General features: G+C 75.3%; 52 protein-coding genes and 2 riboswitches (1 of these 54 cut by a window edge). Of the genes, 22 read left to right on the forward strand and 30 right to left on the reverse strand.

Annotated elements, in window-relative coordinates; genetic code table 11:
- The 3 genes from BMZ50_RS22225 to meaB all read left to right on the forward strand — a co-directional run.
- A partial coding sequence (locus tag BMZ50_RS22225) for a methylmalonyl-CoA mutase family protein (protein ID WP_245753809.1) occupies positions 1–854 on the forward strand: 854 nt, incomplete at its 5' end.
- Entirely contained in the window at positions 851–3058 is a 2208-nt protein-coding gene (scpA, locus tag BMZ50_RS22230) for a methylmalonyl-CoA mutase (protein ID WP_091329628.1), read from the forward strand. The genes BMZ50_RS22225 and scpA, both read left to right, overlap by 4 nt.
- Positions 3058–4095, forward strand: coding sequence for a methylmalonyl Co-A mutase-associated GTPase MeaB (gene meaB, locus BMZ50_RS22235; RefSeq protein WP_091329630.1), 1038 nt, complete (start codon positions 3058–3060; stop codon positions 4093–4095). Before scpA ends, meaB begins: the two co-directional genes overlap by 1 nt.
- 63 nt (positions 4096–4158) lie before the next feature.
- On the opposite strand, the gene BMZ50_RS22240 is transcribed toward meaB, so the two are convergent.
- On the reverse strand, positions 4159–4647 hold the full coding sequence (locus tag BMZ50_RS22240) for a gamma-glutamylcyclotransferase family protein (protein ID WP_091329632.1): 489 nt from the start codon (positions 4645–4647) through the stop codon (positions 4159–4161).
- 115 nt (positions 4648–4762) lie between these two features.
- Here BMZ50_RS22240 and BMZ50_RS22245 point away from each other — a divergent pair, with 115 nt between their 5' ends.
- The 3 genes from BMZ50_RS22245 (at position 4763) to BMZ50_RS22255 (ending at position 10170) form a co-directional block, all read left to right on the forward strand.
- Complete coding sequence (locus tag BMZ50_RS22245; protein ID WP_091329634.1) at positions 4763–6166, forward strand: NAD(P)H-quinone dehydrogenase; 1404 nt, start codon at positions 4763–4765, stop codon at positions 6164–6166.
- Positions 6167–6283: 117 nt separating this feature from the next.
- Positions 6284–7987, forward strand: coding sequence for a reprolysin-like metallopeptidase (locus BMZ50_RS25125; protein WP_143087255.1), 1704 nt, complete (start codon positions 6284–6286; stop codon positions 7985–7987).
- Positions 7988–8043: 56 nt separating this feature from the next.
- Positions 8044–10170, forward strand: coding sequence for a hypothetical protein (locus BMZ50_RS22255; protein WP_091329638.1), 2127 nt, complete (start codon positions 8044–8046; stop codon positions 10168–10170).
- A 51-nt stretch (positions 10171–10221) separates the two neighbouring features.
- Here the strand turns inward: BMZ50_RS22255 and BMZ50_RS22260 are convergent, their stop codons facing one another.
- The 5 genes from BMZ50_RS22260 to BMZ50_RS22280 form a co-directional block, all read right to left on the reverse strand.
- Positions 10222–11982, reverse strand: a complete 1761-nt coding sequence (locus BMZ50_RS22260; RefSeq protein ID WP_091329640.1) for an acetyl/propionyl/methylcrotonyl-CoA carboxylase subunit alpha — start codon at positions 11980–11982, stop codon at positions 10222–10224.
- Between the two features lie 68 nt (positions 11983–12050).
- Positions 12051–12779, reverse strand: a complete 729-nt coding sequence (locus BMZ50_RS22265) for a class I SAM-dependent methyltransferase (protein ID WP_218146388.1) — start codon at positions 12777–12779, stop codon at positions 12051–12053.
- Between the two features lie 88 nt (positions 12780–12867).
- On the reverse strand, positions 12868–13470 hold the full coding sequence (locus BMZ50_RS22270; RefSeq protein ID WP_245753810.1) for a Maf family protein: 603 nt from the start codon (positions 13468–13470) through the stop codon (positions 12868–12870).
- 2 nt (positions 13471–13472) lie between these two features.
- Positions 13473–13694, reverse strand: a complete 222-nt coding sequence (locus BMZ50_RS22275; protein ID WP_091329644.1) for an acyl-CoA carboxylase subunit epsilon — start codon at positions 13692–13694, stop codon at positions 13473–13475.
- On the reverse strand, positions 13694–15319 hold the full coding sequence (locus BMZ50_RS22280) for an acyl-CoA carboxylase subunit beta (RefSeq protein ID WP_091329646.1): 1626 nt from the start codon (positions 15317–15319) through the stop codon (positions 13694–13696). Before BMZ50_RS22280 ends, BMZ50_RS22275 begins: the two co-directional genes overlap by 1 nt.
- A 97-nt stretch (positions 15320–15416) precedes the next feature.
- On the opposite strand from BMZ50_RS22280, the gene BMZ50_RS22285 reads away from it, so the two are divergent.
- The 5 genes from BMZ50_RS22285 to BMZ50_RS22305 all read left to right on the forward strand — a co-directional run bounded on the left by BMZ50_RS22285 (position 15417) and on the right by BMZ50_RS22305 (position 22520).
- Positions 15417–16259, forward strand: coding sequence for a biotin--[acetyl-CoA-carboxylase] ligase (locus tag BMZ50_RS22285; RefSeq protein ID WP_091329648.1), 843 nt, complete (start codon positions 15417–15419; stop codon positions 16257–16259).
- A 118-nt stretch (positions 16260–16377) separates the two neighbouring features.
- Positions 16378–17706 carry an acyltransferase family protein gene (locus BMZ50_RS22290; protein WP_177212940.1) on the forward strand — a complete coding sequence of 443 codons (1329 nt, stop codon included), beginning with the start codon at positions 16378–16380 and terminating at the stop codon, positions 17704–17706.
- Positions 17707–17763: 57 nt separating this feature from the next.
- A complete protein-coding gene (locus tag BMZ50_RS22295) occupies positions 17764–18321 on the forward strand; it encodes a PH domain-containing protein (protein ID WP_091329652.1) in 558 nt (185 codons plus the stop codon).
- Positions 18322–18399: 78 nt separating this feature from the next.
- On the forward strand, positions 18400–19563 hold the full coding sequence (locus BMZ50_RS22300; RefSeq protein ID WP_091329654.1) for an exonuclease SbcCD subunit D: 1164 nt from the start codon (positions 18400–18402) through the stop codon (positions 19561–19563).
- Positions 19560–22520, forward strand: coding sequence for an AAA family ATPase (locus BMZ50_RS22305; protein WP_091329656.1), 2961 nt, complete (start codon positions 19560–19562; stop codon positions 22518–22520). The genes BMZ50_RS22300 and BMZ50_RS22305 overlap by 4 nt, the downstream gene beginning before the upstream one ends.
- Positions 22521–22544: 24 nt before the next feature.
- Here the strand turns inward: BMZ50_RS22305 and BMZ50_RS22310 are convergent, their stop codons facing one another.
- Positions 22545–23048 (reverse strand): GtrA family protein, encoded by a 504-nt coding sequence (locus BMZ50_RS22310; protein ID WP_091329658.1) that lies wholly within the window; start codon positions 23046–23048, stop codon positions 22545–22547.
- Positions 23049–23108: 60 nt separating this feature from the next.
- Here BMZ50_RS22310 and BMZ50_RS22315 point away from each other — a divergent pair, with 60 nt between their 5' ends.
- From BMZ50_RS22315 to BMZ50_RS22330, 4 genes are read left to right on the forward strand one after another with little or no spacing between them, the layout of a single operon-like run.
- A complete protein-coding gene (locus BMZ50_RS22315; RefSeq protein ID WP_143087256.1) occupies positions 23109–23906 on the forward strand; it encodes an SGNH/GDSL hydrolase family protein in 798 nt (265 codons plus the stop codon).
- A 27-nt stretch (positions 23907–23933) separates the two neighbouring features.
- Positions 23934–25154, forward strand: coding sequence for a 5-(carboxyamino)imidazole ribonucleotide synthase (locus tag BMZ50_RS22320; RefSeq protein ID WP_091329662.1), 1221 nt, complete (start codon positions 23934–23936; stop codon positions 25152–25154).
- Positions 25155–25162: 8 nt separating this feature from the next.
- Complete coding sequence (gene purE / locus BMZ50_RS22325; protein ID WP_245753811.1) at positions 25163–25666, forward strand: 5-(carboxyamino)imidazole ribonucleotide mutase; 504 nt, start codon at positions 25163–25165, stop codon at positions 25664–25666.
- A 27-nt stretch (positions 25667–25693) separates the two neighbouring features.
- Positions 25694–26851, forward strand: a complete 1158-nt coding sequence (locus BMZ50_RS22330) for an acyl-CoA dehydrogenase family protein (protein WP_091329664.1) — start codon at positions 25694–25696, stop codon at positions 26849–26851.
- Positions 26852–27080: 229 nt separating this feature from the next.
- Here the strand turns inward: BMZ50_RS22330 and BMZ50_RS22335 are convergent, their stop codons facing one another.
- The 6 genes from BMZ50_RS22335 to BMZ50_RS22360 form a co-directional block, all read right to left on the reverse strand.
- Positions 27081–28469 (reverse strand): ATP-binding protein, encoded by a 1389-nt coding sequence (locus tag BMZ50_RS22335; RefSeq protein WP_143087257.1) that lies wholly within the window; start codon positions 28467–28469, stop codon positions 27081–27083.
- A gap of 67 nt (positions 28470–28536) precedes the next feature.
- Positions 28537–29223, reverse strand: a complete 687-nt coding sequence (locus BMZ50_RS22340; RefSeq protein WP_245753812.1) for a response regulator transcription factor — start codon at positions 29221–29223, stop codon at positions 28537–28539.
- Positions 29224–29245: 22 nt separating this feature from the next.
- Positions 29246–31918, reverse strand: a complete 2673-nt coding sequence (locus BMZ50_RS22345) for an FtsX-like permease family protein (protein ID WP_091329670.1) — start codon at positions 31916–31918, stop codon at positions 29246–29248.
- On the reverse strand, positions 31915–32601 hold the full coding sequence (locus BMZ50_RS22350; RefSeq protein ID WP_091329747.1) for an ABC transporter ATP-binding protein: 687 nt from the start codon (positions 32599–32601) through the stop codon (positions 31915–31917). The genes BMZ50_RS22345 and BMZ50_RS22350 overlap by 4 nt, the downstream gene beginning before the upstream one ends.
- Positions 32598–33293: an ABC transporter ATP-binding protein gene (locus BMZ50_RS22355; RefSeq protein ID WP_091329672.1), complete on the reverse strand. Its 696-nt coding sequence runs from the start codon at positions 33291–33293 to the stop codon at positions 32598–32600. The genes BMZ50_RS22350 and BMZ50_RS22355 overlap by 4 nt, the downstream gene beginning before the upstream one ends.
- Before the next feature lie 2 nt (positions 33294–33295).
- Positions 33296–33889 carry a hypothetical protein gene (locus BMZ50_RS22360; protein WP_177212941.1) on the reverse strand — a complete coding sequence of 198 codons (594 nt, stop codon included), beginning with the start codon at positions 33887–33889 and terminating at the stop codon, positions 33296–33298.
- Positions 33890–34073: 184 nt separating this feature from the next.
- Between BMZ50_RS22360 and BMZ50_RS24435 the strand changes: the two genes are divergently transcribed.
- The gene (locus tag BMZ50_RS24435) at positions 34074–34568 is read left to right on the forward strand and encodes a PepSY domain-containing protein (protein WP_177212942.1); all 495 of its coding nucleotides are present in this window, start codon (positions 34074–34076) and stop codon (positions 34566–34568) included.
- A gap of 421 nt (positions 34569–34989) precedes the next feature.
- Here the strand turns inward: BMZ50_RS24435 and BMZ50_RS22370 are convergent, their stop codons facing one another.
- A complete protein-coding gene (locus tag BMZ50_RS22370; protein WP_091329678.1) occupies positions 34990–35619 on the reverse strand; it encodes a DedA family protein in 630 nt (209 codons plus the stop codon).
- A complete protein-coding gene (locus BMZ50_RS24440) occupies positions 35616–35765 on the reverse strand; it encodes a hypothetical protein (RefSeq protein ID WP_177212943.1) in 150 nt (49 codons plus the stop codon). Before BMZ50_RS24440 ends, BMZ50_RS22370 begins: the two co-directional genes overlap by 4 nt.
- A 111-nt stretch (positions 35766–35876) precedes the next feature.
- On the opposite strand from BMZ50_RS24440, the gene BMZ50_RS22375 reads away from it, so the two are divergent.
- Positions 35877–37154: an MFS transporter gene (locus tag BMZ50_RS22375; RefSeq protein ID WP_218146389.1), complete on the forward strand. Its 1278-nt coding sequence runs from the start codon at positions 35877–35879 to the stop codon at positions 37152–37154.
- Here BMZ50_RS22375 and BMZ50_RS22380 read toward each other — a convergent pair.
- Genes BMZ50_RS22380 through BMZ50_RS22390 form a run of 3 tightly spaced genes read right to left on the reverse strand, consistent with a single transcriptional unit; the run spans position 37095 to position 39099 of the window.
- Positions 37095–37787 (reverse strand): phosphatase PAP2 family protein, encoded by a 693-nt coding sequence (locus tag BMZ50_RS22380; protein ID WP_091329680.1) that lies wholly within the window; start codon positions 37785–37787, stop codon positions 37095–37097. The two genes, BMZ50_RS22375 and BMZ50_RS22380, sit on opposite strands and share 60 nt — an antisense overlap.
- Positions 37784–38719 carry a M56 family metallopeptidase gene (locus BMZ50_RS22385; protein ID WP_218146390.1) on the reverse strand — a complete coding sequence of 312 codons (936 nt, stop codon included), beginning with the start codon at positions 38717–38719 and terminating at the stop codon, positions 37784–37786. The genes BMZ50_RS22380 and BMZ50_RS22385 overlap by 4 nt, the downstream gene beginning before the upstream one ends.
- Complete coding sequence (locus BMZ50_RS22390) at positions 38716–39099, reverse strand: BlaI/MecI/CopY family transcriptional regulator (RefSeq protein ID WP_091329682.1); 384 nt, start codon at positions 39097–39099, stop codon at positions 38716–38718. The genes BMZ50_RS22385 and BMZ50_RS22390 overlap by 4 nt, the downstream gene beginning before the upstream one ends.
- Positions 39100–39193: 94 nt before the next feature.
- On the opposite strand from BMZ50_RS22390, the gene BMZ50_RS22395 reads away from it, so the two are divergent.
- Together BMZ50_RS22395 and BMZ50_RS22400 are read left to right on the forward strand one after the other, a co-directional pair.
- Entirely contained in the window at positions 39194–39838 is a 645-nt protein-coding gene (locus tag BMZ50_RS22395) for a DedA family protein (RefSeq protein ID WP_091329684.1), read from the forward strand.
- A gap of 41 nt (positions 39839–39879) precedes the next feature.
- The gene (locus BMZ50_RS22400) at positions 39880–40458 is read left to right on the forward strand and encodes a hypothetical protein (RefSeq protein ID WP_091329686.1); all 579 of its coding nucleotides are present in this window, start codon (positions 39880–39882) and stop codon (positions 40456–40458) included.
- Positions 40459–40621: 163 nt separating this feature from the next.
- On the opposite strand, the gene BMZ50_RS22405 is transcribed toward BMZ50_RS22400, so the two are convergent.
- From BMZ50_RS22405 to BMZ50_RS22415, 4 genes are all read right to left on the reverse strand, one after another.
- On the reverse strand, positions 40622–41218 hold the full coding sequence (locus BMZ50_RS22405; protein ID WP_091329688.1) for a cysteine dioxygenase: 597 nt from the start codon (positions 41216–41218) through the stop codon (positions 40622–40624).
- An 84-nt stretch (positions 41219–41302) separates the two neighbouring features.
- Positions 41303–41374, reverse strand: a complete 72-nt coding sequence (locus BMZ50_RS25335; protein WP_425432024.1) for a putative leader peptide — start codon at positions 41372–41374, stop codon at positions 41303–41305.
- Positions 41375–41383: 9 nt separating this feature from the next.
- Positions 41384–41884 carry an NAD(P)H-dependent oxidoreductase gene (locus BMZ50_RS22410; RefSeq protein WP_091329690.1) on the reverse strand — a complete coding sequence of 167 codons (501 nt, stop codon included), beginning with the start codon at positions 41882–41884 and terminating at the stop codon, positions 41384–41386.
- Entirely contained in the window at positions 41881–42993 is a 1113-nt protein-coding gene (locus BMZ50_RS22415) for an LLM class flavin-dependent oxidoreductase (protein ID WP_091329692.1), read from the reverse strand. Before BMZ50_RS22415 ends, BMZ50_RS22410 begins: the two co-directional genes overlap by 4 nt.
- 263 nt (positions 42994–43256) lie before the next feature.
- Positions 43257–43370, forward strand: a riboswitch (SAM riboswitch).
- Positions 43371–43404: 34 nt separating this feature from the next.
- On the opposite strand from BMZ50_RS22415, the gene BMZ50_RS22420 reads away from it, so the two are divergent.
- A complete protein-coding gene (locus BMZ50_RS22420; protein WP_091329694.1) occupies positions 43405–44784 on the forward strand; it encodes an aminotransferase class V-fold PLP-dependent enzyme in 1380 nt (459 codons plus the stop codon).
- Positions 44785–45079: 295 nt separating this feature from the next.
- Positions 45080–45568 carry a beta-class carbonic anhydrase gene (locus tag BMZ50_RS22430; protein WP_091329696.1) on the forward strand — a complete coding sequence of 163 codons (489 nt, stop codon included), beginning with the start codon at positions 45080–45082 and terminating at the stop codon, positions 45566–45568.
- A gap of 74 nt (positions 45569–45642) precedes the next feature.
- Here BMZ50_RS22430 and BMZ50_RS22435 read toward each other — a convergent pair whose 3' ends face one another.
- The 8 genes from BMZ50_RS22435 to BMZ50_RS22470 form a co-directional block, all read right to left on the reverse strand.
- On the reverse strand, positions 45643–46749 hold the full coding sequence (locus BMZ50_RS22435; protein ID WP_218146391.1) for an FAD-dependent oxidoreductase: 1107 nt from the start codon (positions 46747–46749) through the stop codon (positions 45643–45645).
- Positions 46750–46790: 41 nt separating this feature from the next.
- Entirely contained in the window at positions 46791–47798 is a 1008-nt protein-coding gene (locus BMZ50_RS22440; RefSeq protein ID WP_091329699.1) for an ABC transporter substrate-binding protein, read from the reverse strand.
- Positions 47799–47823: 25 nt separating this feature from the next.
- Complete coding sequence (locus BMZ50_RS22445) at positions 47824–48813, reverse strand: ABC transporter substrate-binding protein (RefSeq protein ID WP_091329701.1); 990 nt, start codon at positions 48811–48813, stop codon at positions 47824–47826.
- Between the two features lie 130 nt (positions 48814–48943).
- Positions 48944–49741 carry an amino acid ABC transporter ATP-binding protein gene (locus BMZ50_RS22450; RefSeq protein WP_091329703.1) on the reverse strand — a complete coding sequence of 266 codons (798 nt, stop codon included), beginning with the start codon at positions 49739–49741 and terminating at the stop codon, positions 48944–48946.
- Positions 49738–50706 carry an amino acid ABC transporter permease gene (locus BMZ50_RS22455; protein WP_091329705.1) on the reverse strand — a complete coding sequence of 323 codons (969 nt, stop codon included), beginning with the start codon at positions 50704–50706 and terminating at the stop codon, positions 49738–49740. The genes BMZ50_RS22450 and BMZ50_RS22455 overlap by 4 nt, the downstream gene beginning before the upstream one ends.
- The gene (locus BMZ50_RS22460) at positions 50703–51236 is read right to left on the reverse strand and encodes a GNAT family N-acetyltransferase (RefSeq protein WP_091329707.1); all 534 of its coding nucleotides are present in this window, start codon (positions 51234–51236) and stop codon (positions 50703–50705) included. Before BMZ50_RS22460 ends, BMZ50_RS22455 begins: the two co-directional genes overlap by 4 nt.
- On the reverse strand, positions 51233–52612 hold the full coding sequence (locus BMZ50_RS22465) for an NtaA/DmoA family FMN-dependent monooxygenase (protein WP_091329709.1): 1380 nt from the start codon (positions 52610–52612) through the stop codon (positions 51233–51235). The genes BMZ50_RS22460 and BMZ50_RS22465 overlap by 4 nt, the downstream gene beginning before the upstream one ends.
- Positions 52609–53745, reverse strand: coding sequence for an LLM class flavin-dependent oxidoreductase (locus BMZ50_RS22470; RefSeq protein WP_091329711.1), 1137 nt, complete (start codon positions 53743–53745; stop codon positions 52609–52611). The genes BMZ50_RS22465 and BMZ50_RS22470 overlap by 4 nt, the downstream gene beginning before the upstream one ends.
- A gap of 243 nt (positions 53746–53988) precedes the next feature.
- Positions 53989–54100: riboswitch (SAM riboswitch) on the reverse strand.
- A gap of 234 nt (positions 54101–54334) precedes the next feature.
- Here BMZ50_RS22470 and BMZ50_RS22475 point away from each other — a divergent pair.
- Positions 54335–56221, forward strand: partial view of an FAD/NAD(P)-binding protein gene (locus BMZ50_RS22475; protein WP_091329713.1) — the 5' portion only. It continues 72 nt past the right edge of the window; only the first 1887 of its 1959 coding nucleotides appear in the window; the start codon lies at positions 54335–54337; the stop codon falls past the right edge of the window.

Genomic DNA, 56221 nt, shown 5'->3' on the forward strand with positions numbered 1-56221 from the left:
TGCGGACGACGATCGCCTGCTTCGCCGCCGGCGTGGGCGGCGCCGACGTGGTGACCGTGCAGCCGTTCGACGCCGCGCTCGGGCTGCCCGACGCCTTCTCCCGCCGGATCGCCCGCAACACCCAGAACCTGCTGGTGGAGGAGGGGTCGCTGGCCCGCGTCCTCGACCCGGCCGGCGGGTCCTGGTACGTCGAGTCGCTGACCGAGGAGCTCGCGCAGGCGGCGTGGTCCTGGTTCACCGAGATCGAGCGGGCCGGCGGGCTGGCCGCCGCGCTCGACTCCGGGCTCGTCCGCGACCGGATCGCCGCCGCGTGGGACGCCCGCGCGCAGCGGCTGGCGCACCGCGCCGACGCGATCACCGGCGTCAGCGAGTTCCCGAACCTGGCCGAGGTGCTGCCGCAGCGGCAGCCCGCGGCCGACGTCCTGCCCACCGGCGGTCTCCCGCGGGTCCGCGCCGCGCAGGAGTTCGAGGAGCTGCGCGACCGCGCCGAGGCGGCCGGCACTCGGCCGCGGGTCTACCTGGCCACGATCGGCCCGGTCGCCCGGCACACCGCGCGGGCGACCTTCGCCGGCAACCTGTTCCAGGCCGGCGGTCTCGAGACGCCGTCCGGGGACGGGGCCTCCGGGCTCGCCGGGACGGGGACGACGGTGGCCTGCATCTGCGGCACCGACAAGGACTACGCGGAGTCGGCCGCGGCGCTCGCCGCCGACCTGCGCGCGGCCGGTGCCACGCAGGTGTGGCTCGCCGGGAAGCCGTCCCTCGCGGTGGACGGCATCGACGGATACCTGTACGCCGGATGCGACGCGCTGGACGTCCTGCGCACGGTCCACGAGCAGTTGGGAGCCACGGCATGAGCGGGATCCCCGACTTCGGCGGTGTCGAGCTGGGTCGCCCGGCGGCACCGGCCTCGGTCGACGACTGGGCCAAGCGGTTCGAGGAGGCCACCGGGCGCAGCGTCGCCGAGGCGACCTGGGAGACCCCGGAGGGCATCGCCGTCCCGCCGCTGTTCACCCCGGCCGATCTAGACGGGCTGGACTTTCTCGGCACCTACCCGGGCATCGCGCCCTACCTGCGCGGGCCCTACCCGACGATGTACACCACCCAGCCGTGGACGGTCCGCCAGTACGCGGGCTTCTCCACCGCCGCGGAGTCCAACGCGTTCTACCGGCGCAACCTCGCCGCCGGTCAGAAGGGCCTGTCGGTCGCGTTCGACCTGGCCACGCACCGCGGCTACGACTCCGACCACCCGCGGGTGCGCGGGGACGTCGGCATGGCCGGCGTGGCGATCGACTCGATCCTGGACATGCGGCAGCTCTTCGACGGCATCCCGCTGGACCGGATGAGCGTCTCGATGACCATGAACGGCGCGGTGCTGCCGGTCCTGGCGCTCTACATCGTCGCCGCCGAGGAGCAGGGGGTGGCGCACGGTCAGCTGAGCGGCACCATCCAGAACGACATCCTCAAAGAGTTCATGGTGCGCAACACCTACATCTACCCGCCCAAGCCCTCGATGCAGATCATCAGCGACATCTTCGCGTTCACCTCGCAGGAGATGCCGCGGTTCAACTCCATCTCGATCTCCGGCTACCACATGCAGGAGGCCGGGGCGACCGCCGACCTGGAGCTGGCCTACACGCTGGCCGACGGGGTGGAGTACGTGCGGGCGGGGAAGGCCGCCGGCCTCGACGTCGATGCGTTCGCCCCGCGGCTGTCGTTCTTCTGGGCGATCGGCATGAACTTCTTCATGGAGGTCGCCAAGCTGCGGGCCGCCCGGCTGCTGTGGGCGAAGCTGATGAAGGAGGCCGGCGCGCGGAACGACAAGTCGCTGTCGCTGCGCACCCACTCGCAGACCTCGGGCTGGTCGCTGACCGCGCAGGACGTCTACAACAACGTCGTCCGCACCTGCCTGGAGGCGATGGCCGCCACCCAGGGGCACACCCAGTCCCTGCACACCAATGCCCTCGACGAGGCGCTGGCGCTGCCCACCGACTTCTCCGCCCGGATCGCCCGCAACACCCAACTGCTGCTGCAGCAGGAGTCCGGGACGACGCGGGTCATCGACCCGTGGGGCGGCTCGGCGTACGTCGAGAAGCTCACCTACGACCTGGCCCGCCGCGCGTGGGCGCACATCGAGGAGGTCGACGAGCACGGCGGCATGGCGCAGGCCATCGACGACGGCATCCCGAAGCTGCGCATCGAGGAGGCCGCGGCCCGCACCCAGGCGCGCATCGACTCCGGCCGGCAGCCGGTGATCGGCGTGAACAAGTACCGGGTCGACGCCGACGAGGCGATCGAGGTGCTCAAGGTCGACAACGCCCAGGTGCTGGCCGAGCAGACGGCCAAGCTCGAGGAGCTGCGGGCGTCACGGGACGCCGGTGCCGTGCGTGAGGCCCTGTCCCGGCTGACCGGCGCCGCCCGCGCCGCGGCCGAGGGACGGCGCGACTCCTCGCTGGACTCGAACCTGCTGAAGCTGGCCGTCGACGCGGCGCGGGCCAAGGCCACGGTCGGGGAGATCTCCGACGCGCTGGAGGAGGTCTGGGGGCGGCACGCCGGCCAGGTGCGCACCATCTCCGGTGTGTACCGCGAGGAGGCAGGAGCATCCGGGCCCGTGGAGGAGACCCGCCGGATGACCGAGGCGTTCGAGGAGGCCGAGGGCCGCCGTCCGCGGATCCTGGTCGCCAAGATGGGCCAGGACGGCCACGACCGCGGCCAGAAGGTGATCGCCACCGCCTTCGCCGACCTCGGTTTCGACGTCGACGTGGGCCCGCTGTTCCAGACGCCGGAGGAGGTCGCCCGGCAGGCGGTGGAGGCCGACGTGCACGTCGTCGGCGTCTCGTCGCTGGCCGCCGGCCACCTGACGCTGGTGCCGGCGCTGCGCGACGCGCTGGCCGAGCTCGGTGCCGAGGACGTGCTGATCGTCGTCGGCGGGGTCATCCCGCCCGACGACGTGCCGACCCTTCTCGACATGGGGGCAGCCGCGGTGTTCCCGCCGGGCACGGTCATCGCCGAGGCGGCGCAGGAGCTGCTGCGGACGCTGTCGCAGCGCCTGGGTCACTGATGGCCGGACGCGCGGTCGACGTCCCCGCGCTCGTCGAGGGGGTGCTGGCCGGCGACCGGCGGGTGATGGCGCGGGCCATCACCCTGGTTGAGTCCCGCCGGGCCGACCACCGGGAGAAGGCGCAGGAGCTGCTGGTCGAGCTGCTGCCGCACACCGGTGGCGCCCGGCGGGTGGGCATCAGCGGCGTCCCCGGCGTCGGCAAGTCCACCTTCGTCGACTCGCTCGGGGTGACCCTGACGGGGGCGGGGCACCGCGTGGCCGTCCTCGCGGTCGACCCGTCGTCGGCCCGGTCGGGCGGCTCGATCCTCGGCGACAAGACCCGGATGGCGCGGCTGGCGGTCGACCCGGAGGCGTTCATCCGGCCCTCGCCGACCTCCGGCACCCTCGGCGGGGTGGCCCAGGCGACCCGGCAGTCGATGGTCGTCGTCGAGGCGGCCGGCTACGACGTCGTCCTGGTCGAGACCGTCGGCGTCGGGCAGTCGGAGGTCACCGTCGCCGAGATGGTCGACTCCTTCCTGTTCCTCACCCTGGCCAGGACCGGCGACCAGCTGCAGGGGATCAAGCGGGGCATCCTCGAGATCGCCGACGTCATCGCCGTCAACAAGGCCGACGGGCCGGGAGCGGTCGACGCGCGCAAGGCCGCCCGCGAGCTGGCCGGCGCGATCCGGATGCTGCGGGGACATGTCGCGGGCGGCTGGGACGTGCCGGTGCTCACCTGCGCCGGGCTGACCGGCGAGGGCCTGGACACCGTCTGGGCCAAGCTGGTCGAGCACCAGGACCGGATGAAGGCCTCCGGCGAGTTCGACGAGCGGCGGCGGTCCCAGCAGGTGCGCTGGACCTGGCAGCTGGTGCACGACGGGCTCGAGCACCGGCTGCGCGCCCACCCCGGCGTGCGCGCCGCCGCGCCGGAGCTGGAGAAGGCGGTGCTGGCCGGCGAGCTGACCCCGGCGCTGGCCGCCCAGCAGCTGCTGGAGACGTTTCTGGCCGCGCCCGGCGATGTCTCCCGTGATCATGAAGTTCGGGAAGCGACACGCTGAGCGAGGTCGGCGTGTCAGTTCCCGAACTTCATTGATCGCGCCCTGCGCGTCGCCGGAGCAGAACTAGAGGCCGGTGGAGCGGCACTCCCGGGTGCGCAGCTCGGCGAGGTAGTCGTCGGGGGCCCCGGCCGACTCCGCCGCGTCGGCGAGCGCACCCAGGTAGCGCGCCGAGGGCAGCCCGCCCTCGAAGGCGTCGAGCACGTAGACGAAGGCCACCGCGTCGCCGGTGAGGGTGTGCACCCGCAGGTGCAGCTTGCGGTAGAGGTCGATGTCGCCGCCCTCCCAGGCGTCCAGGGCACGCTCGTCGGCCTCGGTGAGGTCGTAGAGGGCGACGAACACGCCGGGGGAGAGCGCCTCGGAGGGCGGGGCGTCCGGGGGCAGGGTGTCGTCCGGGACGAGGGTCGCCAGCGCGCCCTCCCAGCCCAGGTCCTCGCCGCCGAAGGTCAGCCGCCAGCCGCGGATCCAGCCCGTGCCCAGGTGCGGGGAGGAGGGACAGCGCCGGAGCATCTGTGCGGCGTCCATGTTCGACCCGTACGCGGCGTAGAGGCCCATCGCCCGCGAGCCTACGTCGGTGTGGCGCGGTCGACCCCCGGGGGATGGACGACGTCGGCGCCCGCAGCGGGGAGAATGGCTGCGCACGTGTCCGCCGAACACCGAGAAGGACCTCATGACCCGCATCGTCATCATCGGTGGTGGCCCCGCCGGCTACGAAGCCGCGCTCGTCGCCGCATCGCTCGGTGCGCAGGTCACCGTCATCGAGCGGGACGGCGTCGGGGGCGCCAGCGTGCTCACCGACTGCGTGCCGTCCAAGACGTTCATCGCCTCCGCGGGAGCCATGACTGCGGTCCGGGACTCCACCGCCCTCGGCGTCCAGGGGACCGAGCTGGCCACGGCCGGCCTCGACCTGGCCGCGGTGAACCACCGGGTCAAGGGCCTGGCCGTGGCCCAGTCGGCCGACATCAAGGCCCGGCTGCTGGCCGAGGGCGTCCGCGTGATCGCCGGCCAGGGGCGGCTCGCCGACGAGGTGCGCGGCCTGATCGAGCACCGCGTCGAGGTGATGGACGCCGACGGCACCGTCACCGAGATCCTCGAGACCGACGTGGTGCTGATCGCCACCGGGGCCGACCCGCGGGTGCTGCCCGGCGCCGAGCCCGACCACGAGCGGATCCTCGACTGGCGCGACGTCTACGAGCTCGAGGAGATGCCCGAGCACCTGATCGTCGTCGGCTCCGGCGTGACGGGGGCCGAGTTCGCCTCCGGCTACCTGGAGGCCGGCGTGCCGGTCACCCTCGTCTCCTCCCGCGACCGCGTCCTGCCGGGGGAGGACTCCGACGCCGCCGAGGTGCTCGAGGAGGTCTTCCAGTCCCGCGGCGGCCGCCTCGAGCGCGGCCGGGCGGCCGGCGTGCGGCGCAGCGAGAAGGGGGTCTCGGTCCAGCTCACCGACGGCCGCACCGTCGAGGGCTCGCACGCGCTGATGACCGTCGGCACGGTGCCCAACACCGCGGGGCTCAACCTGGAGCGCTGCGGGGTGCAGCTCCAGGAGTCCGGGCACGTCGTCGTCGACCGCGTCTCCCGCACGACCGTTCCCGGCATCTACGCCGCCGGCGACGTCACCGGCATCTTCCAGCTGGCCTCCGTGGCGGCGATGCAGGGCCGGATCGCGATGTGGCACGCCCTCGGCGAGGCGGTCACCCCCATCCGGCTGAAGACGGTCGCCGCGAACGTCTTCACCCATCCGGAGATCGCCACCGTCGGGCTGCAGGAGAAGTCGCTGCCCGACGGTGCGCCGATCGACGTCGTCCGGCTGCCGCTGGCCACGAACGCCCGCGCCAAGATGAGCGACCTGCGCGACGGCTTCGTGAAGCTCTTCGCCCGGCAGGCGACCGGCGTCGTCGTCGGCGGGGTCGTGGTCGCCCCGGGCGCGTCCGAGCTGATCCTGCCGATCGCGCTCGCGGTCACCAAGGGGCTCACCGTCTCCGACCTGGCGCACACCTTCGCGATCTACCCGTCGCTGTCGGGGTCGATCACCGAGGCCGGCCGCCGGATGATGGGCGCCGACGCCCTCGCCTGAGGCCGCCCGACCGGAACGACGGGGTCCACGGGAGGCCAGCGGCTCCTGCGACGCGTGTGACGAGGCGTTCCCTCCGCACGGTCCCCATCGGCGGCGGACCCGCCGATGGGGAAGGGGATGCGCTCCGCCCGGAATGTCCTCGGCCCCTGCCGCCGCCCGTTCCGGGCGCTGGCCGCCGTCGCGACCGCCGCGGCCGTCTGCCTGGCGCTGCCCCTCGCCGACGCGCGGGCCGACGAGCCCGGCGAGACCGTCGTCGGCGAGCTGGTGCAGGCCTGGCCCGAGGCCGGCCTGGAGGGGGAGTCCGCGCACGCCGGGACCGAGCACGCCGAGCAGCCGCTGACCTGGGTCGAGACCGAGGGCGGCGCGGCGGTGCACGTGCCCACCGGGGCGGTCGAGGACCTGCCGGTCGGGGCCACCGTGCAGGTCACCGTCGGGAACGCGCCGGCCGGCGAGGACGGCGCGGCGCCGGTGCACGAGGTGCTCGACGCCGCGCTGGTCGAGTCCGCCCCGGTGCCCCGGCCGGCCCGGAGCGCGCCGCTGACCAACGAGGTCACCGTGGCCCTCGTCGTGCCCGCCGGCGGTAGCCGGGACGGGACGACGCTGCCGGAGATGGTGGCCGCGGTCGACGGCCCGGTCGCGGAGTTCTGGGCGGAGCAGACCGACGGGGCGATCCGGGTCGGCGTCACCGCCGCCCACGACTGGCTGACCACCGACGCCGGGTGCACCGAACCCTCCGCCCTCTGGGAGGAGGTCGCCACCCGCGTCGGCTTCGTGCCCGCCCCCGGCCGGCACCTCGCCCTCTACGTCAGCAGCCTGCCGCGAGACCTCCCCGGCTGCTCGTACGCGCTGGGCCAGATCGGGGGGAGCCCGGCCGCGGGCGGTCGGCTGTACGTCCGCGAGGTCCTGCCCTCGGTGATCGCCCACGAGCTGGGCCACAACTTCGGCCTGGGCCACTCCTCGGGTCACCAGTGCGACGGGACCGTCGAGGCCGGGGCCTGCCGCACCGCGCCCTACCGCGACTACTACGACGTCATGGGCATCTCCTGGGGGCAGGTGGGCACCCTCAACGCTCCGCAGGCGGCCCTGCTGGGGACGCTCCCGGCCGCGGCGCAGCAGGCGGTGTCCGCACCCGGCACCACGACGGTCACCCTGGCCCCGCTCGCCGGCCGCGACGGCACGCGCGCGCTGCGGCTGACCGGTCCCGACGGGGCGACCTACTGGCTGGAGTACCGCTCCGCCGCCGGCCGCGACGGCTGGCTGGGCTCGCCGGCCAACCGGTACGGCCTGCAGGACGGCGTCCTGCTGCGGCGCACCGCCGGGCTCCCCGACACCGCGCTGCTGCTCGACGGCACGCCGACAGCGGCGGCCGGGTGGGACGCCGACCTGCAGGCCGCCCTCCCGGTGGGCGCGCCCGTCACGCTGGCCGGCGGGCAGGTCACCGTCACGGTGGACGCCGTCCTCCCCGCGGGCGCGACCGTCACGGTCACGACGACGGCCGCCGCCCCGGTGCCCGCTCCTCGCGGCGACGCGCAGCGCCCGGCCGTGCTCCCCGGTGCACCGACCGCACCGGCCGCGGGGCAGCCCGCCGCTCCCGGCCCGGCCGAGCCCCCGGTGGCCGCCCCGGCTCCGGACGCCGCGCCCACGCCCGATGCGGCGGTGCCGGCCACGCCCGCGCCCTCGGCGAGCCCGGTGGCCACCGTGGCCCGGACGTCGGCCACGGGGGCCTGGACCGTCCCGGCGCTGGGCGCGGCCGGTGTCGCGCTGGCCGGGGTGGCCTGGCAGACCGGCAGCCGCCGGCGGACGGCGGACACCGGGGCCTGAGCCGGCGCCGTCCCCCGAACGGGTCGGGGCCGTGAAGCACCCCGGCCCGGATGCCGATGACCCTGCAGACCCTCCTCGCCCTGGAGCTGCCCGTGCCCGTCGTCCCCCGCCCGTCGTCGCGGCTGCTCGCGCTCGCCGCGGCGGCCGCGGCCGTCCTGCCCGTGGTGGCCCCGACGGCGGCCTCGGCGGACCCCGGTGAGACGGTCGTCGGCGAGCTGGTGCAGGCCTGGGCCGAGCACCCGCAGCCGGCGTCGCACGGCGGCGGGGGGCTGCTCAGCTGGATCGCGGCCGGGAACGGCGACGCGGTGCGCGTCCCCACCGAGGACGTCGCGGGCATCGAGGCCGGGGCCACCGTCTCGGTGGTCGTCGGCGGCGAGGTGGCCGAGGCCTCCCCGGTCGCCGCGGACCTGGAGCCGGCCCGCGAGGTGCTGGCCGCCGGCGTGGTCGCGGACGCCCCCGCCGACCCGCCGGTGGCCCGGGCCGCGGCGGGCACCACCAACGCGGTCACCGTGGTCATGGTCGTGCCGGCCGGAGCGACCCCGGATGCGCGCACCCGGGCGGAGGTCGTGGCCGCCGTCGACGGACCGGTCGCCGCCTTCTGGGCCGAGCAGACCGGCGGGGCCGTCCAGCTGGGGGTGACCGCCTCCTTCGACTGGTTCCAGGCCTCCGCCGGCTGCGCCGACCCCTATGCGCTGTGGAACCAGGCCGCCGCCCACGCCGGCTGGGTGCGCGCGCCGCAGCGGCACCTGCTGCTCTACGTCCCCTCGGACGCCCCCGGCTGCGCCTCCGGGCTCGCCGAGATCGGCAGCTCGCTCACCTCCGGTGGGCGGCTCTACGTCCGGGAGGCCGCTCCCTCGGTGCTGGCCCACGAGCTGGGGCACAACTTCGGCCTGGGCCATGCCTCCCTGCTGCAGTGCGACGGCGCGGTCGACGCCGGTGCCTGCGGGGTGACCGGCTACGGCGACTGGTACGACGTCATGGGCATCTCGTGGCAGCAGCTGGGCTCGCTCAACGCCGCCCACGCCGCGCGCCTCGGGGTGCTGCCCGCGGGCACGGCCCCCACGGTGGCGGCCGGCGCGCCGCCGACCCAGGTCACGCTCGCGCCGGTCGGTGCCCGCACCGGGACCCGGGCGCTGCGGCTGACCGACCCGGCCGGCCGCACGTACTGGCTGGAGTACCGGACCGCCACCGGCCGGGACGGCTGGCTCGGGACGGCCGGCAACTGGCGCGGCCTGCAGAGCGGCGTCCAGCTGCGGCTGGCCGGGGACGGTGCCGACACCTCGCTGCTGCTAGACCCGACGCCGTCCGGTTCGGCGCAGTGGTCCGCCGACGGCGCGACGGCCTTCCCGGTGAACATCCCGGTGAGCTTCGCCGGAGGGGCCTTCACCGTCACCGTGCTCGAGGCCGGCGCGCAGGGGGCGCGGCTCGAGGTCCGGCCCGGGCAGGCGGTCGCCGCACCTCCCGCGGCCACCCAGGGCACCGGTGAGATCGGCGGGACCGGATTCGCCTACTTCCTCAACGACGCCTTCAGCGGCATCGCCAACTGGGTGTTCGCCTATGGCAGCCCGCTGGACAGCGTGTTCGTCGGCGACTGGGACGGCGACGGCGTCGACACGCTCGCGGTCCGCCGCGGCAACACCTTCCTCGTCCGCGACAGCAACACGACCGGGGCCGCCGACCGCACGTTCGCCTACGGGGATCCGGGGGACGCGGTGCTCGTCGGCGACTGGGACGGCGACGGGCGGGACACCCTCGCGGTGCGCCGGGGCAACCAGTACCTGGTCCGGAACTCGCTGACGACCGGCGTCGCGGACGGCAGCTTCTTCTACGGGGACCCCGGCGACGTGGTGCTCGTGGGGGACTGGGACGGCGACCGCGCCGACAGCCTGACCGTCCGCCGCGGTGCGCTCTGGTTCGTGAAGAACGGGCTGACCACCGGCGTCGCGGACACCACGTTCGGCTACGGCGATCCCGGCGACACCGTGCTGGTGGGGCGCTGGCGGGCGGGGCAGCGCGGCGACACCCTGGCGGTCCGCCGCGGGAACCTCTACCACCTGCGGTTCAGCCTGACCTCGGGCCCGGCCGACCAGGTGGTCGCCTACGGCGACGTCACCGACACCGCGTTCGCCGGGGACTGGAACGCCGACGGGGTGGACACCCTCGGCGTCCGCCGTCCGGGCTGAGCCCCGCGGGCACGGGCCGGCCGGCGCCGGACCCGTGCCCCCGCGCCGCGCCTACTCGGCGTCGGCGATGGTGCAGATCACCGCGCCGCTGGTGACGGTGCCGCCCACCTCGGCCGACAGCCCGGTGACCGTGCCGGCCTTGTGCGCGTTGAGCGGCTGCTCCATCTTCATCGCCTCGAGCACGACGACGAGGTCACCGGCCTCCACGGTGTCGCCGTCGGAGACGGCCACCTTGACGATCGTGCCCTGCATCGGCGAGGTCAGGGAGTCGCCCGAGGCGGCCGCCCCGCCGTGCCCGCCGCCCCGCTTGCGCGGCTTGGCCCCGCCCGGGGCGGCCGGCGCCCCGCCCCCGGCGGCCAGGCCGGCGGGGAGGGAGACCTCGAGCCGGCGCCCGCCGACCTCGACGACGACGGTCTGCCGCGGCTGCTGCTCCTCGGCCTCGGCCGGCGCCGCGTCGTAGGGCTGGACCTGGTTGTCCCACTCGGTCTCGATCCAGCGGGTGTGCACCGTGAACGGCTCGCTGGTGAACGCCTCGTCGCGGACGACGGCCCGGTGGAACGGGATGACCGTCGGCATGCCCTCCACCACCAGCTCGTCGAGGGCCCGCCGGGCGCGCTGGAGCGCCTCCTCGCGGGTGGCGCCGGTGACGATCAGCTTGGCCAGCATCGAGTCGAACGCGCCGGCGACCTCGCCGCCGGTCTCGACGCCGGAGTCCCAGCGCACGCCCGGGCCCTGCGGGATCTCCAGGCGGGTCACCGGGCCCGGGGCCGGCATGAAGTTGCGGCCGGCGTCCTCGGCGTTGATCCGGAACTCGATGCTGTGCCCGCGCGGGGCCGGGTCCTCGGTGATCTCCAGCGGCAGGCCCTCGGCGATGCGGAACTGCTGGCGCACCAGGTCGATGCCCGACGTCTCCTCCGAAACCGGGTGCTCCACCTGCAGGCGGGTGTTGACCTCGAGGAAGGAGATCGAGCCGTCGACGCCCACGAGGTACTCGACCGTGCCGGCGCCGTGGTAGCCGGCCTCCCGGCAGATCGCCTTGGCCGACTCGTGGATGCGGGCCCGCTGCTCGTCGGTGAGGAACGGCGCGGGCGCCTCCTCGACCAGCTTCTGGTTGCGTCGCTGCAGCGAGCAGTCGCGGGTGCCGACGACGATCACGTTGCCGTGGATGTCGGCCAGCACCTGGGCCTCGACGTGCCGGGGCTTGTCCAGGAACCGTTCGACGAAGCACTCGCCGCGGCCGAAGGCGGAGACCGCCTCGCGGACGGCGGAGTCGAACAGTTCGGGGATCTCCTCCTTGGTGCGGGCCACCTTGAGCCCGCGCCCGCCGCCGCCGAAGGCCGCCTTGATGGCGACCGGGAGACCGTGCTCCTCGGCGAAGGCGATCACCTCGTCGGCGCCGCCGACCGGGTCCTTGGTGCCGGGCACGAGGGGTGCGCCGGCCTGCATGGCGATGTGGCGGGCCTGGACCTTGTCGCCGAGGGCGAGGATCGCCTCGGGGGAGGGGCCGATCCAGGTGAGCCCGGCGTCGATGACCGCCTGGGCGAAGTCGGCGTTCTCCGACAGGAAGCCGTAGCCCGGGTGGATCGCGTCGGCACCGGACTGCTTGGCGGCGTCGAGGATCTTGTCGATGACCAGGTAGGAGTCACCGGGGGTCGTGCCCCCCAGGGCGAAGGCCTCGTCCGCGACCCGGACGTGCAGCGCGTCGCGGTCGGGTTCGGCGTAGACGGCGACGCTGGTCAGGCCCGCGTCCTTGCACGCGCGGGCGACGCGGACCGCGATCTCGCCGCGGTTGGCGATGAGGACCTTCTGCACCGGTGTACTCCCTCTCGACTGGACCGTTCGGACTGTAGCCAGGGGGGCGGCAGCCGATGCACGAGAGGTCAGGTTCTGCTCACCACGTACCGGAACCCCACCCAGTTGGGACCGGGGCTGGTGTCCGGGTCGACCCGCTCGACGCGCAGGCCGGCGTGGGTCAGCGCGGGGAGCAGGGTCTCCATCGGGATGGCGTGCATCTGCATGGCCGCGCCGAACCGCCGGCGCAGGTAGGCGTGGATCAGCGGCCGCGGCACCACGCGGTACAGCCGGCCGACGAGGGTGTCCGACGGCCGCGACGGAACGGTGAGGACGGCGACCCCGCCGGGGCGGAGCACCCGGGCGAACTCCGCGACGTAGCCCAGCGCCAGCGTCGGCGGCATGTGCTGGAGCACGATCGTCGTGTACACGAGGTCGAAGCTGGCGTCGGGGAAGACCTGCAGGTCCGGCCGCTCGTTGAGGACGAACCGGCAGCCGGACCGGGTGGTGAGGCGCTGCGCCTCCGCGACCATCGACGGGGCGATGTCCACCCCGGTCACCGTCGCGAAGTGGTCGGCCAGCGCCCGGGTCAGCCGGCCCACGCCGCAGCCGAAGTCCAGGGCGGCGTCGCGGGCCGGGGGCGGCCGGACGAGGGAGTCCAGCAGCCGCATCACCTCGGCGATCTCCCGGCGGCCGGTCGCGAAGAACTCCTCGGGATCCCAGCGCCCACCGGCCCGCTCGGGGTCGGTCAGCACCGCCCACATCGGGTCGGTCCGGCCGAAGGTGTTCCACGCGTCGCGGAGATCGCGGACGTCCACGCGCGGACCCTAGTGAGCATCCCGGTGCGGGCGGGGGCCGGAACGCACCGGCGGGCCGGCGGACCACTCGCCGCCGGCCCGCGGTGACTCAGCGCTGCCAGAGGTCGGTGATCGTCAGCCCGCGCTTGGCCAGCTGGGTGCGCAGCGTCGCCAGGGACAGCCCCACGACCGCGGCCGGGTCGCCCTCGATCCGGCGGACGAACGGCGCACCGAGCCCGTCGAGGGTGAAGGCGCCCGCCACCGCCAGCGGCTCACCGGTGGCCAGGTAGGCCTCGACCTCCGCCGGTGTCATGGTGGCGAAGTGCACGACGGTGGAGACGACGGCGACGTCGCGGCCGACCACCTCCCCGTCCTGGATGTCGAACAGCGCCTGGCCGGTGTGCAGCACGCCGCTCTTCCCGCTCATCCGCTGCCAGCGGTCGCGGGCGTCCTTGACGTCGGCCGGCTTGCCGAGCGCCTGCCCGCGGAACTCCAGCAGCGAGTCCGCGCCGATGACCAGCGCGTCGGTCTCCTGCTTGGCGACCGCGGTGGCCTTGGCCGCCGCGAGCAGGGCGACCAGCTCACCGACCCTCGGCGCCCGCACGGCCGTCTCGTCCACGTCGCTGACCACGACCTCCGGGTTGAGCCCCGCCTGCCGCAGCAGTGCGAGGCGGGCCGGGGAGGCCGAGGCCAGAACCAGTCTGCGCTCCACGCTCACGAGAATCTCCCTGACGCGCGCCAGCCACCGGGGCCGGGGCGCAGCGGTGTGCGGTGGGCGTCGCCGAAGGCCGCCCAGGCGCCGACCGGCGCCGGCCGGCGCCGGGGACGGCGCTGGGACAGCGCGGCGACGACCACGGTGAGGGCCGCCAGCTCCTCGGGCGTGGGCTCGCCCCTGACCACCCGCAGGAGCGGGGGCAGCGGTTCGGTGTCGGCCATCACAGCGGGATGTTGCCGTGCTTCTTCGGCGGCAGCGTCTGCCGCTTGTTGGCCAGCAGGCGCAGCGCCTTGGTGATCTCGATGCGGGTCTCCGACGGCCGGATCACCTGGTCGACATACCCGCGGTCGGCGGCGATGTACGGCGACAGCAGCGCGTCCTCGTACTCGGTGATCAGCTCCGCCCGGCGGGCCTCGGGATCGGCGGCGTCGGTGAGCTCCCGCCGGTAGAGGATGTTCACCGCGCCCTGCGCGCCCATGACGGCGATCTGCGCCGTCGGCCAGGCGAGGTTGAGGTCGGCGCCGAGATGCTTGGAGCCCATGACGTCGTAGGCGCCGCCGTAGGCCTTGCGCGTGATGACGGTGATCTTGGGGACGGTGGCCTCGGCGTAGGCGTAGATCAGCTTCGCGCCGCGCCGGATGATCCCCTCCCACTCCTGCGAGGTGCCGGGGAGGAAGCCGGGGACGTCGACGAAGGTCAGCACCGGGACGTTGAAGGCGTCGCAGGTGCGCACGAACCGGGCGGCCTTCTCGCTGGCGTCGATGTCGAGGGTGCCGGCGAACTGGGTGGGCTGGTTGGCCACCACACCGACCGGCCGGCCCTCGACCCGCCCGAAACCGACGACGATGTTGGGCGCGAACAGCGGCTGCACCTCGAGGAACTCCCCGTCGTCGAGGACGTGCTCGATGACGGTGTGCATGTCGTAGGGGGTGTTCGCCGAGTCCGGGATGAACGAGTCGAGCTCGCGGTCCTCGTCGGAGACCCCGTCGTGCGAGGTGTCGGCCGGGGCGACCTCGAGGGCCGGCAGCGGGTCGAGGTTGTTGCTCGGCAGGTAGGACAGCAGCGCCTTGACGTAGTCCAGCGCGTCGTTCTCGTCCTCGGCCAGGTAGTGCGCGACGCCGGACTTGGTGTTGTGCGTGCGGGCGCCGCCCAGCTCCTCGAGGGTGACGTCCTCGCCGGTGACGGTCTTCACGACGTCGGGACCGGTGATGAACATCTGGCTGGTCTGGTCGACCATCACGATGAAGTCGGTGAGCGCGGGGGAGTAGACGTGCCCGCCGGCCGCGGCCCCCATCACCAGGGAGATCTGCGGGATGACCCCGGAGGCGTGCACGTTGCGCCGGAAGATCTCGCCGTAGAGGCCGAGGGAGACCACGCCCTCCTGGATGCGCGCGCCGCCGCCCTCGTTGATGCCGATGATCGGGCAGCCGTTGCGGATGGCGAGGTCCAGGACCTTGACGATCTTCTCGCCGTAGACCTCGCCGAGGCTGCCGCCGAAGACCGTGACGTCCTGGGAGAAGACGCACACCGGGCGGCCGTCGACCGTGCCGTAGCCGGTGACGACGCCGTCGCCGAAGGGGCGCTTGGCGTCCATGCCGAAGTTGGTGGAGCGGTGGCGGGCGAACTCGTCGAGCTCGGTGAACGAGCCCGGGTCCAGCAGCGCCTCGATCCGCTCCCGCGCGGTCATCTTCCCGGCGGCGTGCTGCTTCTCGACCGCGCGCTCGGAGCCGGCGTGCGTGGCCTCCTGGACCCGCCGGTCGAAGTCCGCCAGCTTGCCGGCGGTCGTGTGGATGTCGATGTCGCCGGGGACCTGGTCCCCGGCGCTCTCCAGTTCAGCCGCGCTCACGCATCCTCCTCGCTGGCGCTCCTCGGCCACGTCCGTGGCACCGCTGTACCCACTCGTGAGCTCGCCAGCGCGCTCACGGGTTCCGTAGCGTAGGAGAGTGCCTGATGCCTCGCCGTCCCCCTCCGCGGCCCCCTCCCGGCCCCCCCTCGACGGCCCGGCGCTGGCCGCGGCGCTGACGGCGGACAGCCCGCTGTGGCGGTCGCTGGAGGTGGTCGACGAGATCGGCTCCACCAATGCCGCCCTGCTGGCCGCCGCGGCCGAGGACGCCCCCGAGGGCACCGTGCTGGTCGCCGAGCACCAGGCCGCCGGCCGCGGGCGGTTGGACCGGGTCTGGATCTCGCCCCCCCGCGCCGGGCTCGCCGTCTCCCTCCTGCTCCGCCCCGACGTACCCGCCGCCCGCCGCGGCTGGCTGCCCCTGCTGACCGGTGTCGCGCTGGCCGAGGCGGTGACCGAGGTGCCGGGGGTGCGGGCCGCGCTGAAGTGGCCCAACGACCTGCTCGCCCCCGACGGCGCCAAGCTGGCCGGGATCCTCGCCGAGGTCGGCTCCGGCGCGGTCGTCGTGGGTGTCGGTCTCAACGTCTCCACCACCGCCGAGGAGCTTCCCGAGGGCGGCACCTCGCTGGCCCGGGCCGCCGGCCGCCCGGTCGACCGGGCGGCGGTCCTGCTGGCATTCCTCCGGATCTTCGAGCGGCGCTACCTCGGCTGGGTGCAGGCGCTGGGCGACCCGGTCGGCACCGGGCTGGCCCGCGACTACCTGGCCTGGTGCGCCACGGTCGGTGCGACGGTCACCGTGTCCATGCCGGACGGGTCGCAGCTCGACGGGGTCGCCGAGTCGGTGGACTGGGACGGACGGCTCGTCGTCCGGGCCCCCGAGGGCAGCGTGGCGCTCGCGAGCGGCGACGTCCGGCACGTGCGGACGGCACCCCCGGGGCGGGTGTGACCGGTGAGGACGACGCGCTGACGCCGGCCGTGTCACGCCCCCGGACGGACGGGTCCGCCCGCTAGCTTCGGTCCCGATCAGGAGGCGGTGGCTCACCCCGCCATGTCAGGGGGGATTCGTGACCGCTGCCAGCCAGAAGCAGGTCGTCCAGGGAGAGATCCGCTCGCTGACGGGGCTGCGCATCGTCGCCGCCCTGTGGGTCGTGGTCTTCCACTTCTCCTTCACGCCCGGGGACACCTACTCCGACCTGTGGGAGCCGCTGCAGCCGCTGATCCGCACCGGCGCGCTGGGCGTCGACCTGTTCTACGTGCTCAGCGGCTTCGTGATCACGCTGACCTACCTGGACAAGATGGGGCGGCGGCCCGCCGTACGCCGCACCGTGACCTTCTGGTGGGCGCGGATCTGCCGGATCTGGCCGGTCTACGCCGTCATCACGACCCTGTTCGGCCTCTGGCTGCTCTACAAGGGCTCCCGCGTCACCGACGGGTTCGTCGCCTACCAGACCCAGCAGCCGGTCGTCGACGTCTGGCACTACCTGCAGCAACTGGCGATGGTCCAGCTGTGGGGCCGGGAGGCCTTCGACGGCTCCTCGTGGGTCGGGGCCGCCTGGTCGATCAGCGCCGAGTGGTCGGCCTACGTGCTCTTCCCGCTCGCGGTGCTCCTCCTCTGGCGGCTGCGCAACGCGCCCGCCGTGGTGACCGGCGCGCTGGCGGTCGGCGCGATGGTGCCGTTCGCCTACCTCTGCTTCACCACCGGCGAGCCCTATTTCCCGTGGAGCTGGGCCCTGCGCATCGGCGCGGGCTTCCTCGCCGGCGCGTTCGCCTGCCTGGCCGTGCGGCGGATCACCGTCACGCCGCGGGTCGAGCGCATCGCCGCGGGCGTCGCGGTGCTGGCGGTCGCGGAGATCCTCGTCGGCCTGTGGTGGGGCGAGTGGCGCGGGCAGGGCGCCGGCGAGTACGGCGGCGTCGTGGTCCTGCTGTTCCCGGTGCTCGTGGCCTCCCTGGCGCTGTCCACCCGCGGCCTGAGCCGGGTGCTCTCGACCGGGCCGATGGTGCACGGCGGCCGCATCTCCTACAGCCTCTACCTGATCCACATCCCGGTGTTCGAGATCTTCTGGACCTACATGGGCTGGACGCCGGCGATCGCCCCGGGCAGCGGGCTCGCCGGGTTCCTGATCCCGCACGTGCTGCTGCTCACCGTGCTCCTGGCCCACCTCAGCTACCGGTACCTGGAGGAGCCGGCGCGGCTGGCCCTGCGCTCGCGCGGCCCGGGCCGCTGGGCCCGGACGGACCCGGCCCGGCGCTCGGTGGACCCGGTCATCCCGCCGGCCCCCGCCGAGGAGCTCCGCCGGGCCCCCGCCGTGGTCCCCGCCACGGCGGCCCCGGCCCCCGTCCCGGCGACCGTGCCGGCCATGGCCGTGGCCCCTGGGGCGGCTGGGCGGCACTGAGGACGCCGACGCGCGCGGGTGCGTGACGACTCGTGGCGCGTCGGTCATCCTGTCGGCGTGGCGTACCCGGACAAGCTGCTCGCCGACGACGAAGAGGTCGTGCGGCACCTGCACCCGCACTGGCTGACCGTCTTCTGGCCGATCGTCCTCTTCCTGCTGCTGGTCGGGGGCGCCTCCTTCGGAGCCGCGCTGATCCCCGAGGGGGAGCAGCAGGGGACCTTCCGGCTGGTGATCGCGGTGCTGGCGGTGCTGCTCGTCCTCGCGCTGGTCCTCGTCCCGCTGCTCAAGTGGCGGACGACGCACTACGTGATCACCACGCACCGGCTGCTGTTCCGCGAGGGGATCCTCGCCCGCCGCGGGCGCGACATCGGCCTCTCGCGCATCACCGACGTCTCCTACAGCCAGACGCTGTGGGACCGGATCATCAACTCCGGCACGCTGACCATCGAGTCCGCCGGGGACAGCGGCCCCACCGTGCTCAAGCAGATCCCCGACAGCGACGGCGTCCAGCAGCTGCTCAACCACATGATCGAGGAGGACGCCGACCGGCGGGCGCAGGAGAGCGCCGGCTACATCCGCGGCGTCGACGGCGGGCACCCGACCCGGCAGCTGTGAGTTCCCGCGGCGCGGTGTGACGGTTCCGTCACGGCGCGCCTGGGCGTTTCCGTCGGTACCCCGACCTACCTTGCGCCCATGCGGCTGCTGCACACCTCCGACTGGCACATCGGCCGCACCCTGCACGGCACCGACCTGCTCGCCGAGCAGGAGGCGGTGCTCGGCGGCCTCGCCGAGGTGGTCACGGCCGAGCGGGTCGACGTCGTGGTGGTGGCCGGTGACGTCTACGACCGCGCCGTCCCCTCCACCGACGCCACCGCGGTGCTCGACCGGGTGCTCACGCGGCTGCGGGGGGCCGGCGCGACCGTCGTCCTGACCCCGGGCAACCACGACTCCTCCCGCCGGCTCGGTTTCGCCGCCGGCCTGCTGGCCGCCTCGGGCGTGCACGTCCGGACGGCGACGACCTCGCTGGACGAGCCGGTGTTGCTGGCCGACCGGCACGGGGAGGTCGCGGTCTACGGGCTGCCCTACCTGGAGCCGGAGATCGCCCGGTTCGAGCTGGCCCTGGGCGGGCGGGAGACCAGCACGGCGCGCAGCCACGAGGCGGTGCTGCGCGCGGCGATGGACCGGGTCCGCGCCGACCTGCTCCTGCGCCCGGGCACCCGGTCGGTCGTGCTCGCGCACGCGTTCGTCGGCGGCGGGCAGCCCAGCGAGAGCGAGCGGGACATCAGCGTCGGCGGGGTCGACCTGGTGTCGCCCGCGGTCTTCGACGGCGTCGACTACGTGGCCCTGGGCCACCTGCACCGGCCGCAGACGCTCAGCCCCCGGCTGCGCTACAGCGGCTCCCCGCTGGCCTACTCCTTCGGGGAGGCCGGGCAGCAGAAGCAGGCCTGGCTGGTCGACCTCGACGCGGCCGGGCTGGCCGGCGTGCGGGCCCTGCAGCTGCCGACGCCCCGCTCGCTGTCGGTGCTGACCGGCCGGCTGGAGGAGCTGCTGGAGGATCCCGCGCACGCCGCGGTCGAGGACCACTTCCTCTCCGTCCGGCTCACCGACCCGGTGCGCCCGACCGATCCGATGCGCCGCCTGCAGACCCGCTTCGCCCACTGCGTCCACCTGGAGTGGACCGGCGCGGCGGCCACCCCCGACGGCCGCAGCTACCAGGAGCGCCTGCGCGGGCGCGGCGACCTGGACGTGGTCGGCGAGTTCGTCAGCCACGTGCGCACGGTGCCGACGACGCCGGCCGAGCGGGACCTGCTCGGCCGGGCGCTGGCCGCGGTCGACCGCGCCGAGGCCGCCCGATGAGGCTGCACACGCTGTCCCTCACCGCGTTCGGCCCGTTCGCCGAGACGGTGCAGGTCGACTTCGACGACGCCGGCCGCGACGGGCTGTTCCTGCTGTGGGGCCCCACGGGCGCGGGCAAGACCACGCTGCTCGACGCCGTCGTCTACGCCTTCTACGGCACCGTGCCCGGCGCCCGGGGCGAGGAGAAGCGGCTGCGCAGCGACCACGCCACGCACTCCGTGCGCACCGAGGTGACCTGCGAGGTGACGCTGGCCGACGAGCGGCTGCGGATCATCCGCCGTCCGGAGCAGCAGCGGCCCAAGAAGCGCGGGGAGGGCTGGACCACCGAGCAGGCGAAGCTGTCGGTGCAGCGGTGGGACGGCGACACGTGGGAGCCGGTCAGCACCCGTATCGACGAGGGCTCGGAGTACCTGCGCGCCCGGCTGGGTCTGTCCGCCGAGCAGTTCTGCCAGGTCGTGCTGCTTCCCCAGGGCGACTTCGCCCGGTTCCTGCGGGCCGAGCCGGAGGACCGCGGCCGGCTGCTGCGCACCCTGTTCGACGTCGGGCGCTTCGCCCGGGTCGAGGACTGGCTGGCCGGCGAGCGGTCTGCGGCCCGGGAGCGGCTGGAGATCGTCCGGCGCACGATGGGCGGCCTGCTGGCCCGGATCGCCCAGGTCGCCGGCGTTGACGTGCCCGAGGAGCTGGCCCCCGAGCTGGCCGGGGTCGGGCACGGGACCCGGATCGGCGGCTGGGTCGCCGGGCTCCGGACGGCGGCGGCCGACCGGCTGACCGGGGCTGCGGCCGCGGCCGATGAGGCCGCGGCGCGCACCGCGGCGGTCGAGGCCGAGCTGGCCACCGCCCGGGCGCTCGCCGACCGGCACGCCCGCCGGGACCGCGCCCGCGAGGAACGCGACCGGCTCACCGCCGCCGAGGCCGGGCTGGCGCCGCTGCGTGCGCAGCGGGACGCCGGCCGCCGGGCCGAGCCGCTGCGCGACGTCCTGGAGTCGGCCGGCCGGTGCGCGCTCGAGGCGGAGCGGGCCGCGGCGCGCCTGGCCGCGGCCCGGGGCGCCTGGGCCGCGGTCGCGGCCGGCCGGGACGCCGAACCGGCGCTGGCGCGGACGCTGCGCGACGAGGTGGCCGCGGTGCGGGCGCTCCTGCCGGAGGTCGCCCGGGCCGCGGAGCTGGAGCGGCGCGCGGGCCGGCTGGTGCGGGCGGTCGACGGCCTGACCCGCGGGTGCGAGCAGGCCGCGGCGGCCGCCGCGGAGTGGCCGGTGCGGGTGGCCGCCCACGAGGCGGCGGTGACCGCGGCCGCGGACGCGGCCGCCCGGGTGCCCGGGCTCCGCGCCCAGCTGGAGGCCACCGGGACGGCGCTCGCCGCGGCGCAGGCCGCCGAGGGGCTGGAGCGCACCCTGGCCCAGGCGCGGGAAGTGGCGCAGCGACGGCGCGAGGCGTGGCTGGACGCCCGCGAGCGCTGGGGTGAGCTCCGGACGCAGCGGCTGGACGGCATGGCCGCCGAGCTGGCCGGTCAGCTGGCGGACGGTGCCGACTGCCCGGTCTGCGGCGCGACGGAGCACCCCCGCCCCGCCCGGCACACCGGCCCGGTGGTCACCGCCGCCGACGAGCAGGACGCCCGCGCGGAGGTGGACTCCGCCGAGGCCGCGATGGCCGCCGCGAGCCGGGTCGTGGAGGACCAGGAGCGGGAGCTCGCCGTCCTCCGCGGACGGGCCGGTGACCTGCCGTGGCCGGAGCGGCTGGCCGTGTTCGAGGAGCAGTCCGCCGCGGTGGCCGAGGCCGCCGAGCTGGCGGCCCGGCTCCCTGCGGCGCGCGCCGAGCTGGCCGGGCTCCAGGGCGAGCGGGAGGCCGCCGCCGCGCGGCTCGCGGCCGACCGGGAGGAGCTGCAGGCGCGGGCCGCCGAGCTCGGCGAGGTGCGGGCCGTGCTGGCCGAGCTCACCGCGCAGCTCGCCGCCGCGCGCGGGGAGGACGCCGACCTGCCCGCCCGCATCGCCCGGCTCACCGCGGAGGCCGAGCGGTGCGAGGCGGTGGTGGACGCCGAGGGCGAGGAGCTGCGGGCCCGGGCGGCCGCCGACACCGCCCGCACGACCGCCGAGCAGCGGGCCGCCGACGCCGGCTTCGAGGACGTGCTGGCGGTCGCCGAGGGGCTGCTGGAGCCGGGCCGGCTGGCCGAGCTGGACCGCCGGATCGACGAGCACGACCGCCGGCTGGCGGTGGCCTCCGCGGCGCTGGCCGCCCCGGAGCTCGCCGACCTCGGCCCCCGGCCGGACCTCGACGCCCTCGGGGCGCGCAGCGCCGAGGAGACCCGCCGGCGGGAGGAGGCGGTCGCGGAGCTGGACCGGGCGCGGCGCGCCGCTGCCGGGCTCACCGAGCTGGCCGGCGAGGTCACCGCCGTGCAGGTGGAGCTCGATCAGCGGCGGGGCGAGTTCGAGAAGGTCAGCGGGCTGGCTGACCTGGTCAGCGGCCGCGGGGCGAACACGCTGCGGATGCGGCTGCAGTCCTTCGTGCTCGCCGCCCGCCTGGAGCAGGTCGCCGAGGTGGCCAGCCGCCGGTTGCAGGACATGTCCGGGGGCCGGTACACCTTCCGGCACAGCGACGCCCAGGGCCGGCACGGCGCCCGCGGCGGACTGGGGCTGGACGTCCTCGACGAGTACACCGGCTGCCTGCGCGCGACCAAGACCCTCTCCGGTGGGGAGAGCTTCATGGCCTCGCTGGCGCTCGCGCTCGGCCTGGCCGACGTCGTCACGGCCGAGACGGGCGGAGTGCGGATCGACACGCTCTTCGTCGACGAGGGCTTCGGCACGCTCGACGCCCAGGCTCTCGACGCCGTGATGACCGTGCTCGACGAGCTGCGGCGTGGCGGGCGGACCGTCGGCGTGATCAGCCACCTCGAGGAGCTCCGCACCCGCATCCCCACCCGGATCGAGGTCGTCACCGGACGGCACGGCTCCCGGCTGGCCGGGTAGGCCCGGATGCGGACGGAGCCGGGGTCACTGCCCCAGGTCGGTGACCGGCCGCGGCCGGACGACAGGCGCCTCGTGCCGCGCCGGGGCCGGCGCCGGGAAAACCCAGCGCCGGTAGGCCAGGTACCGGATCACCGTGCCCAGCACGATCGAGCCGATGTTCGCCAACTGGAGGACCAGGGCGCTCTCCTGCCCCAGCGGGTACCGGACGACGGCGACGACCGCCAACCCGAGCCCCAGGGTCAGCCCGTTGACGACCGCGAAGAGCAGGTACTCCCGGCGCATCCCGGTCCGTGCCCGGTGGGAGAAGGACCAGAAGCGGTGACCGAGGAACGCCACGGTCATCGACACCAGGGTGGAGACCAGCTTCGCGGTGACCGCCCCGACCCCGGCAGAGGTGTAGAGCAACTGGAACAGCGCCAGATCCAGCACGAAGCTGACGCCGCCGACCACGCCGAAGGCGCTCAGCTCCTTGACCAGGACCCGCCACGCGCGCAGGGGTGGAGAGCCGCCCGGCCCGCGCGAGGTCATGCAAGCAATGTACGGAGGGGGGCCGCGCCCGGGCAGCGGCGCAGCGTCACACTTCAGGACATGCCCGGTCACGGATCTCCTGCGCCGTCGGTCCGGCGCCGGCTCGTGCTCGTCCCGCTCGTCGTCGTCCTCCTGGCCCTCGCCGCCTGCGGCGGCGGCTCGTTCATGGAGGAGGTGGGGGCCACCCGGTCGGCGGAGAACTCCTCCCCGGGGGCGGTGACGGCCCCGCCGACGACGGACGCGGAGGAGCAGGTCCCCCGGCCGGAGACGGAGCCGGGTGCCACCGCACCGGCCCCGGGGACGGCCACCGCGCCGGCGGACGTGACGCGCTTCGCCGTGGTCGGGGACTCCATCACCGCTGGCTTCCTGCCGCTGCGCGGGACGACCGTCGTCGGTGCGGGCTCGTGGATCCCCGCCGCCCGGCAGCACCCCCAGCTGGAGTTCGCTGGCGGCTGGGCCGTGCCGGGCGCCACGACGACGGACATGCTGGCGGGGGTGCGGTCGGTCGACGCCGACGTGCTCATCGTGCTCGCGGGGACCAACGACCTGGCAATGGGCACGCAGTGGCCCACGACCGAGTCGAACCTGCTCCAGATCGTCGGCGCGGCGGGAGTTCCCACCGTGGTGCTGTCGGCCATCCCGCCGCGCGACGACCGGCCGGCGGAGACGCAGGAGCTCAACGGCCGCCTCCGCCAGCTGGCCACGTCCCAGGGATGGTCGTTCGTCGACCCGTGGGGCGACATGGCGAGCGAGGGCACCTGGGTCGGGGGCACCAGCATGGACGGGATCCATCCGACCGACGACGTGGCGGCGCTCGTCGGGCAGCGGCTCGCGGCAGCGGTCGCCGCCGCCGGCTGAGTGGCGGCCGACTACCCTCGACGCGCCATGGCAGAGCACCTCGACCCGCGCACCGGACTGCCCGTCGTCGCCATGGTCGGCGGTGGTCAGCTGGCGCGGATGACCCACCAGGCGGCGATCGCCCTCGGCCAGTCCCTGCGCGTGTTGTCCACCGGTCCCGACGAGTCGGCCGCCCTCGTGGCCGCCGACGTCCGCCTCGGCGACCACCGCGACCTCGACGCCCTGCTCGCCGCCGCCGAGGGCGCCACCGTGGTCACCTTCGACCACGAGCACGTGCCCACCGAGCACCTGCGCGCCCTGGAGGCGGCCGGGCACCGGGTCGCACCGGGGCCGGAGGCGCTGGTGCACGCGCAGGACAAGCTGGTCCTGCGCCGCGCGCTGGCCGCGGCGGGGGAGCCGCAGCCGGCCTGGGCGGAGGTCACCTCGACCGAGGAGGTCGCCGCCTTCGCCGCCCGGCACGGCTGGCCGGTGGTCCTCAAGGCGCCGCGCGGCGGCTACGACGGGCGCGGCGTCTTCGTCGTCGACGGTCCGGACGACACCCTGGAGCTCTTCGGCCGGTACGACGTCCTGCTGGCCGAGCAGCGGGTCCCGATGGTCAGGGAGCTGTCCGCGCTGGTCGCCCGGTCACCGTTCGGCCAGGTCGCGGTCTGGCCCGTGGTCGAGACCGTGCAGCGCGACGGCATCAACACCGAGGTGCTGGCGCCGGCGCCCGGCCTGGACGAGGGCACCGCGACCGCCGCGCAGGAGCTGGCGGTGCGGGTCGCCGACCGGGTCGGCGTCGTCGGGGTGCTCGCCGTCGAGCTGTTCGAGACCCCGGACGGCGTCCTGGTCAACGAGCTGGCGATGCGCCCGCACAACTCCGGCCACTGGACCATCGAGGGCGCGCGGACCAGCCAGTTCGAGCAGCACCTGCGCGCCGTCCTGGACTACCCGCTGGGCTCCACGGCGATGACCGCGCCGGTGGCGGTGATGGCCAACGTGCTCGGGGGCGCGGCCGCCGAGGAAGGCTGGGCCGGGCCGGGCCTCGACGAGCGGGTGCACCACCTCATGGCGCACTGGCCCGACGTCAGGCTGCACTGGTACGGCAAGGGCCAGCGCCCCGGGCGCAAGCTCGGCCACGTCACCGCCCTCGGGGACGATCTCGACACGGTCCGGGCCCGCGCGGTCGCCGCCGCCCGCTACCTGGCCGATGGCGTGATCGACCCGGCGTTCGCCTTCGAGTCCGAGCACCGAGAGCCCGAGCACTGAGGAGCCCCGTGGAGAACCCGCTCGTCGGCATCGTCATGGGCAGCGACTCGGACTGGCCGATGATGGAGCCGGCCGCCGCGGCGCTGGACGAGTTCGACATCCCCTACGAGGTGCACGTCGTCTCCGCGCACCGCACCCCCCGCCGGATGCTCGACTACGCCGAGTCCGCCGCGGGCCGGGGCCTGCGGGTGGTGATCGCCGGCGCCGGGGGAGCGGCCCACCTGCCGGGCATGGTGGCCGCCGCCACGCCGCTGCCGGTCATCGGCGTCCCGCGCCCGCTGGACACGCTCGACGGGCTGGACAGCCTGCTGTCGATCGTGCAGATGCCGGCCGGGGTGCCGGTGGCGACGGTGAGCATCGGCGGCGGGCGCAACGCGGGGCTGCTCGCCGTCCGCATCCTCGCGGCGGCCGACCCCGGGCTGCGGGCCGCCGTCGAGCGGTTCCAGGCCGAGCTGGCCGAGCAGGTGGTCGCCCGTGACGCGGCGCTGCAGAAGAGGCTCGCTGCAGACTGAACTGTTGGGGCGTCCTAGCATCTACCTGTGGGTAACAACGCCGGCGGGCTGTACGCGCTGACCGAGGAGCACGAGGCGATCCGGGCCGCGGTCCGCGAGATCGCCGAGCGGGAGATCGCCCCCCACGCGGCCGAGGTGGACGCCGAGTCGCGGTACCCGATCGAGGCGCAGAAGGCGCTCACCACGGCCGGGTTCCACGCCACGCACATCCCCGAGGCCTACGGCGGTGAGGGCGCCGACCCGATCGCGACCTGCATCGTCATCGAGGAGGTCGCCCGGGTCGACGCGTCGGCCTCGCTGATCCCGGCGGTCAACAAGCTGGGCTCGATGCCGCTCATCCTGTCGGGGTCGGAGGAGCTCAAGCAGGCCGTGCTGCCCTCGATCGCCGCCGGCCAGGCGATGATCAGCTACGGGCTGTCCGAGCGGGAGGCCGGCTCCGACGCCGCGGCGATGAAGACCCGGGCCCGCCGCGAGGGCGATTCCTGGGTGCTCAACGGCACCAAGGCGTGGATCACCAACTCCGGCGTCTCCTCCTGGTACACGGTCATGGCCGTCACCGATCCGGAGCAGGGGGCGGGCGGCATCTCCGCGTTCGTCGTGCACGCCGACGACCCGGGCTTCGCCGTCGGCCCCAAGGAACGGAAGATGGGCATCAAGGGCTCGCCCACCTGCGAGCTGTACTTCACCGACTGCACCATCCCGGCCGACCGGATCATCGGCGAGCCCGGCACCGGCTTCAAGACCGCGCTGCGCACGCTGGACTTCACCCGGCCGACCATCGGCGCGCAGGCCGTCGGCATCGCCCAGGGCGCCCTGGACGCCGCGGTGGCCTACGTCAAGGAGCGCCGCCAGTTCGGAAAGGCCGTCGCCGAGTTCCAGGGCGTGCAGTTCATGCTCGCCGACATGGAGATGCAGATCGAGGCGGCCCGGCACCTGGTCTACGTCGCGGCCGCCCGCGGCGAGGTCGGCGGCCCGGACCTGGGCCGGCTGTGCGCCTCGGCGAAGGCGTTCGCCTCCGACGTCGCGATGAAGGTGACCACCGACGCCGTCCAGCTCTTCGGCGGGGCCGGCTACACCGCCGACTTTCCGGTCGAGCGGATGATGCGCGACGCCAAGATCACCCAGATCTACGAGGGCACCAACCAGATCCAGCGCATGGTGATCGCACGGAGCCTCCTGAAGTAGGGAGGAGCCTGCGTCTTCGCAGAGCACCGTGAGGATGGTCCGCCGGGGGGACGCCAACCTCCGTGTCGGGAGCAGCTACTTGCCGGAGCGGTCTCGGCACCCCCGGCGGAACCGCTTGTGTGCGGTGACCAGCGCGGCGAGCAGGCCGCCGGCGGCGCCGTGGTCGGAGGGGAAGCCGTTGTCGGCGGCACGCGGGAACGGCGGCGGGGACGAGGGGTTCTCGGGGTGGTCATGACCGCAGGGTGCCCCCAGCCGCCTGAACCCGGCCTGAATCCCGCGACCCGCTGTCGGCAGACAGGGGCACCCGCAGCCGCAGGTGCGCCCCGCTCGGTGAATCCAGTACCACCACGTCCCCGCCGTGCGCCCGCGCGATCGACCGCGCGATCGCCAACCCGAGCCCAGCACCGCCGGCCGCCCGTTCGCGGCTGGTGTCCAGCCGGACGAAGCGGTCGAACACCCGGTCCCGCTCGGCCACGGGGACGCCGGGTCCGTCGTCCACCACGTCGATGACGGCCGCCGCCGCGCTCGGTTCCACCCCTAGCTCGACCCGGTCGACGGCGTGCCGCGCCGCGTTGTCGGCCAGGTTGCGCAACACCCGCGCCAACTGCAGGCGGTCGCCGACGACGCGGGCCGGCACCAGCCGGGTGACGACCTGCAGCCCGGTGGTCCGGCGCAGACGGCCGGCTTCCTCCGCCACGAGGTCGTCGAGGTCGACGTCCTCGCGCTGAGGTCGGGGGCCGCGTTCGTCGGTCCGGGCGAGGAACAGCAGGTCGTCGACCAGCCGTTCCAGCCGGGTCAGGTCCGTCAGCACGTCGGCGTTGACGACCGCCCAGTCGATCGCCTCCGGGTGGACCGATGCGACCTCGTGGGCAGCGCGGATGCTGGCGAGCGGGCTGCGCAGTTCGTGAGAGGCGTCCGCGACGAAGCGGCGCTGGGCCACGGTGGCTGCGGCGAGGCGGTCGAGCATCTCGTTCAGCGTGACCGCGAGCTCTGCCACCTGATCGTGTGAGGGCGGAACCGGCACCCGCGCGTCCAGGTCGGTGGCGTTGATGCCGGCGACCCGCCGGCGCATTCCCTCGACCGGCGCCAGTGCCCGGCCGGTCAGCCAGTAGGACGTTCCGGCGACGAGCACCAACAGGACCGGATAGCCCAGCGCGAGCAGCCGGACCAGGACGTCGGTGGCGCTCTGGGCGCTCTCCAGGCTCTGCGCCGCGATGACGACCGCGTCGCCGTCCGGCCCGCGGACGCCGCGGACGGCGACGGCGAACGGCTCCTCCTCCGCGATGCGTAGCGTGTCGGCCCGGACGGCCACCGTCTGTCCCGGCTGCGGGCGCGGGTCCACCAGCGGCGGCTCGCCGGCGATGGACGGACTCGCGGCCGCCACCCGCCCGCCGGCGTCGAGCACCTGGACCAGCGCCTGCTCACCGGCGCCGGCCGGGTTCAGGTCCGCCGCGGCCGCACCGTCCCGGGCCACCTGCGCCGCGACCGCGGCAGCCTCCTGCTCGGCGACGCCGGCCAGCGTGGCCTCCAGTTGGTGCCGCTGGAGCAGGACGAAGGCGACCGCGGCGACGGCCAGGATGAGGGCTACGACCAGGGTCGCGGCGAGCGCGGCGCGCACCCGGACGCCGCCCAGACGGCCGCGTACGACGGTCCACGATCGGCGGCCGGCCCGGGCCGCCCGCCGGTCAACCACCCCCGGCCGCCAGCCGGTAGCCGGCCCCGCGGACCGTCTCGACCGCGTGCCGACCGAAGGGTTGGTCGATCTTGCGCCGGAGGTAGCCCACGTAGACCTCGACGATGTTCTCGTCGCCGTCGTAGTTCAGGTCCCAGACGGACTCCAGGATGGCGGTCTTGGACACCACGTCGCCGCGGTGACGCAAGAGGAAGTGCAGCAGGTTGAACTCACGCGGGGTGAGGGACAGCTCCCGGTCCCCGCGGAGCACGGTCCGGCTGGCCGGGTCCAGGGTCAGGTCACCGGCGACCAGCAGGGTCGGGCGGACCGGGGCGCCGCGCCGGATCAGTGCGCGCAGCCGGGCCACCAGCACGAGGAAGGAGAACGGCTTGGTGAGGTAGTCGTCGGCGCCCAGGTCCAGGGCGTCGGCCTGGTCGTACTCCCCGTCCTTCGCGGTCAGCATGAGCACGGGTGTCCAGACGCCGGCCGCACGCATCCGCCGGCAGACGTCGTACCCGTTGAGTCCGGGCAGCATGATGTCCAGGACGACGACGTCGTAGCCGCTGACCTGGGCGTTGAACAGCCCGTCGTTGCCGTCGTGCACGACGTCGACGACGAACCCCTCGGCCGCCAGTCCGCGCCGGACGTGCTCGGCGAGCCGCACCTCGTCCTCGACCAGCAGCACGCGCACGCCGCTCACCTCCTCCCCGGAGCGTGGCCGGTCAACTGTCCCGCATCGCGGCCACGCCGATCCGGCGCACGGACATCAGGACCGCGGCGCAGGCGACCACGATCCCGCCCACCACGGCGGCGCTCAGCAGGCCGAGGTAGCCCCACGGCACGGCGGGCGAGCTCGGTGGCGGGTCGAACACGCCGGACAGGACGGTGACGAGCACCCGAGCCACGGTGGCTCCGAGCGTGGACCCGAGGACGAGGCCGAGGACGAGGACGACTGCGGCTTCCGCCACGACGAAGACCGCGGCCTGCCGGCCGTCGGCGCCCAGCGCGCGCAGCACGGCGAACGTGCGGCGCCGCTCGGTCAGCCCGAGGGCGAGCACCAGGCCGCCGGCGGCCACCCCGAACGCGATGGCGAAGCCGAGCTCCAGGCGGGTCAAGCCGTGCAGGTCGACCGAGGTGAGGCTCGACCCGATGGTCGCCACCGTGGCGGACAGGGGGTGCACCGTGGCGCCGGGGCCGGCCGCGGCGGCGACCGCGGCGGTCAGCGCGCGGTCCTCCCGGCCGCCCGTGTCGAGCAGGAAGGAGCCGACCGTGTCGTCCCCGGTCACACCGGCCAGGTGGTCGGCGTTGGCGACCAGGAAGCTGTCCCGGGGTGCGGTGGGGAACTCGTTGACCACGCCGACGTAGTGGAAGGTCGCGGTGACCGGACCGCCGCCGGCGGTGCTCTGCACCCGCAGTTGCAGCGTGTCGCCCGGGTGCAACTGGTAGTCGGTCACCGTCTCGGCGGAGACCAGCACCCCGTCCGGGGTCGCCGCGAGCCGGGCCATGAGCTGGGCCGCCGTCCCCCCGGTGAACCAGCTGTCCTGCAACGAGGTGGCCGCGGCGACGGTGGCCGGCCGCACGCCGTAGAGGTCCTGCAGGTCGGAGCCGACGTAGGCGTATCGGTGCTGCAGCGGCTCGGCGGACCGCACGCCGGGCACCGCCGCCAGCGCGCCGCCGGCGGCGGGGGGTACCCGCGCCCCCGGCGACTCGGTGACCGTCACGTCGGCACCGTTGGTCAGCCGTGCGTCCACCAGGGCCTGCTGCTGGTAGGTCGCGTTGAACACCGCCGTCGAGACGGCGAACGCGATCGCCAGGGCCAGCACCACGGCGGCCCGGGTGACCAGGGCCCGTGAGCGGCTGAGCCCGGCGGCGACCACGCCGGCGAGCGGGCCGGCCATCGGCCGCACCACCGCCGCCAGCGGGCCCCGGCCCCGGCGGAGCAGCAGGTCGCCCAGCCGCCAGCACAGCAGCCCGCCGCCGATCCACAGCAGTGCCGGCCCCAGAAAAGCCCAGTAGTCCACCGAGATGGCCGCGACCCCCTCGGGTGCCAGCACGAGCGCGTACCCGACCCGGCTGGTGGCGCGGATGACCAGCACGGCCACCGCCAGGGCGAGCAGGTCCAACCCCAGCCGTGTCCAGCGCGGCCGGCCCGGCCGCGGCAGGGCGACCGCCGCGGTCACCCTGGTGCTGCGCCAGTCCCGTTCGGCCGGAAGGAGCACCGTCACCGCGGCGACGACCAGCCCCGCGGCGGCGGCCAGACCGGCCCAGCCGAGCGCCGTGCCCGACCTGGCCCCGAGTGCGGCCGGGCCGAAGGCGACCCGCCCGAGCAGTGCGGCGAGGCCGAGCCCCGCCGCGGCGCCGGTGACACCCACCAGCGCCGCCTCGCCGAGCGCCAGGACGAGGACCTGCCGGTGGGTGGCGCCCCAGGTGCGCAGCAGCGCCTGCTCCCGCTGACGGCGCTGCCGGCCGACCCCGGCGACCGCCGCCGTGAGCAGGCCGGCGAGGACCGCCCCGGGCAGGCCCAGGAACAGGAAGAGCACCTGGGCGTAGAGCGCGTCCTCGCGGGCCGCGTCCAGCGTCGCCGCGAGGTTGTCACCGACCCGTCCGGTACCGGCCAGGGCGAGCTCGGCGTGGCGGGCGGCACCGCCCTCGGCGACGAACGCCGCCGCCGGATCCGGCGGCAGCGTGATGTCGCGGGCCGCGTGCACCTGGCTGCTGAGCAGGTCCGGGCGGCCGGCTGCCAGCGGGTCGAACGTCTGCCGCCACACGGCGTCCGGCAGCAGCACGACGTTGTCCGGCGGCGCCGCGGCCTGAGCCGACGGCGGTGCGCCGACCACCTGGAAGAGGGCGTCGGCCTGCGGCAGGTCCACCACGCCCTGGACGGTGACCGTCGCGTCCGGCAGTCCCGGCCGGGCCACCGCGACGACGTCGCCCAGGCCGACGTGCAGGTTGGCGGCGGTCTGCTGCGCCAGCAGGACCCCGGTGTCGCTGCCGGCCAGGGTTCGCAGCTGTCCCGGGAAGTCGGCGCGGTAGGTCGGCGGCAGGCCGAGCACCTCGGCGGCGCCGGTCGTCTGCACGGTCGTCCCGCCGTCGGCAGCCGCGGTCGTCGCCGCCAGCCCGGGCACGGACGCGAACCCGACGATGTCGGTGGACCGGGTGCCCGGCTGCGCGGCCAGAGTGTCGGCGACCCGCGCCGGGTCGGCGCCCGCAGCGACCTGCGCCTGCCAGTCGACGGCGACGCGGGTCACCGCCCGCTCGGTCATCGTCGCCTGGCTGGCGGAGAGGAACGCCCCGATGCCGGCGAGCAGCGCGACCGCCGTCACCACACCGGCCGTCACCGCGGTGAGCCGTGCCGCCCGGCGGCGGACGAGGGCGGAGATCCAGCGGAGGATCATCGCCGTACCCCGCTGGGCACCGGGACGGTCAGCCGGCCGTCGGCCATCGGCCACCGCTCGGCCAGCCGGTCGGCCACCGCGGGGTCGTGGGTGCTGACGACCAGCGCCGCCCCCAGCACGTCCACCGTTTCCAGCAGCACGTCGAGCACGTGCCCGGCGGTGCGACGGTCCAGCTGGCCGGTGGGCTCGTCGGCCAGCACCAGGGCCGGCTCCGCCGCCAGCACCCGGGCCAACGCGACCCGCTGGGCCTGTCCGCCGGAGAGCTCCTCCGGTGCGGCGCCCGCCAGGTCGGCCAGCTCCAACCGCTCGAGCGCGGCCAGCGCGCGGGGGTGCGCCTCCTCCGGCTCGACCCCGGAGAGCAGCAGCGGGACGGCGACGTTGTCGGCGACGTCGAGCATCGGCAGCAGGCTGGGCGCCTGGAACACGACGCCGACGCCGTCCGGCCGGCCGCCGCGCAGACCCAGCCCGGGCCAGGTGATGCACCCGGACGACGGGGGCTCCAGCCCGGCCAGCACGTGCAGCAGCGTGGACTTGCCCGAGCCGGACTCCCCGGTGACCGCCACCCGCTGTCCGTGGACCACCCGGCAGCTGACCCCCCGCAGGGCCACGACCTCTGTGGGGCCGCGCCCATAGGTGCGAGTCACGTCGTTGCACTCGGCCAGCGCCGCTCCGGTCGAGCTCATGCCGCGCCCCGTTCCCCGGCCCACCGGCCGTCGGTCAGTCGCAGCACCCGGTCGGCCGCGGCCGCCACCTCGGCGCTGTGGCTGGCCACCACCACCGCCGCGCCGTCGGCCGCGACCTCGCGCAGCAGACCCAGCACCCGGCGCTCGTTCACCAGGTCGAGCTCCCCGGTCGGCTCGTCGGCGATCAGCACCGTCGGGTCTCCGGCCAGCGCGACGGCCAGCCCGGCCCGGGCGAGCTCACCGCCGGACAACTCGGCGGGCAGGGCGTGCGCGCGAGCGGAGAGCGCGACCAGCGCCAGCAGGTCCGCCACGGCCCGGCGGGGTCGTACCGACCGGCCGCGCAACGCCTGCACCAGCGCCACGTTGCCCCGCACGTCGAGGTGTCCGACCAGGTTGCCCGACTGCCGGAGCACCCCGACCAGCCGGCGCCGCAGCAGCGTCCGGCGGGCCTCCGGGCGGTGGCTCATCCGCTCCCCGGCGAGCGTCACGTGGCCGCCGTCGGGCTCGTCCAGCCCGGCGAGGAGCGCGAGCAGCGTCGACTTGCCGGAACCCGAGGGACCGGCGACCACGACCAGCTCGCCGGCGGCGACGGTCAGCGAGACACCGCGCAGGGCGAGCGTCTCCTCGTCCCCGGCCCGGTAGAAGCGGTAGAGGTCGTGCGCCACCACCGCCGGTTGCCGCAGCGTGGTCATCGTCAGGTCCAGGCGAACGACTGGCTGATCTGCCGCCACGGGTCCACGTTGTCCGCGCCCTTCGGCCCGCTCAGTGTCAGCAGCACTTCCGTGCCGTCGCGCCAGAACACGAACGTCTCGACGTCGTCCCGCACCGTCCGGCCGGTGACCGGGTCCGGCGCCGAGTCCGCCGACCAGGTGGCGTGCAGCGCCGGACCGGACGGCAGCGCCGCCGCCGTGACGTCGCCGACCGCGACGCCGGCGAGGCCATCGGCGACGACGGTCAGCTCATCGGTCCGCACCGAGTCCGGCGTGGGCTGCGGCCGGCCGGTCAGCTCCTGCACGGTGACCGTGTTGAGCTTGTCGGTGAAGGACACCCCGTCCGGCAGATCGGTGCGGGCCCACCCCTCGGGCACCTGCACCGAGAACCGGCCGTCCGGGGAGGGGTGGACGACGTAGACCTGGTTGTCCGGGATGTCGCCGAGCGGGTTGGACTCACTGGCGGATGCCGGGCCGCCGGCCGCCCCGGGGGCCCCCGGTGCGCCCGGGCCGCAGCCGGCGACGAGCAGCGTCGCCACGGTCACCGGGACGGCGATCCACGATCGCGTGTGCGTCATGGGGCCAGGCTCGTCGTCGGGCGCTGAGAAACGGCTGAGGAACTGCGGGGCCGGTCAGCCCGCCCGGCGGCTCCGCCGGGCCTCGCGCGCCACCGGGACCAGCCGGTCTCAGCGTCGGCACAGCAGCCGGCGCGCACGGTGGTCGCACGGGTGCCGCCCGGCACCCGTGCGGAGGAGGAGACCGATGAATCTGCGTGGACGCAAGGCGAAGCTGGCTGCTGCGGGCGTGCTGGCCGCCGCCGTCGGTGGCGGCGCCTCGATCGCCGCGGCCGCGGGCGGCGCCGGGGCACCCCCGCCCGTGGCGGACCAGCAGCAGGCCGAAGCTGAGCATGCCGACAATCCCGACGGCGGCCCCGGCAGCCAGGAGGAGGACCCGGCCATCACCGGCTCGGTCCCCGCGCCGGCCGAGGCCGAGCGGCCTGACGGCGAGAAGACCGGACAGAGCGACACCCAGGAGCGGGCAGCCCTGCAGCAGCTGGCCACCGTGACTCAGCGGCAGGCCGAGCAGGCGGCCCTGGCCGCGGTGCCCGGTACCGTCCAGCAGACCGGCTTGGACGCGGAGAACGGCTACGTCGTCTACAGCGTCGAGGTCCGAAGCGCGGACGGAACGGTCACCGAGGTGGTGGTCGACGCCGGCACCGGGCAGCCGCTCGCCCAGCAGACCGACGTCGAGGATTGAGTCCTCGCCGGGCACGAGCCCAGCCCCATCGCCGTCCCCAGGCGTCCCGAGCCTGGCTCGTGCCCGCCTCGGGGTGGCCTCCCGACCACGCAGGGAGCGCGTCGTGACAGCAACACCCGACGACACTGCACGGGATCGCGGCCTCCCTGTTCGGTGGTAGCGACCCGGCGTGGGCCAGCTTCCGGCGCGTCGGCGTGGAGGGCCAGCTGATCACCGTCGAGCCGGCGGGCCGCAGCGGTCACCGCTGCGTGCGGGCGTTGTGGGGCCGAAGGCCGCGACCCTGGGCCTGCGCGGTCACGACTTCCGTTCGGGCCGGATGGACGAGGAGCAGCATCAGCACCGGCGATCCCTGGTGCACGTCGTGGCACCCTCTCCGTCCTCCGAGCCCATCGGCGCTTCCGCCGTGTTGGGCCCCCGTGACTCATCTGCGGTCGCTGGTGCCGGCGCGGCGCTCGGCGCGGGGCCTGCGGATCCGCCAGGCGACGACGGCGACGATCACGATGGCGAGGACGACGACGGCGACGTCGCGGCCGAAGGTCTTCTCCACCCGCGCGTAGGAGGCGCCGGCGGCGTAGCCGAGCAGGACGACGGTGGCGCCCCAGGTGATCCCGCCGGCGGCGTTCCAGGCCAGGAACTTCGGATACGGCATCCGGGCGGTGCCGGCGAGGGCGGGCATGACGGCGCGGAAGAACGCGGTCCAGCGGCCGAGGAAGACCGCGGCGCCGCCGCGGCGGGCGAGGAAGTCCTGGGCGTCAGCGAGCCGCTCGCCGTGTCGGGCGAAGATCCGCCACTCCAGCACCTGCGGGCCGAGATGGCGGCCGATCTCGTAGCCGACCGTGTCGCCGACGATCGCCGCGACGACGACCACGATGAGCACGCCGGCGAGGGAGACGTGGCCGAGCTTGGCCGCAGCCCCGGCGAGCAGGGCCACCGTCTCGCCGGGCACGACGAACCCGACGAAGATCGCGTCCTCGGTGAAGACGACCAGGCCGGCGACGAGCAGGACCAGCCAGCCGGGCAGCTCGAGGATGCGGTGGACCAGGCCGCTCACGCCGCGAGCGCCTCCCGCGTCGTCGGCTCCCGCCCGGCCGGAACGGCCGCGGGGGCCCGGAAGGCCTGGCGCAGTCCGGGCCGGGCCCGTAGCCGGCCGGTGACGGCGGTCAGCAGCGGGTCGTCGAGACGGTGCAGGGTGTTCATGTGCGGGGTGCTCCTCGAGAGGGCGGCCGGGCCACACGACAGCGACATACTACGTCAAACTGTAGTAGAAGAGCGGTTGCCGGGTTGGGCGGCCGAGCGGAAGGAGAGCTCGTGTCCGAACACGCCGGGGGTGCGCCGTCGGTGCCGGGGGAGGTGTCCGTCGCGGCCCCCGGGGGTGCGTCGCCGACGGAGCAGCACTGGTCGCCGTGGCGGGCCGTCGTGGGCTTCGGCATCGTCTCCCTGGCGGCGGACATGGTCTACGAGGGCGCCCGCTCCATCACCGGTCCGCTCCTGGCCTCCCTCGGCGCCTCGGCCCTGCTGGTCGGTCTGGTCACCGGCGCCGGCGAGGCGCTGGCCCTGGTGCTGCGGCTGCCGTTCGGCACCCGGGTGGACCGCTCCGGCGGCTACTGGTCGGCGACCGTCGCCGGCTACGCGCTGACCGCCGTCTGCGTGCCGCTGCTGGCCGTCACCCCGTTCCTCGGCGCCGCCGGGCTGGCGGTGGGGTGCCTGCTGGTGCTGGCTGAGCGGACCGGCAAGGCGGTGCGCAGCCCGGCCAAGTCCACCCTGCTCGCCCATGCCGCCGGCCCGGTGGGGCTCGGCCGGGGGTTCGGCGTGCACAAGGCGCTGGACCAGGTCGGGGCGTTTGCCGGTCCGCTGCTCGTGGCGGCGATGGTGGCGGCCACCGGCGCGCTGTGGCCGGCGATGGCCGCCCTCGCCGTGCCGGGGGCGGCGTCGATCGCGCTGCTGCTGTGGCTGCGGCGCCGCACGGGAGACCCGCTGCGCGAGCAGGCCCGCGCCGCCGGGCCGCAGCCGCGCACGTCGCTGCTGCGCGCCGGCCGGGACCTGCCCCGGGCGTTCTGGCTGTTCGCCGCCTCGACCGCGCTGACCACCGCCGGGCTGGTCACCTTCGGGGTGATCGGCTACCACCTGGTGAAGGCCGACCTGGCCCCGACGGCGGCGGTGCCGGTCGTGTACGCCGCGGCGATGGCCGCCGCGGCCATCGCCGCGCTGATCGTGGGCTGGGTGCACGACCGGTGGGGCGGCAGGACGATGGTCGTGCTGCCGCTCCTGGTGGCCGCGGTGCCGGCCCTGGCCTTCGCCGGCACCTGGCCGGTCGCGCTCGTCGGCGTGCTGATCTGGGGCGCGGCCACCGGCCTGCAGGACTCCACCGTCAAGGCGCTGGTCGCGCAGCTGGTGCCGGCCGGCCGCCGGGCGACCGCCTACGGCATGTTCGCCGCCGTGCAGGGCGTGGCCGCGGTCGCCGGCGGCGCGCTCGCCGGGGGGCTGTCCGCCCGCTCGGTGCCGGCGCTGGTCGCGATCGTCGCCGCCCTACAGCTGGCCGCTCTCGTGCTGCTGCTGCGCACGCTGCGCACCCGGCAGGCGGCCTGACCGGCGCGGCGCGAGGCGGAGGAGGGCGAGAGCGGCGAGCACGGTCAGCAGCGTTCCGAGCAGCCAGCCGCCGAGCGCGTCGGTCGGCCAGTGCACGCCCAGGTAGACGCGGGTGAGCCCGACCGCGACCGCCCAGCACGCGGTGACAGCGACGCCGGCGACCCGCCACGCCCCGCGCAGCGCGCGGGCCAGGCCCAGGCAGAGCAGCCCGGCGCCGAGGGTGGCGGTGGTGGTGTGCCCCGAGGGCAGTGCGTACCCGCCGGCCCGCGCCGCCCAGTCCGCCGCCGGCGGCCGGGCCCGGCCGATCCCGGTCACCAGGCCGAGCCGCAGCAGCTGGCCCAGGCCGAGCGCGGCGGCCCCGGCCAGGGCGCCGACCCACCACGGTCGCGACCGCACAGCCAGCAGCCCGCCGACGACGGCGAGAACCCAGGCCAGCTCCCCGGAGCTGCCGGTCACCGCGAGCGCCACGGTGGTCAGCGCCGGCGTGCGGTGGGCCAGTGCGGCGGCGTGCAGCGTCAGATCGACCGCCAGCGGCCGCCGGTGGTGCACCAGCACCCAGCCGATCAGCACGGTCAGCGCCGCGCCCAGGATCCAGGCCGTCCCGGCGAGCCGGCGGACCGGCGTCTCGGTCACCGCAGCAGCGCGTAGGCGCTCTGCGCGGCCTCGAACCGCGCCTCGGTGTCCACGCCGGTCACCAGCACCGCGATGCCAGTGGCCAGCATCAGCGCGGCCAGCATCCCGGCGAGCATCCGCCGCCGCGGCGGCGGGCCGGCCAGCAGCGCACGCGCCCGGTCGGCGACCGCGGCATCGGCGCCGGCGAGCGCTGCGGCCGGCGCGGCCCGGCGGCGGGCCGCCGCCGCCCGGGCCAGCCCGGCGCGCGCGAGCGCCCGCGCGGCGAGCTCCCGGCTCCCCACCTCGGCGGCGGCGACCTCGTCGGCGTCGCGCTCCACCGCCGACCGCACCGCGCGGGCTGCCGGGCGCAGCAGCGGGTTGGCCGCCGCGGCCAGCTCGGCGGCCTGCACCCACAGGTGGTGCCATCGGGCCAGGTGCGCGGACTCGTGGGCCAGCAGCACCCGCCGCTCGTCGGCGGGCAGCGCCCGCAACATCGCGGTGGAGACCACCACGCGGCCGCCGAGCCCGGGCAGCGTGTACGCCTCGGGCTCGTCGTCCTCGACCACCACCAGCCCGCCCACCGCCGGGCCGAGTCGCCGGCAGGCGACCGCGGCCAGCACCAACTCCCGCCCGCCGAGCGCGGCCCGGCGCAGCGCCGCAGCCAGCAGCCCGCACGCGGTCACCGCGGCCAGCAGACCGGCCAGCACCGGCACGGGCAGCCCGGAGCCCAGCACGCGCGCCGAGTAGTGCCCCAGCGCCGCGACCAGCGGGATCTGCGCGAGCACCAACATCCCGGCGACGGCCAGCACGAACCCGGTGGCCAGCGCGGTGACCAGCATCGCGATGGTGAGCAGCCGCACCGCCGTCGCCGGCGGCAGCCGCCGACCCAGCCGCGACGCCGACGCCGCGAGCAGCACGCTCACCAGGAGCGGGAAGGTCATCGCGACGATCACGGCCGGCTCCCCGGCTCGGCGCGGTGGCCCTCCGCGAGCAGTTCGGCGAGGACCCGCTCGTCCTCCGGGCTCAGGTCGGCCACGAAGCGGGCGAGCACGCCGGCCCGGTCTTCGCCGGCGTCGAGCAGCCGCGACATCCGCCGCGCGGTCACCGCCGCCCCCGGGTCGGCCGAAAGCGCGTAGGCGTAGCCCCGGCCGGCCGGCTCGCGGGTCAGCGCGCCCTTCGCGTGCAGCCGGCTCAGCGCGGTGAGCACCGTGGTGTAGGCCAGGTCGCTGCCGAGGTCGGCCTGCACGTCGGCGACGGTCAGTGGCCGCCCGGCCGCGGCCAGGCAGGCGAGCACCTCCTGCTCGAGTGCGCCACGCCGCCGTCCACCGGCCATGTCGACCCTCCACCCTCAACTACTACGGTCTACAGTAGTTTCTACTACCGTCGTCGGTAGGACCAGCGTCCCACGTCCCGACCGGGAGAACCGCATGCACCTCGCCTCCACCAGCGTCGAGGCGCTCAACGCACTGGACCCGCGCAGCCTGCTCTCCGCCCTGGGCGCGGTCGGGGTGTTCCTGATCCTGTTCGCCGAGACCGGCCTGCTGGTCGGGTTCTTCCTGCCCGGCGACTCGTTGCTGTTCACCGCCGGGCTTCTGTGCGCCACTGCGGCCACCGCGCCGCTGCACCTGTCCCTGCCCGCGGTGCTCATCGCCGCCGCGACCGGCGCGCTGGCGGGGGCGCAGGTGGGGTTCTGGATCGGCCACCGGGTCGGTCCGCCGCTGCTGGATCGGCTTGACCGGCCCCGGTTGCACGACGGCGTGGCCCGCGCCCGGGCGGCGCTGGACCGCTACGGGGCGGCGAAGGCCATCGTGCTGGCCCGGTTCATCCCCGTGGTGCGCACCGTGCTCAACCCGCTGGCCGGCACGGTGGGGGTGCCGGCGCGCACCTTCACCGCCTGGCAGATCGCCGGCGGCCTGCTCTGGTCGATCGGGGTCACCCTGGCCGGTTACGCGCTGGGCTCGCGCATCCCGAACGTCGACCGCTACCTGCTGCCCACCGTCGCCGCCATCGTCGTCGTCTCACTGGTCCCGGTGGCGCTCGAGCTGCTCCGCAGCCGGGCCCGCAGCCGCTGACCTCACCGCCACCACCGCTCCGCACCCACCTGGAGAACCCGATGCTGGAGTTCCTCACCGTCATCGCTGTCGCGGGCCTGCTGGTGCTCGGCCTGCTCACCGCCGCGGCCTGGCTCCTGTTCCAGCGCCTGCGTCGCAGCCGGCTGACCACCACCGCCCGGACGGTCGTTGCCGTCGGCCCCCTGATCCTCGCCACCTGTCGGCCGGCCACCGTCCGGAATCCGGTCGCGACGCTTCGCATGCTGCGCCTGACCCGGGCGCAGCGGGAACTCCGGCGACGCGTCGGCGACGGCGTCAGGACCGGCGCCTACCTGGGTGACGTCCCGGCCATGCTGCCCCGCCTGCAGGCCGAGACCGACCGGATCCGCATCGGCCTGGGCCGTCAGCCCGGCGCCGCCACCCCCGCCGGTCGGCAACTCCTCGCCGCCGCGGACCGTCACCTGGCCACGCTCACCGACCTGAGCGACGCGGCCGCCGCGACGCTGGCGCTGCCCGCCGCGGAGGGCACCCTGAGCCAGGAGGCCGAGGAAGCCGCGCACGGGCTGCGGCTCTACGCCGCCGCCTACGCCGAGTTGACCGGGCCGACCGCGTCGACCGTGCCACAGCGCATGGCCGGGTAGCAGACGAGCCCGTCGCGCTCGATGACCAGCGCGGCGCGGTAGAAGTCCAGCCGGCCGACGTCAGCGAGCCCCGCACCGGTGGGGTGCGGGGCTCGTTGGGACGGGCGTGGTCAGTTGCCGGTCAGCCGGGCGCCGGGCGGGCGGGTCGTCTGCGGCGATGCGGTCACCAGTCCACCCCCGCCTGCTCGGTGCCGGTGCGCACCAGTCGGCCCTCCTCGACGGAGTAGGTGTTCATCTCGGTCAGGGCGGGCGTGTACACGTGCACGCTGACCGCCGGCTCCTGGGTCGTGTTGGCCACCTGGTGCACGTAGTGCGGGCCGAAGTGGCGCACGCGGCCGGCGGTGAGGTCGTCGGTGGCCTGCCGTACGGGGTGCGCGGACCGGCCGGCAGCCACGACGCGCTCGGTGAGGATGCCGCGGACGACGGCGAAGGCGCCGGCGGATCGTCCGTGGTCGTGCAGCGGCGTTCCCTGGTCCGGGAGCCAGGACAGCAACCAGACCTGCGCCGTGGCGAGCTCGGGGTGCAGCGACGGGTGCAGCAGTGCGGCGGCGTCATCGGCGGCCAGCAGGTGGGTCCACCGGCCTGCGGGCCGGTACTCGACGAGGCCGAGCCAGTGCTCGGCCCCGGCCGCGAGCGCCGCGGCCAGCGCGGCCGAGCCGGTGCGTTCTTCGGTCGGGGTCCCGGGACGGTGCAGCCGGGCGGGGGTGCCGGTGAACGTCGCCAGGACGGGCGAGGGGGAGAGGGCGGAGCTGGAGAGCATCGACTTTCCTCGGGCAGGGGCGCTGACGGCCGGTGGGGGCCGGTGTGCGCAGGGGGGTTGGTGGGCGAGGTGTGCGCGGGGGCGTCAGCGGCCCGGACAGAGCGCGCTCGCGACCCGCAACAGGTCGATGGCGGGACGACGGGTCAGGCACTCCACTGCTCCTCCTCAGCCCGCCCGCACGGCGCGGGCCGCGGCCACCTGGGGCCGGGCGGTGGCGAGCCACGCGTCCAGGGGCGCCGGCTCGTCCCAGTCCTTGTCGAGCAGGTAGAGGCCGCGGGTGGGGGCCGTCGCCCCGAGTTCGACGAGCACCGGCTTGAGCAGCAGCTCCGGGGCGAGGGCGTGCGCCGGGCCGCCACCCAGCATCAGCGGAACCGCGACGACGCCGGCGAGGTCGCCGGTGCCGATCTGGTCGAGGAACAGCTTGAGCAGGCCGGTGTAGGTCGCCTTGTAGGTGGGGCTGGCGACGACGGCGACATCGGCGGCCCGCACCGCGGCGACGGCGTCCTGGACTGCCGGGTCACCCCAGCCGAGCAGGCCGGCGCCGAGGTCGACGACGTCGATCACGCTGTCCGGCGGTGCCCCGGTCAGCCGCTCGGCGACCAGTTCTGCCGCCGCGCGGGTGCGGGAGCGGGGCTTGGGGTTGCCGACGACGGCGACGGTGCTCACGCCGCCGCTCCCGCCGCGGCCGCGTCGCGCGTGGCGACCTCGTCGCGGACCAGCGGGATCACGTAACGGCCGACGTCGATGGCGTCGCCGAGGAGGTCGTAGCCGCGCATCGAGATGATGTCCACGCCCAGGTCGACGTAGTCGAGCAGCGCCTGCGCCACCGTCTCCGGCGTGCCCACCAGGGCGTTGGAGTTGCCCGCCCCGCCGGTCGCCTTCGCCGTCGGCGTCCACAGCGCGCGGTCGAACCGCTGGCCGCGCTCGGCGATCTCCAGCAGTCGCTGCGAGCCGGTGTTCTCCGGCGAGCTCAGCGGGTGGCGGCGCGAGATCGGCTGCTGGCCGCCCGTGGTGTGGGCGTTGATCCGCTCGACCGTGCGCTGGGCCTTCTCCCAGGCCAGCTCCTCGGTGGGGGCGATGATGGGCCGGAAGGCGACCTGGATGCGCGGCATCGTCGTCCGCCCGGCCGCGCGGGCGGCGGCGTGCACCCGCTCGATCTGCGCGGCGGTCTCGGCCAGCGGCTCGCCCCACAGCGCGAAGATGTCCGCCTCCGCGCCGCCGGCCGCGTAGGCGGCCTCGGACGACCCGCCGAAGGAGACGTCCGGGCGCGGCTGCTGGACCGGGAAGGTGTCGCTGACGAAGTCCGCGAAGCGGTAGAACTCGCCGTCCCAGTCGAACGGCTCGCGCGAGGTCCAGGCCTTCTTGACGATCTGGATGTACTCGCGGGTGCGCCGGTAGCGCTCGTCCTTGCCCAGGTAGTCACCCTCGCGCTGCTGCTCGGTGTCGGTACCGCCGGTGATGAAGTGGACGGTCAGCCGGCCCTCGCCGATCCGGTCGAGGGTGGCGAACGTCTTCGCGGCGAACGTCGGGTAGCTCACGTTGGGGCGGTGGGCGAGCAGCACCTGCAGCGCCTCGGTGCGGGAGAGCAGGAAGGCGGCCGCCGCGGAGGGTTCGGGGGAGCCGGAGCCGTAGGCGAACAGCACCCGGTCCCAGCCGAAGTCCTCGTGCGCGCGGCCGAGCCGCAGGGTGAAGTCCTTGTCGAAGCTGGGCCCCGAGCGCGGGTTGGTCTCGGATCCGTCGTTGGTGGCGGCGATGCCCAGGAACTCGATCGGCATGGTGGTCCTCGCAGGGCAGGCGACCGGCGGCGCGCCACGGCACCGACCGGGGTGAACGGGAGAGGGGGAAAGAGGAGCGGCGGGACGTGGTCAGCGACAGAGCGCCGACCACACCCGGCCGAGGTCGATGTGCACGCGCCGGATCAGCCGCGGAGCGGCTCCGGGAGCGGACGACCGGGCGGTCGGGGCGGCGGACACGAGACAATGTCTACCATTTCGATCGGAATTGACGGGAATGCGGGCCGCGTGCCACGCTGCCGGCGGGTCAAGAGCGCCAGCGACAAGCCCCGGCTCGCTGGCCGGCAACCCTTCCTCCGCGATGGGGTGCCCCGGGTGACGACCTGGCGGGGGCCGGCCGGTCCTCGCAAGCGCGGACCCGGTGCGCGGGTCCCCGACTCCTGTGGAGGTCCCATGTCCGGCGCGGTCCTGTCCCGTTCCGACGTCCGCCCGGCCGTCCTCACGGCCGGGCCGCTGCTGCCCGTGGTGGGCGCGGACACCGAGGTGCCGCTGGTTCCCTCCGGCCGCGCCCGGTACGTCAACCTGGACACCGCGGCCAGCACGCCGGCGCTGGTCGCGGTGGCCGAGCGGGTGGCCGAGGCCCTCCCGCTCTACGCCAGCGTGCACCGCGGCGCCGGCTATCTGTCGCAGGTGTCGACGGCGCTCTACGAGTCGGCCCGGGACACGGTCGCCGGCTTCGTCGGCGCCCGGGCCGACGACGTCTGCGTGCTCACCCGCAACACCACCGACGCGCTCAACCTGCTCGCCGGCTGTGTTCCCCCCGGACGGCGGGTGCTGGTGCTCGACTGCGAGCACCACGCCGACCTGCTGCCCTGGCAGCGCCGCGGCGCCACCGTCCTGCCCACCCGGGCGACCGTGACCGCCACCCTGCGGGACCTGGGCGCGGAGCTGGCCCGGGACCGCTATGCCCTGGTCGCGGTCACCGGGGCGTCCAACGTGACCGGGGAGGCGCTGCCGCTGGCCGACGTCGTCGCGCTCGCGCACGCCGCCGGCGCGCGGGTCGCCGTCGACGGCGCCCAGCTCGTGCCGCACCGCCGGTTCTCCCTCGCCGCGACCGGCGCGGACTACGTGGCGCTCTCCGGGCACAAGCTCTACGCCCCCTACGGCGTCGGTGCGCTGGTCGGCCGCCGGGACTGGCTGGACGCGGCTCCGCCATACCTCGCCGGCGGCGGTGCGGTGCACGACGTGACCGTCGAGGCGACGACCTGGGCCACGGCGCCACACCGGCACGAGGGCGGTTCCCCGAACGTCCTCGGCGCGGTCGCGCTGGCGGCCGCCTGCGCGGCCCTGTCCGGGCTGCCCGAGGGCGCGCTCGAGGCGCACGAGGCGCAGCTGCGGGCCCGGCTCGAGGAGGGGCTCGACGCGCTGCCCGGCGTGCGGCGGCTGCGGATCTGGCCGGACTCCACTGCGCCCACCGGGGTCGTCGGGTTCACCGTCGAGGGGGCCGATCCCGGTCTGGTCGCGGCCTGCCTGTCGGCCGAGCACGGGATCGGGGTGCGGGACGGCCGGTTCTGCGCCCATCCGCTGCTGGCCCGGCTCGGGGTGCCGCAGGGGGCGCTGCGGGCGAGCGTCGGCGTGGCGACGACGAGCGCCGATGTCGACCGGCTCCTCGACGGCCTGGCCGCGTTCCTCTGCAGCGGTCCGGCGGTGCCGTACGCGGTGCGGGACGGTCGCTGGCAGCCGGTCGACGATCCCCGGCCGCTGGCCGGCCTCGGCGGTGCCGACCTCGACTCCGTGGCCCGGGGTGCCGGGTGTGGCGCGCCGGGGCGGTGACGGTGTCAGCCGGGCAGCAGCACGGTGCGCAGCTCGTGCGCGCCGTCGGCCCGGGTGGCCTCGTAGAACCAGCGGGCGCCGCCGCCGGGGAGGGGCACGGCATCGGCGTAGCGGAGCCCGGACGGCGGGTGCGGGCTCTGCAGCAGCGGGCCGCCCGCCGCGGCGACGAACCGGCCGCTCCCGTCGGCGACCGCCAGCCCGGTGCGCTCCTCCCAGTTCTCCGCCGCGGTGACTTCTCATCCCGCTCCGCCGGTCCCGCACGGGGCCGGTGACCCTCACCCCGAAGGAGATCCCCGTGTCCGTGACCGACGAACTGCTCGCTGCCAACGCCCGCTACGCGGAGACCTTCCCCGGCCCGCTGCCGCTGCCGCCGGCGAGGCACGTCGCCGTGGTCGCCTGCATGGACGCCCGGCTCGACGTGTACCGCGCCCTGGGCCTGTCCGAGGGGGAGGCGCACGTCATCCGCAACGCCGGCGGCGTCGTCACCGACGACGAGATCCGCTCCCTGGCGATCAGCCAGCGGCTGCTCGGCACCCGCGAGATCGTGCTGGTGCACCACACCGACTGCGGGATGCTCACCTTCCACGACGAGGACTTCCGGGCCTCGGTCGAGCAGGACGTCGGCGTCCGCCCGACCTGGCACTCCGAGGCGTTCGGCGACCTGGAGGAGGACGTCCGGGCGCAGCGGCGGCGCATCCTCGACAGCCCGTTCATCCCGGTGAAGGACAGCGTCCGCGGTTTCGTCCTCGACGTCGCGACCGGGAAGCTCAGCGAGGTGCTCTGACTGCGAGGCCGGCCCGCGGGCCGGAGCCCCTCCCCGGGCGGGAGGAGGTTCCGGTCCGCGGGCGCAGCCGGCGGTCAGGTCCGGGCAGCGTGCGCGCCGAGGGCGAAGGCCTCCACGCCGGCCGGTGCGCCGAGCGCCAGGTCGGCGAGCACCCGGCCGATGGCAGGGGCGGACTTGAACCCGTGCCCGCTGAAGCCCGCGGCGACCACCACGGGGCCGATGCGGTCGAGCACGAACTCGCCGGTGGGCGTGCTCGTGTAGGTGCACGACACCGGCTCGGGATCGTCGGCGTCGAGCCCGGGCAGCCAGCGGCGCACGTACTCCTGGAGGAGGGCCAGCTGCCCGGGCTCGGCGGTGAAGTCCCGGGCGTCGGGGTGGCACTCGGGGCCGGTGCCGTGGAACCCGACCTTCACGCCCTCACCCGGGCTGGAAAGCCCGTAGACGCCGCTCGGCCAGCCCTCGTCCGGGTCCGGGTCGGCGGTGAAGGCGGGCCACTCCAGCCCGGGGTCGAGCGGGCGGAAGTGCGCCGGTTGCTCCTGGGTGACCCGCAGTGGCGGCAACCGCACGTCGTCGCCGAGTACGTCGCGCGTCCATGCCCCGGCCGCCACGACCGCGGCACGGGCGCGGACCACCGCTCCCGCGGCGGACCGCACGCACACCCCCTCTCCGTCCGGCTCGAGCGCGGTGACCCGCCGGTGGTGCCGCACGACGGCGTCGTGGGTCGCGGCGGCGGCCTGCAGGGCGGTGACCGCGGCGTCGGCGTCCACCCGACCGGCGGTGTGCGGCTCGTGGAGGACCGGGCCGGGGAAGCGCAGCCCCGGCCAGCGCTCCGCGGCCGCCGTCGGCGAGAGCCACTCGTACGGCACGCCGGCGGCGTCCATCGCCGCGGCCACCGCGCGCAGCCGGTCCTGCCCGGGACCGGGCGCGGCGGTGGCCACGCCAGGGCCCGGGTGCAGGAGCGTCGTCCCGGTCTCGGCCTCGAGCTGCGCCCACAGCTCCCGGGCCTCGGCGACCAGTGCCTGGTGGTGCGGCTGGGGGTAGGTGCTGCGGTAGATCCGGGACCGACCGTGCGAGGCGCCCAGGGCGTGGCCGGGGCCGAACTGCTCCAGCAGCACGACCCCGACCCCGCGCCGCGCCAGCGCCCAGGCGGCGGCCGAGCCCACGACGCCGCCACCGACCACGACGACGTCGGTGAGCCGCGGCGTGGCCGGCCCGGGCGCGCTCAGGACCCCACCGCCGGGTTGACCACGGGCTCGTCGACGGCCTCGTCGGGCAGGCCCCACCGCTCCAGCGTCCGGGCGTAGGTGCCGTCCTCGAAGACGTGCTGCAGCGCCGCCTCGAAGGCGTCGACCAGGCCGTTGCCCTTCAGCGAGGTGGCCGCGACGTAGGTGGTGTTGGGCCAGCCGGCGTTGACCGTGCCGACGATCTCGATGTCGCCGACCGACTGCTGGTACACGGCGTTCGGGTTCGGGCCGATGTAGGTGTCGATCCGGCCCGACTGCAGCGCCAGCAGGGTGTCGGCGGCGTTGGCGTAGTACTCCAGCTGCGCGGTCTCCAGGCCGGCGGCCTCGTTCTGGGCGTTCCAGTCGAGCAGGATCCGCTCCTGGTTGGTCCCGGAGCTGACGGCGATCGTGAGGCCGGCGATGTCCGCGGGCTCGTCGATCGACAGCCCGCTGTCGGGCCGGGCGCTGAAGGCCATGACGCCCTCGCGGTAGGTGGCGAAGTCGAACAGCTGCAGCCGCTCGCTGTTGACGCCGACGTTGCTGAACACCGCCTCGAGGTCTCCGCTCTGCACGCCCAGCGGCCACTGCTCCCACGAGACGTTGACGACGTCGAGCTGCAGGCCGAGGGACTCGGCGACCAGCGAGGCGATGTCGACCTCGCTGCCGACGACGGTGGCGTTGTCGTCGGCGAGGAAGCCCAGGGGCGGCTCGCCGGCGCCGGCCACGCCGACGGTGAGCCGCCCGTCCTCGGCGATGGCGGCCGGCACGAGGGTGGCGGCGTCGGGGTCCTCGTCGGTGTGGACCCGGCCGGTCTGCTCGGGGCTGGTGTCCACCCCGAGCACCGCCTCGGTGGCGCCGGCCTCGGCGGCCCCCTCGGCGCGCTGATCGGCCTCGATCTCCGCCGAGCTGGTGCAGGCGGACAGGAACACCACGGTGGACAGGACGAGCGCGGTGCGCAGGGGCAGCGCGGCGGTCGGCCGGACGGCGCGCGTGCGGGTGCGGGTCATCGGGGTCTCCTCTCGCGATCCGGGCTCAGGCGGGCTGGCGCGGCAAGCCGGGCGGGTTGGTCTCGGCGCGCTCGATCGCCTCGCTGGTCAGCCCCCACCGCTCGAGGACCTGTGCGTAGGTGCCGTCGTCGATGGCGTGGTTGAGCGCGGCGGTGATCGCCTCGGCCAGGCCGTTGCCCTTCGCGGTGGCGACGGCGATCTGCGCGGTCTGCGGCCATCCGCCGTTCACCGTGCCGACGACCTCGAAGTCCTGCGGCGCCACGCCCGCCTTGTACGCGCCCGTCGGGTTCGGGCCGAAGTACAGGTCGAGGCGGCCGGACTGCAGCGCGAGGATGGAATCGCCGTCGTTCTCGAAGTACTGGACGTCGATGGGCTCCAGGCCGGCTGCCTGGTTCTCCGCGTCCCAGGCCAGCAGGATCTTCTCCTGGTTGGTGCCCGAGCCCACGGCGATCGTCAGCCCGGCGATGTCCTCGGCCTTCTCCACCGACAGGCCGGAGTTCGCGTTCGCCAGGAAGCCTAGGTTGTCGACCCGGTAGGAGGAGAAGTCGAACAGCTCCTTGCGCTCCTCGGTCACGGTCACGTTGGCGATCGTCACGTCCACCGAGCCGGACTGGGTGGCCAGCGGCCAGTTCGACCAGTCGGTGGTGATCAGCTCCAGGTCGAGACCGAGGCCGTCGGCGACGAGCTGGGCGATGTCCGGCTCGTTGCCGATCACCGTCTCGTTGTCGTCGGCCAGGAAGCTCAGCGGCGGGGTGAACGCCCCGACCGCCACGGTCAGCTTCCCGTCCGCGACGAGTCCGGGCGGCAGGAGCGCGATGGCCTCGTCGCTGGGCGTGCTGCGGACCCGGTCCTGGTCGGGGCTGGTGTTGACGGCCAGGCCCGAGCTGCCGGAGCCGGCGTCGTCGGCGCGGGCCTGCTCCTCGATCTCGTTCGCGCTGGTGCACGCCCCGAGGGCCAGCACGGACGCAGCGGCCAGAACGGCGACGAGTCGGGCTCGTCCGGTACGTGCGCTCACTGTGGTTTCTCTCCTTGGAGGGGGCACGCGGGCGCGTGCCATCGACGGGCGGCGCGGGGTGCGCCGTGAAGGACCCCGTCCTCCTCACCGCTCGCACGCTCGCGGCGAGCCTCTGGACGGGGCCGGGTGACTACAGGACCTTCGCGAGGAAGGCGCGGGTGCGTTCGTGCGTCGGGTGGTCGAGCACCTGCTCGGGCGGGCCGGCCTCGACGACCCGGCCGGCGTCCATGAACACGACCCGGTCGGCCGCCCGGCGGGCGAACCCGATCTCGTGGGTGACCACGACCATCGTGGTGCCGTCGCGGGCGAGGTCCTCGATGACGCCGAGCACCTCGCCGACCAGCTCGGGGTCCAGCGCCGAGGTGGGCTCGTCGAACAGCAGCACGGCCGGCCGCATCGCCAGAGCGCGGGCGATGGCCACCCGCTGCTGCTGCCCACCGGAGAGCTGCCGGGGGTAGGCGCCGGCCCGGTCGGCCAGGCCCACGCGGCCGAGCAGCTCGCGGGCCTCGGCCTCGACCTCACTGCGCCGGCGGCCCTGCGCCGAGACCGGCGCCTCGACGACGTTCTCCAGCGCAGTGAGGTGCGGGAACAGGTTGAAGGACTGGAAGACGAACCCGAAGCGGGTGCGCTGGCGCAGCAGGTCCTTCTCCGGCAGCTCGTGCAGCCGCTCGGTGCCGCGGTGCGGCTTGCGGTGGTAGCCCACCAGCTCCCCGTCCAGGGCCACGAAGCCCCGGTCGACCTTCTCCAGGTGGTTGATGCTGCGCAGCAGCGTGGACTTGCCCGAACCCGACGGCCCGAGGACGACGGTGACGGTCCCCGGCTCGACGACCAGGTCGACGCCGCGCAGCACCTCCAGCGTGCCGAAGGCCTTGTGCACGCCGTGCACCTCGACCCGGCCGGGGCGGGTCCCCTCGACCGCCGCGGTCATCGGGTGGCCCCGCGCGGAGCGCCGAACCGTGACAGGACGGCGGCGAGCTCCGACCGCACCCGCTGCCACGGTGTCGGTGGCAACGTCCGGACCGCACCCCGGGCGTAGTACCGCTCGACGTAGTACTGGATCACGGTGACCACCGTGGTGAGGACGACGTACCAGACCGCCGCGACGACGAGCATCGGCAGCACCCGCTGGGTGCGGCCGTAGATGACGCTGACCGTGTAGAACAGCTCGCCGAGGGCCAGCACGTAGACGATCGAGGTGCCCTTGAACAGGCCGATCACCTCGTTGACCGCCGTCGGCACGATCGCGCGCATCGCCTGCGGCAGAACGATCCGGGTGGTCTGCCGGCGCCGCGGGATGCCCAGTGAGGCGGCGGCCTCCAGCTGGCCCTGGTCCACCGAGAGGATCCCGGCACGGACGATCTCCGCGGAGTAGGCCGCCTGGTGCAGGCCCAGGCCGAGGATGGCGGCGCCGAACTTGTCGATCAGCGAGAGCGTCTCGACGCTGGCGAACGACGGGCCGAACGGGATGCCGAAGTCCAGCGTCTGGTACAGGTAGGCGAGGTTGTACCAGAGCAGCAGCTGCAGGATCAGCGGCACCGAGCGGAACACCCAGGTGTAGCCCCAGCTGACCGCCCGCAGCAGCGGCGAGCGGGACAGCCGCATGAGCGCCAGCACCGTGCCCAGGGCGAAACCGAGCACGGCGGTGATCAGCGTCAGCTGGATGGTCGTCCAGACCCCGCGGACGATCGACTCCTCGGTCAGGTACGCGCCGACGACGTCCCACTCCCACCGGGGGTTGGTGACCAGCGAGTTGACCACCATCGCGAGCAGGACCGCGACGGCGGCGGTGGCCACCCAGCGGCCCGGGTGCCGCGCGGGCACCACCTTCAACTGGTCGTAGGGCGTCCCGGATCGCGGCGCGAGGGTGTCGGGACGGGAGGCGAGCGACGTCATGCGAGGTCTCCCAGGGGCTTCTCGAAGGCGTACAGACGCTGGGCCACCGGCAGCCGGCGGAGGGCGGCGCTGTCGGTGGGACGGGGGACGGCGGGGTCGAACAGCGGGGTCCAGCCGGCGGCGAGGTAGAGCGACTTGGCCTCGGGCTGGCGGGGACCGGTGGTGAGGTACATGCGGGTGTAGCCGCGGGCCGTGGCCCGGGCCTCCAGCTCGGCGAGTACCTGGCGGGCCAGCCCGCGCCGGCGGTGGGCGGTGGCGGTCCACATCCGCTTGACCTCGGCGGTGCCCGGGTCGTCGTGCCGGCGGTAGGCGCCGCCGGCCACCGGGACGCCGTCCTCCACCAGCAGGAGCAGTTCGCCGTCCGGGGGCAGGAACTCCGCGGCCGGGTAGCGGGTGAGCTCCTCGGCCGCGCCGCCGAACAGGTCGCCGTAGCGGCTGTCGTACTCGGCGGTGAGCTCGGCGAACAGCGGTGCGGCCAGCGCGTCGTGCGGGTGGGCGCGCACCACCGCCAGGCCGGGCGCGGCGGTCATCGGGCCACCTGCCCGCGGTCGGTGCCGACGCCGCCGCCGGAGCGGCGGGAGCTGCGGGCCGGGCCGAGGCCGAGGTGGTCGCGCAGCGTCGGGCCGGTGTAGTCGGTACGGAAGGAGCCGCGGTCCTGCAGCAGCGGGACGACGCGGGCGGCGAACTCGTCCAGCCCGGCCGGGGTGAGGTGGGGCACGAGGATGTAGCCGTCGCACGCGTCGGCCTGCGCCGCGTCGTCGATCTGCTGCGCCACCGACTCCGCCGTCCCGACGAGGCCGCCGCGGTCGCCGACCTGGATGACCAGTTCGCGGATCGACCAGCCGTGGGCCTCGGCCAGCTCCCGCCACTGCCGGGCCAGCGCCGCCGGGTCGCGGTGGTGCCGGACCCGGCCGCGGGTGATCGACACGTTGTCCGCGTCGGGGTCGTCGGCCGGCAGCGGGCCGTCCGGGTCGTACGCGGTGAGGTCGCGGCCCCACACCTGCTCCAGGAAGGCGATCGCCGTCGGCCCGCTGACCTGCTGCTCGCGGATGTGCCGCGCCCGGTCGCGGGCCTCGGCCTCGGTGTCACCGAGCACCACGGTGACCGCGGGCAGGATCTTCAGGTCCTCCCGCCGGCGGCCGTGCGCGGCCAGCCGGCCCTTGACGTCGGCGTAGAACGCCTGGCCGGCCTCGACGGTCGAGTGCGCGGTGAACACGACGTCGGCGTCCCGGGCGGCGAACTCCCGTCCCTCGGTCGAGTCACCGGCCTGGAACAGCACCGGGTGCCCCTGCGGCCCGCGCGGGGTCCCGAAGGTGCCCCGGACGTCGAACTGCGGGCCGGTGTGGGCGAACGGCCGCACGGCGCCCGGGCGCAGGAAGGTCTCCCCGCCGGCGACCGCGTCGATGTCCCAGGAGTCCCACAGCTGCCGGGCGACCTGCACCAGCTCCGCGGCCCGGGAGTACCGCTCGGCGTGGGGCAGGAAGCCGCCGCGGCGGAAGTTCGCCCCGTGGAACGGGTCGGAGCTGGTGACCAGGTTCCACGCGGCCCGCCCGCCGGAGAGCAGATCGAGGGTGCCCCACTGCCGGGCCACCTCGTACGGCTCGTTGAACGTCGTGTTGATGGTGCCGACCAGGCCCAGCCGCTCGGTGACGGCGGCCAGCGCGGCCAGCACCGGCAGGGTGTCGGGCCGGCCGACGACGTCGAGGTCGTAGACCTGCTCCTTGTGCTCGCGCAGCCGCAGCCCCTCGGCGAGGAAGAAGAAGTCGAACCGCGCGTCCTCCGCGGTGCGGGCCAGGTGCTCGAAGGAGGCGAACTCGACCTGGCTGCCCGAGCGGGGGTCGGCCCAGACGGTGGTGTTGTTGACGCCGGGGAAGTGGGCGCCCAGGTGGATCTGCTTGCGGCTCATCGGGTGGCTCCGGCGGCGTGACGGTCGGCGGTGTAGCGGCTGGCGGGGCGGGGCAGGCCGAGGGTGTCGCGCAGCGTCGGTCCGGGTGGGCCGGCCGGTCGCACGCCCCGTGCGCGCAGCAGCGGGACGACCTCGTCGACGAGCACCTCGAGGTCGGTGGGCAGCACGGCAGGCCGCACGACCACGCCGTCGACCACCGTCGTCCACACCGCGATCAGGTCGGCCAGCCCGGCGGCCTCGCCGACGTGCTCCACCGTGTCGAACGCGGTGGGTGTCCACCGGTCCAGCCGTGCGCGCCGATCCGCGGCGTCGGGACCGAGCCAGGCGACGACCTCGACCAGGACGGCGACCTGCCGCGGGTCCCGGCCGGCCTGCTCGACCAGGCCGCGCAGGGCGGTGCGGTGCGCCACGGCCGTGGCGGCGTCCCGGGCCGGTACCCGGACCACGTCGGCCCGCCGGGCGGCGACCCGCAACGCCGCCTCGGAGTCGGCGCGGACCACCACCGGCGGCCGTCCCTGGGGGGATCGCGGCGTGATGGAGGCCCCCTTCACGGAGAAGCGGGGGCTCTCGAAGTCGACGTAGTGGACCTTGTTGCGGTCGACGAACCGGCCGGTGGCGACGTCCCGGATCTCGGCGTCGTCCTCCCAGCTGTCCTCCAGCCGGGCCACGACCTCGGCGACGTCGTCGGCCTCGGCCCACAGGTCCTCGTCGGGCTCGGCGTCCTTGCGGCCGAACAGCGCCGCCTCCGCGGGGGTACGGCTGACCGCGATCTCCCAGCCGGCGCGGCCGCGGCTGACCCAGTCGAGGGTCTGCACCGCCTTGCCGACGTGGAAGGGCTCGGTGTGCGTCGTCGTCACGCTCGGGACCAGGCCGATGCCCGCGGTCAGCGGGGCGACGCGGGAGGCGGTCAGCAGCGCGTCGAGCCGGCCGCGGACGCCGCCCTCGGTGCCCTGGATGCCGAAGGCGTCGGGGAACAGGGCGAGGTCGAGGTCACCGCGCTCGGCGGTGCGGACCAGCTCGACCCAGCGCGCGGGGTCGAACAGCCGGGTGGGCTCGGCAGCGGCCAGTCGCCAGGCGGCCGGGTGGGCCCCGGCGTCGGACAGCTCGACGCCGAGGAGGGGAGTGCGGGACATGGGGGTGCTCCCAGGGACGGAACGAGTGGGGGGTCGCGGGCACGCCGCCGGCACCGCGCGCAGGCGGTGGGCGAGAGCGGCCGGTGCCGCGGGAGGTCAGGGGCGAGCGGTCAGCGACAGAGCGCGCTGTCGGTGCGCAGCAGGTCGACGGTCAGGCGTCCGACCAGGTGGAACGAGAGGTGTCGCCCGCTTCGGGGGCTCCCCGTGCTCACTGTCTCGGCTCCTCGTGCTGAGCCCCGGAGGGCTGCGGACTTGCGGACGCGGATGGCGTCCGCCAGGTCGTCACCCGGGGCACCCCGTCGCAGCGGAGGGTTGCCGGCCAGCGAGCCGGGGCTTGGTACTGGCACTCAGGACCTGGCCGGGACCATAGACACCGAGCGCTAATCACGTCAAACCCGATCGGTTTGGTAGAGATTGACGTGTCGTCCGGCCCCCGGCCGGCGGACCCCGTGCGGAGGAGGAGGCGACGTGGCGCACCCGGACCTGTCCCGGCGACGGCACGTCGACCTGCTGCGCACCTGCAGTGCCCTCTGTCGGACGGCCTGAGCACGCCGTCCCTCGATCCGCTCCGGCACTGGAGAGCACCCGCATGTCCACCCCTGCCCCGGACCCCGTCCGCCCGTCCACCGTCGTCGTCGTCGGCGCCGGCCCCACCGCCATCGGCGTCCTCGAACGGCTCGTCGCCAATGCCCCGGGGCTCTCCGGCGGACGACGGGTCCGCGTCCACCTCGTCGACCCCTTCCCGCCCGGCGGGGGGCGGGTCTGGCGGGCCGAGCAACCCGACCTCCTGTGGGCCAACTCCCTGGTCGGTGACGTCACCGTGCTGCCCGACGCCTCCGTCGTCGTCGACGGCCCGGTGGGAGAGGGGACGACCCTGTGGGAGTGGGTGCGCGCCGTCGCCGCCGCCCGTCCCGCCGAGGACCCCGTCGGCCGCGAGGCCCTGCGGCTCGGCCCGGCGTCCTTTCCGTCCCGCCCGCTCGTGAACGCCTACCTGAGCTGGGTGCTGGAGCGGGTGGCGGCCGACGCCGAGCCGTGGCTCGACGTCCACCTGCACGCCACCCGCGCGGTCGACGTCGCCGACGGCGCTGACGGCACCTGCGTGCGGTTGGCCGACGGGACGGTCCTCACCGCTGACGTCGTCCTGCTCGCCCAGGGGCACCTGGACGCCCGGCCGTCGGCGCCCGAGCAGGCGACGGCGGCGGCTGCCGCCCGACGGGGGCTGACCTACGTGCCGACCGGCTACACCGCCGACCTGGACCTCTCCGTCCTCCCGCCGGGGGAGGACGTGCTCGTGCGCGGGGCCGGGCTCGCCTTCGTCGACCTGGCGGTGCTGCTGACCAGCGGCCGCGGCGGCCGGTTCGCCCGCGGGGACGACGGCGGACTCCGGTACCTGCCCTCGGGCCGGGAGCCGGTGCTGCACGTCGGGTCGCGCCGCGGGGTCCCGTACCGGTCGAAGCTGGGCTATCCGTGGGCGGTGCCCCCGGTGCCGCTGCGGTTCTTCACGCCGGCTGCGGTCGATGAGGCGTTCGGCACCGATCGGCCGCTGGACCTGCGCGCCGACCTGGCCCCCCTGATCGCCCGGGAGCTCGGGTGGGCGCACTACACCGAGCTGTTCCGCGCCCACCCGGAGCGGACGTCGCTGCCCTGGGAGGAGTTCGCCGAGGCCTGGGCCGCGGCGGCCGGCCCCCGCGCCGAGCGGGCGCTCGTGGCGCGGGCGGTGCCCGACCTCGTGGACCGCTTCGACCTGGCCGCGCTGGACCGGCCGCTGGCGGGCCGCTGGTTCGCCGACCCCGGCACCCTGCAGGAGGCGGTGCGCCGGCACGTGCGCGCGGACCTCGACCGGGCCGGGAACCCGGCCTTCAGCACCGACGCCGCGGTCTTCACCGCCCTGCTGCAGTGCCACGGCACCATCGCGAGCCTGGTGGCGGCGCGGCGCCTGACCCCGCGGTCGGAGGCCGAGGACCTCTCCGGGTGGTGGATGAACCTGTTCAGCTACCTGGCCAGCGGCCCGCCCGGACCCCGCCTCGAGGAACTGCTGGCCCTCTCCGAGGCCGGGGTGCTGCGCTTCCTCGGCGCCGACACCGAGATCGCGCTGGACGAGGAGGCCGGGGTCTTCCGGGCGCGGTCGGCCAGCTGCCCGGGCATCACCGAGGCGCGGGCGCTGGTGGACGCGCGGCTGCCGCTGCCCGACGTCACGGCGACGACGGACCCGGTGGTCGCCGGCCTGCTGGCACGGGGAGAGGCCCGGGAGCGGGTCCTCTCCGACCCAGGAGCCGCGTGCGGCGGGTGGCGCACCGGCCGGCTCGACGTCGATGCCTCGCTGCGGCTGGTGACGGCGAGCGGTGCGGCGCATCCACGGGTGTTCGCGGCCGGGTACTGGACCGCGGGAGCACAGGTCCCGGCGTTCGCCCGCCCGCGGACCGACGCCCCGTTCTTCCGGCAGAACGACGCGCTCGCCCGCGAGTTGTGGAGGGGG

The organism is Geodermatophilus ruber, assembly GCF_900114385.1.
Classification (GTDB): domain Bacteria; phylum Actinomycetota; class Actinomycetes; order Mycobacteriales; family Geodermatophilaceae; genus Geodermatophilus; species Geodermatophilus ruber.

What these genes read in the sequence shown, in the direction of transcription:
- BMZ50_RS22415 (WP_091329692.1), bottom strand. Translation starts at nt 42,993, where the DNA reads ATGCCGATCGAGTTCCTGGGCATCGCCGCCACCAACGACGGATCCGAG.
- BMZ50_RS22440 (WP_091329699.1), bottom strand. Translation starts at nt 47,798, where the DNA reads ATGACCCGCACCCGCACGCGCGCCGTCCGGCCGACCGCCGCGCTGCCC.
- BMZ50_RS22345 (WP_091329670.1), bottom strand. Translation starts at nt 31,918, where the DNA reads ATGATCCTCCGCTGGATCTCCGCCCTCGTCCGCCGCCGGGCGGCACGG.
- meaB (WP_091329630.1), top strand. Translation starts at nt 3,058, where the DNA reads ATGGCCGGACGCGCGGTCGACGTCCCCGCGCTCGTCGAGGGGGTGCTG.
- BMZ50_RS22470 (WP_091329711.1), bottom strand. Translation starts at nt 53,745, where the DNA reads ATGTCCCGCACTCCCCTCCTCGGCGTCGAGCTGTCCGACGCCGGGGCC.
- BMZ50_RS22275 (WP_091329644.1), bottom strand. Translation starts at nt 13,694, where the DNA reads ATGGCCGACACCGAACCGCTGCCCCCGCTCCTGCGGGTGGTCAGGGGC.
- BMZ50_RS22400 (WP_091329686.1), top strand. Translation starts at nt 39,880, where the DNA reads ATGCTGGAGTTCCTCACCGTCATCGCTGTCGCGGGCCTGCTGGTGCTC.
- BMZ50_RS24440 (WP_177212943.1), bottom strand. Translation starts at nt 35,765, where the DNA reads ATGAACACCCTGCACCGTCTCGACGACCCGCTGCTGACCGCCGTCACC.
- BMZ50_RS25125 (WP_143087255.1), top strand. Translation starts at nt 6,284, where the DNA reads ATGCGCTCCGCCCGGAATGTCCTCGGCCCCTGCCGCCGCCCGTTCCGG.
- BMZ50_RS22465 (WP_091329709.1), bottom strand. Translation starts at nt 52,612, where the DNA reads ATGAGCCGCAAGCAGATCCACCTGGGCGCCCACTTCCCCGGCGTCAAC.
- BMZ50_RS22320 (WP_091329662.1), top strand. Translation starts at nt 23,934, where the DNA reads ATGGCAGAGCACCTCGACCCGCGCACCGGACTGCCCGTCGTCGCCATG.
- BMZ50_RS22240 (WP_091329632.1), bottom strand. Translation starts at nt 4,647, where the DNA reads ATGGGCCTCTACGCCGCGTACGGGTCGAACATGGACGCCGCACAGATG.
- BMZ50_RS22255 (WP_091329638.1), top strand. Translation starts at nt 8,044, where the DNA reads ATGACCCTGCAGACCCTCCTCGCCCTGGAGCTGCCCGTGCCCGTCGTC.
- BMZ50_RS22460 (WP_091329707.1), bottom strand. Translation starts at nt 51,236, where the DNA reads ATGACCGCCGCGCCCGGCCTGGCGGTGGTGCGCGCCCACCCGCACGAC.
- BMZ50_RS22455 (WP_091329705.1), bottom strand. Translation starts at nt 50,706, where the DNA reads ATGACGTCGCTCGCCTCCCGTCCCGACACCCTCGCGCCGCGATCCGGG.
- BMZ50_RS22405 (WP_091329688.1), bottom strand. Translation starts at nt 41,218, where the DNA reads ATGCTCTCCAGCTCCGCCCTCTCCCCCTCGCCCGTCCTGGCGACGTTC.
- scpA (WP_091329628.1), top strand. Translation starts at nt 851, where the DNA reads ATGAGCGGGATCCCCGACTTCGGCGGTGTCGAGCTGGGTCGCCCGGCG.
- BMZ50_RS22420 (WP_091329694.1), top strand. Translation starts at nt 43,405, where the DNA reads ATGTCCGGCGCGGTCCTGTCCCGTTCCGACGTCCGCCCGGCCGTCCTC.
- BMZ50_RS22350 (WP_091329747.1), bottom strand. Translation starts at nt 32,601, where the DNA reads ATGAGCTCGACCGGAGCGGCGCTGGCCGAGTGCAACGACGTGACTCGC.
- BMZ50_RS22360 (WP_177212941.1), bottom strand. Translation starts at nt 33,889, where the DNA reads ATGACGCACACGCGATCGTGGATCGCCGTCCCGGTGACCGTGGCGACG.
- BMZ50_RS22300 (WP_091329654.1), top strand. Translation starts at nt 18,400, where the DNA reads ATGCGGCTGCTGCACACCTCCGACTGGCACATCGGCCGCACCCTGCAC.
- BMZ50_RS22245 (WP_091329634.1), top strand. Translation starts at nt 4,763, where the DNA reads ATGACCCGCATCGTCATCATCGGTGGTGGCCCCGCCGGCTACGAAGCC.
- BMZ50_RS24435 (WP_177212942.1), top strand. Translation starts at nt 34,074, where the DNA reads ATGAATCTGCGTGGACGCAAGGCGAAGCTGGCTGCTGCGGGCGTGCTG.
- BMZ50_RS22390 (WP_091329682.1), bottom strand. Translation starts at nt 39,099, where the DNA reads ATGGCCGGTGGACGGCGGCGTGGCGCACTCGAGCAGGAGGTGCTCGCC.
- BMZ50_RS22310 (WP_091329658.1), bottom strand. Translation starts at nt 23,048, where the DNA reads ATGACCTCGCGCGGGCCGGGCGGCTCTCCACCCCTGCGCGCGTGGCGG.
- BMZ50_RS22355 (WP_091329672.1), bottom strand. Translation starts at nt 33,293, where the DNA reads ATGACCACGCTGCGGCAACCGGCGGTGGTGGCGCACGACCTCTACCGC.
- BMZ50_RS22395 (WP_091329684.1), top strand. Translation starts at nt 39,194, where the DNA reads ATGCACCTCGCCTCCACCAGCGTCGAGGCGCTCAACGCACTGGACCCG.
- BMZ50_RS22450 (WP_091329703.1), bottom strand. Translation starts at nt 49,741, where the DNA reads ATGACCGCGGCGGTCGAGGGGACCCGCCCCGGCCGGGTCGAGGTGCAC.
- BMZ50_RS22305 (WP_091329656.1), top strand. Translation starts at nt 19,560, where the DNA reads ATGAGGCTGCACACGCTGTCCCTCACCGCGTTCGGCCCGTTCGCCGAG.
- BMZ50_RS22315 (WP_143087256.1), top strand. Translation starts at nt 23,109, where the DNA reads ATGCCCGGTCACGGATCTCCTGCGCCGTCGGTCCGGCGCCGGCTCGTG.